This is a genomic window from Antarctobacter sp. (genome assembly GCF_034670325.1).
Taxonomy (GTDB): domain Bacteria; phylum Pseudomonadota; class Alphaproteobacteria; order Rhodobacterales; family Rhodobacteraceae; genus Antarctobacter.
In genome coordinates, this window is the sequence record NZ_JAXMNR010000012.1 from 56,302 (window position 1) to 112,908 (window position 56,607).

General features: G+C 61.3%; 51 protein-coding genes, 1 tRNA gene and 2 pseudogenes (1 of these 54 only partly in view). 39 read left to right on the forward strand and 15 right to left on the reverse strand.

From position 1 onward, the window contains the following. Positions 1-10: 10 nt before the first annotated feature. Together VOI21_RS22425 and VOI21_RS22430 are read left to right on the forward strand one after the other, a co-directional pair. Positions 11-547: a heme NO-binding domain-containing protein gene (locus VOI21_RS22425; RefSeq protein WP_323772196.1), complete on the forward strand. Its 537-nt coding sequence runs from the start codon at positions 11-13 to the stop codon at positions 545-547. A 3-nt stretch (positions 548-550) separates the two neighbouring features. Then, the gene (locus VOI21_RS22430; protein ID WP_323772197.1) at positions 551-1,900 is read left to right on the forward strand and encodes an ATP-binding protein; all 1,350 of its coding nucleotides are present in this window, start codon (positions 551-553) and stop codon (positions 1,898-1,900) included. On the opposite strand, the gene trpA is transcribed toward VOI21_RS22430, so the two are convergent. Continuing rightward, positions 1,888-2,679, reverse strand: a complete 792-nt coding sequence (trpA, locus tag VOI21_RS22435; RefSeq protein WP_323772198.1) for a tryptophan synthase subunit alpha — start codon at positions 2,677-2,679, stop codon at positions 1,888-1,890. The two genes, VOI21_RS22430 and trpA, sit on opposite strands and share 13 nt — an antisense overlap. Before the next feature lie 167 nt (positions 2,680-2,846). Here trpA and ppk2 point away from each other — a divergent pair, with 167 nt between their 5' ends. Next, positions 2,847-3,854 (forward strand): polyphosphate kinase 2, encoded by a 1,008-nt coding sequence (gene ppk2 / locus VOI21_RS22440; protein WP_323772199.1) that lies wholly within the window; start codon positions 2,847-2,849, stop codon positions 3,852-3,854. A gap of 3 nt (positions 3,855-3,857) precedes the next feature. On the opposite strand, the gene VOI21_RS22445 is transcribed toward ppk2, so the two are convergent. After that, positions 3,858-4,502: a TIGR02453 family protein gene (locus VOI21_RS22445; RefSeq protein ID WP_323772200.1), complete on the reverse strand. Its 645-nt coding sequence runs from the start codon at positions 4,500-4,502 to the stop codon at positions 3,858-3,860. 101 nt (positions 4,503-4,603) lie between these two features. On the opposite strand from VOI21_RS22445, the gene VOI21_RS22450 reads away from it, so the two are divergent. From VOI21_RS22450 to ychF, 3 genes are all read left to right on the forward strand, one after another. Beyond that, positions 4,604-5,974 (forward strand): MATE family efflux transporter, encoded by a 1,371-nt coding sequence (locus VOI21_RS22450; RefSeq protein ID WP_323772201.1) that lies wholly within the window; start codon positions 4,604-4,606, stop codon positions 5,972-5,974. A gap of 138 nt (positions 5,975-6,112) precedes the next feature. Further along, the gene (locus VOI21_RS22455; protein WP_323772202.1) at positions 6,113-6,493 is read left to right on the forward strand and encodes a DUF805 domain-containing protein; all 381 of its coding nucleotides are present in this window, start codon (positions 6,113-6,115) and stop codon (positions 6,491-6,493) included. 139 nt (positions 6,494-6,632) lie between these two features. Continuing rightward, positions 6,633-7,730, forward strand: coding sequence for a redox-regulated ATPase YchF (ychF, locus tag VOI21_RS22460; protein ID WP_323772203.1), 1,098 nt, complete (start codon positions 6,633-6,635; stop codon positions 7,728-7,730). Between the two features lie 422 nt (positions 7,731-8,152). Here ychF and VOI21_RS22465 read toward each other — a convergent pair whose 3' ends face one another. Together VOI21_RS22465 and VOI21_RS22470 are read right to left on the reverse strand one after the other, a co-directional pair. Continuing rightward, positions 8,153-9,283 (reverse strand): hypothetical protein, encoded by a 1,131-nt coding sequence (locus VOI21_RS22465; protein WP_323772204.1) that lies wholly within the window; start codon positions 9,281-9,283, stop codon positions 8,153-8,155. Between the two features lie 140 nt (positions 9,284-9,423). After that, positions 9,424-10,575 (reverse strand): tyrosine-type recombinase/integrase, encoded by a 1,152-nt coding sequence (locus VOI21_RS22470; protein ID WP_416358999.1) that lies wholly within the window; start codon positions 10,573-10,575, stop codon positions 9,424-9,426. A 114-nt stretch (positions 10,576-10,689) separates the two neighbouring features. Here VOI21_RS22470 and VOI21_RS22475 point away from each other — a divergent pair, with 114 nt between their 5' ends. Next, positions 10,690-11,445 carry a DUF1403 family protein gene (locus tag VOI21_RS22475; RefSeq protein WP_323772206.1) on the forward strand — a complete coding sequence of 252 codons (756 nt, stop codon included), beginning with the start codon at positions 10,690-10,692 and terminating at the stop codon, positions 11,443-11,445. Between the two features lie 625 nt (positions 11,446-12,070). Continuing rightward, positions 12,071-12,292, forward strand: a complete 222-nt coding sequence (locus VOI21_RS22480) for a hypothetical protein (RefSeq protein ID WP_323772208.1) — start codon at positions 12,071-12,073, stop codon at positions 12,290-12,292. A 496-nt stretch (positions 12,293-12,788) separates the two neighbouring features. Here VOI21_RS22480 and ctrA read toward each other — a convergent pair whose 3' ends face one another. Further along, positions 12,789-13,505 (reverse strand): response regulator transcription factor CtrA, encoded by a 717-nt coding sequence (gene ctrA / locus VOI21_RS22485; RefSeq protein WP_323772209.1) that lies wholly within the window; start codon positions 13,503-13,505, stop codon positions 12,789-12,791. Between the two features lie 701 nt (positions 13,506-14,206). Here ctrA and VOI21_RS22490 point away from each other — a divergent pair. Continuing rightward, positions 14,207-15,396, forward strand: a protein-coding gene (locus tag VOI21_RS22490) for an IS3 family transposase (protein ID WP_323772210.1) whose coding sequence is annotated in 2 segments (ribosomal slippage) — positions 14,207-14,459 and positions 14,459-15,396 — 1,191 coding nt in all. Because the reading frame shifts where the segments join, the coding sequence is not laid out codon by codon here. A gap of 72 nt (positions 15,397-15,468) precedes the next feature. On the opposite strand, the gene VOI21_RS22495 is transcribed toward VOI21_RS22490, so the two are convergent. Both VOI21_RS22495 and VOI21_RS22500 read right to left on the reverse strand, forming a co-directional pair. Continuing rightward, positions 15,469-15,558, reverse strand: a tRNA-Ser gene (locus VOI21_RS22495). Positions 15,559-16,857: 1,299 nt separating this feature from the next. After that, positions 16,858-17,319 (reverse strand): thiol-disulfide oxidoreductase DCC family protein, encoded by a 462-nt coding sequence (locus tag VOI21_RS22500; protein WP_323772211.1) that lies wholly within the window; start codon positions 17,317-17,319, stop codon positions 16,858-16,860. 440 nt (positions 17,320-17,759) lie between these two features. On the opposite strand from VOI21_RS22500, the gene VOI21_RS22505 reads away from it, so the two are divergent. Further along, entirely contained in the window at positions 17,760-19,115 is a 1,356-nt protein-coding gene (locus VOI21_RS22505; protein WP_323772212.1) for a glycosyltransferase family 2 protein, read from the forward strand. Positions 19,116-19,174: 59 nt separating this feature from the next. Continuing rightward, positions 19,175-20,392, forward strand: coding sequence for an FAD-dependent oxidoreductase (locus VOI21_RS22510; RefSeq protein WP_323772213.1), 1,218 nt, complete (start codon positions 19,175-19,177; stop codon positions 20,390-20,392). A gap of 217 nt (positions 20,393-20,609) precedes the next feature. Here the strand turns inward: VOI21_RS22510 and VOI21_RS22515 are convergent, their stop codons facing one another. Next, positions 20,610-21,542: a LysR family transcriptional regulator gene (locus VOI21_RS22515; RefSeq protein ID WP_323772214.1), complete on the reverse strand. Its 933-nt coding sequence runs from the start codon at positions 21,540-21,542 to the stop codon at positions 20,610-20,612. 159 nt (positions 21,543-21,701) lie between these two features. On the opposite strand from VOI21_RS22515, the gene VOI21_RS22520 reads away from it, so the two are divergent. The 4 genes and pseudogenes from VOI21_RS22520 to VOI21_RS22535 form a co-directional block, all read left to right on the forward strand. Next, on the forward strand, positions 21,702-22,619 hold the full coding sequence (locus VOI21_RS22520) for an ABC transporter permease (RefSeq protein ID WP_323772215.1): 918 nt from the start codon (positions 21,702-21,704) through the stop codon (positions 22,617-22,619). Beyond that, a complete protein-coding gene (locus tag VOI21_RS22525; protein WP_323772216.1) occupies positions 22,616-23,458 on the forward strand; it encodes an ABC transporter permease in 843 nt (280 codons plus the stop codon). The genes VOI21_RS22520 and VOI21_RS22525 overlap by 4 nt, the downstream gene beginning before the upstream one ends. Positions 23,459-23,489: 31 nt before the next feature. After that, positions 23,490-24,182 (forward strand): ABC transporter substrate-binding protein, encoded by a 693-nt coding sequence (locus VOI21_RS22530; RefSeq protein WP_323772217.1) that lies wholly within the window; start codon positions 23,490-23,492, stop codon positions 24,180-24,182. A 61-nt stretch (positions 24,183-24,243) separates the two neighbouring features. Further along, a pseudogene (locus VOI21_RS22535) lies at positions 24,244-24,495 on the forward strand (integrase core domain-containing protein); the annotation flags it as partial. A gap of 134 nt (positions 24,496-24,629) precedes the next feature. Here the strand turns inward: VOI21_RS22535 and VOI21_RS22540 are convergent. Continuing rightward, positions 24,630-25,018 (reverse strand): annotated as a pseudogene (locus tag VOI21_RS22540) (transposase); the annotation flags it as partial. Positions 25,019-25,234: 216 nt separating this feature from the next. Between VOI21_RS22540 and VOI21_RS22545 the strand changes: the two are divergent. Then, on the forward strand, positions 25,235-25,957 hold the full coding sequence (locus VOI21_RS22545) for a hydratase (RefSeq protein ID WP_323772218.1): 723 nt from the start codon (positions 25,235-25,237) through the stop codon (positions 25,955-25,957). On the opposite strand, the gene VOI21_RS22550 is transcribed toward VOI21_RS22545, so the two are convergent. Then, positions 25,932-26,861, reverse strand: a complete 930-nt coding sequence (locus VOI21_RS22550) for a LysR family transcriptional regulator (RefSeq protein WP_323772219.1) — start codon at positions 26,859-26,861, stop codon at positions 25,932-25,934. The two genes, VOI21_RS22545 and VOI21_RS22550, sit on opposite strands and share 26 nt — an antisense overlap. Before the next feature lie 61 nt (positions 26,862-26,922). Here VOI21_RS22550 and hydA point away from each other — a divergent pair, with 61 nt between their 5' ends. From hydA to VOI21_RS22620, 14 genes are all read left to right on the forward strand, one after another. Further along, positions 26,923-28,380 carry a dihydropyrimidinase gene (hydA, locus tag VOI21_RS22555; protein ID WP_323772271.1) on the forward strand — a complete coding sequence of 486 codons (1,458 nt, stop codon included), beginning with the start codon at positions 26,923-26,925 and terminating at the stop codon, positions 28,378-28,380. Continuing rightward, positions 28,377-29,177, forward strand: coding sequence for an aspartate/glutamate racemase family protein (locus tag VOI21_RS22560; RefSeq protein ID WP_323772220.1), 801 nt, complete (start codon positions 28,377-28,379; stop codon positions 29,175-29,177). The genes hydA and VOI21_RS22560 overlap by 4 nt, the downstream gene beginning before the upstream one ends. Continuing rightward, entirely contained in the window at positions 29,174-30,202 is a 1,029-nt protein-coding gene (locus VOI21_RS22565) for a TRAP transporter substrate-binding protein (RefSeq protein WP_323772221.1), read from the forward strand. Before VOI21_RS22560 ends, VOI21_RS22565 begins: the two co-directional genes overlap by 4 nt. A 64-nt stretch (positions 30,203-30,266) precedes the next feature. Next, positions 30,267-30,821 carry a TRAP transporter small permease gene (locus VOI21_RS22570; RefSeq protein WP_323772222.1) on the forward strand — a complete coding sequence of 185 codons (555 nt, stop codon included), beginning with the start codon at positions 30,267-30,269 and terminating at the stop codon, positions 30,819-30,821. A 1-nt stretch (position 30,822) separates the two neighbouring features. Next, the gene (locus tag VOI21_RS22575; protein ID WP_323772223.1) at positions 30,823-32,124 is read left to right on the forward strand and encodes a TRAP transporter large permease; all 1,302 of its coding nucleotides are present in this window, start codon (positions 30,823-30,825) and stop codon (positions 32,122-32,124) included. Positions 32,125-32,144: 20 nt separating this feature from the next. Further along, the gene (locus VOI21_RS22580) at positions 32,145-33,452 is read left to right on the forward strand and encodes an amidase (protein ID WP_323772272.1); all 1,308 of its coding nucleotides are present in this window, start codon (positions 32,145-32,147) and stop codon (positions 33,450-33,452) included. Continuing rightward, positions 33,449-34,090: an aspartate/glutamate racemase family protein gene (locus VOI21_RS22585; RefSeq protein WP_323772224.1), complete on the forward strand. Its 642-nt coding sequence runs from the start codon at positions 33,449-33,451 to the stop codon at positions 34,088-34,090. The genes VOI21_RS22580 and VOI21_RS22585 overlap by 4 nt, the downstream gene beginning before the upstream one ends. Before the next feature lie 197 nt (positions 34,091-34,287). Further along, positions 34,288-35,889: an ABC transporter substrate-binding protein gene (locus VOI21_RS22590; RefSeq protein ID WP_323772225.1), complete on the forward strand. Its 1,602-nt coding sequence runs from the start codon at positions 34,288-34,290 to the stop codon at positions 35,887-35,889. A gap of 58 nt (positions 35,890-35,947) precedes the next feature. Further along, positions 35,948-36,901: an ABC transporter permease gene (locus tag VOI21_RS22595; protein WP_323772226.1), complete on the forward strand. Its 954-nt coding sequence runs from the start codon at positions 35,948-35,950 to the stop codon at positions 36,899-36,901. A gap of 3 nt (positions 36,902-36,904) precedes the next feature. After that, entirely contained in the window at positions 36,905-37,795 is an 891-nt protein-coding gene (locus tag VOI21_RS22600; protein WP_323772227.1) for an ABC transporter permease, read from the forward strand. Further along, on the forward strand, positions 37,782-38,831 hold the full coding sequence (locus tag VOI21_RS22605) for an ABC transporter ATP-binding protein (RefSeq protein WP_323772228.1): 1,050 nt from the start codon (positions 37,782-37,784) through the stop codon (positions 38,829-38,831). The genes VOI21_RS22600 and VOI21_RS22605 overlap by 14 nt, the downstream gene beginning before the upstream one ends. Then, positions 38,828-39,805: an ABC transporter ATP-binding protein gene (locus VOI21_RS22610; protein ID WP_323772229.1), complete on the forward strand. Its 978-nt coding sequence runs from the start codon at positions 38,828-38,830 to the stop codon at positions 39,803-39,805. The genes VOI21_RS22605 and VOI21_RS22610 overlap by 4 nt, the downstream gene beginning before the upstream one ends. A gap of 4 nt (positions 39,806-39,809) precedes the next feature. Then, positions 39,810-40,982: an amidase gene (locus tag VOI21_RS22615; RefSeq protein WP_323772230.1), complete on the forward strand. Its 1,173-nt coding sequence runs from the start codon at positions 39,810-39,812 to the stop codon at positions 40,980-40,982. After that, positions 40,979-41,443, forward strand: a complete 465-nt coding sequence (locus tag VOI21_RS22620) for a RidA family protein (protein WP_323772231.1) — start codon at positions 40,979-40,981, stop codon at positions 41,441-41,443. The genes VOI21_RS22615 and VOI21_RS22620 overlap by 4 nt, the downstream gene beginning before the upstream one ends. Here VOI21_RS22620 and VOI21_RS22625 read toward each other — a convergent pair. Both VOI21_RS22625 and VOI21_RS22630 read right to left on the reverse strand, forming a co-directional pair. Then, positions 41,440-42,360: an N-carbamoyl-D-amino-acid hydrolase gene (locus VOI21_RS22625; protein WP_323772232.1), complete on the reverse strand. Its 921-nt coding sequence runs from the start codon at positions 42,358-42,360 to the stop codon at positions 41,440-41,442. The genes VOI21_RS22620 and VOI21_RS22625 overlap by 4 nt on opposite strands. A 223-nt stretch (positions 42,361-42,583) precedes the next feature. After that, complete coding sequence (locus VOI21_RS22630; RefSeq protein ID WP_323772233.1) at positions 42,584-43,282, reverse strand: Crp/Fnr family transcriptional regulator; 699 nt, start codon at positions 43,280-43,282, stop codon at positions 42,584-42,586. A 342-nt stretch (positions 43,283-43,624) separates the two neighbouring features. Between VOI21_RS22630 and VOI21_RS22635 the strand changes: the two genes are divergently transcribed. The 9 genes from VOI21_RS22635 to VOI21_RS22675 all read left to right on the forward strand — a co-directional run bounded on the left by VOI21_RS22635 (position 43,625) and on the right by VOI21_RS22675 (position 54,040). Next, positions 43,625-44,431, forward strand: coding sequence for a Crp/Fnr family transcriptional regulator (locus VOI21_RS22635; RefSeq protein WP_323772234.1), 807 nt, complete (start codon positions 43,625-43,627; stop codon positions 44,429-44,431). A gap of 63 nt (positions 44,432-44,494) precedes the next feature. After that, positions 44,495-46,228, forward strand: coding sequence for an acetate--CoA ligase (gene acsA / locus VOI21_RS22640; protein ID WP_323772235.1), 1,734 nt, complete (start codon positions 44,495-44,497; stop codon positions 46,226-46,228). Further along, complete coding sequence (gene pdhA, locus VOI21_RS22645; RefSeq protein ID WP_323772236.1) at positions 46,225-48,219, forward strand: pyruvate dehydrogenase (acetyl-transferring) E1 component subunit alpha; 1,995 nt, start codon at positions 46,225-46,227, stop codon at positions 48,217-48,219. The genes acsA and pdhA overlap by 4 nt, the downstream gene beginning before the upstream one ends. 16 nt (positions 48,220-48,235) lie before the next feature. Further along, a complete protein-coding gene (locus tag VOI21_RS22650) occupies positions 48,236-49,393 on the forward strand; it encodes a dihydrolipoamide acetyltransferase family protein (RefSeq protein WP_323772237.1) in 1,158 nt (385 codons plus the stop codon). After that, positions 49,390-49,641, forward strand: coding sequence for an acyl carrier protein (locus VOI21_RS22655; protein WP_323772238.1), 252 nt, complete (start codon positions 49,390-49,392; stop codon positions 49,639-49,641). Before VOI21_RS22650 ends, VOI21_RS22655 begins: the two co-directional genes overlap by 4 nt. A 188-nt stretch (positions 49,642-49,829) precedes the next feature. Further along, positions 49,830-51,083, forward strand: a complete 1,254-nt coding sequence (locus VOI21_RS22660) for an ABC transporter substrate-binding protein (protein WP_323772239.1) — start codon at positions 49,830-49,832, stop codon at positions 51,081-51,083. Between the two features lie 49 nt (positions 51,084-51,132). Continuing rightward, positions 51,133-52,035 carry a sugar ABC transporter permease gene (locus tag VOI21_RS22665; protein ID WP_323772240.1) on the forward strand — a complete coding sequence of 301 codons (903 nt, stop codon included), beginning with the start codon at positions 51,133-51,135 and terminating at the stop codon, positions 52,033-52,035. Then, the gene (locus VOI21_RS22670; RefSeq protein ID WP_323772241.1) at positions 52,032-52,925 is read left to right on the forward strand and encodes a carbohydrate ABC transporter permease; all 894 of its coding nucleotides are present in this window, start codon (positions 52,032-52,034) and stop codon (positions 52,923-52,925) included. The genes VOI21_RS22665 and VOI21_RS22670 overlap by 4 nt, the downstream gene beginning before the upstream one ends. Positions 52,926-52,927: 2 nt before the next feature. Further along, complete coding sequence (locus VOI21_RS22675) at positions 52,928-54,040, forward strand: ABC transporter ATP-binding protein (protein ID WP_323772242.1); 1,113 nt, start codon at positions 52,928-52,930, stop codon at positions 54,038-54,040. Positions 54,041-54,057: 17 nt separating this feature from the next. Here the strand turns inward: VOI21_RS22675 and VOI21_RS22680 are convergent, their stop codons facing one another. The 3 genes in view from VOI21_RS22680 to ctlX are tightly spaced (at most 10 nt apart) and all read right to left on the reverse strand, a layout consistent with a single transcriptional unit that may run on beyond the window. Continuing rightward, the gene (locus tag VOI21_RS22680) at positions 54,058-55,107 is read right to left on the reverse strand and encodes an ornithine cyclodeaminase (protein ID WP_323772243.1); all 1,050 of its coding nucleotides are present in this window, start codon (positions 55,105-55,107) and stop codon (positions 54,058-54,060) included. 10 nt (positions 55,108-55,117) lie between these two features. Continuing rightward, the gene (gene rocF, locus VOI21_RS22685; protein WP_323772244.1) at positions 55,118-56,047 is read right to left on the reverse strand and encodes an arginase; all 930 of its coding nucleotides are present in this window, start codon (positions 56,045-56,047) and stop codon (positions 55,118-55,120) included. Further along, positions 56,044-56,607: the 3' portion of a citrulline utilization hydrolase CtlX gene (ctlX, locus tag VOI21_RS22690; RefSeq protein WP_323772245.1), read on the reverse strand. It continues 399 nt past the right edge of the window; the window shows 564 of its 963 coding nt (coding positions 400-963); its start codon lies off the right edge, out of view — the gene reads right to left on this strand; it ends in the stop codon at positions 56,044-56,046. Before ctlX ends, rocF begins: the two co-directional genes overlap by 4 nt.

Here is a 56,607-nt window from a genome sequence, read left to right on the forward strand (position 1 = left end):
AGTTGCTGCTATGAAAGGTGTTGTTTTCACCGAATTCCTGGAGATGACGGAACAGGCCATCGGTGAAGACGCGGTTGATGACCTTTTGGACCAGTTGGATCTGGAATCTGGCGCGGCTTATACATCTGTGGGGCATTACCCCTGCGCCGAATTGATGCGGATCGTCGGTGCGGTCAGCGATCTGACCGGCGTTTCCCGCGATGATCTGCAACGCAAGCTGGGCGGTTGGATGCATACCCGTTTCGTCCAGATCTACCCGCAGTTTTTCAGGGACAAGACCACCGCGCTGGACATGCTGGACGCGATCGAGACGGAGGTTCACGCCGAGGTGCGCAAGCTGTATCCGGATGCAGAGCTTCCGCGGTTTGAAACCGTCAGGACCGGTGCCGATAGCCTGCGGATGACCTATCGGTCCGACCGTCCTCTTGTTGCTTTTTGTCACGGGTTGGTCGAGGCGTGCATCGACCATTTCGGGGGGCGCGCAACGCTCGTTGTAGACCGGGTGTCGGCCCGCGAGGCGGTGTTCGACGTGCGGCTGGAGCGATGAGGCATGGGCCATATCGCGCAGAACAACGCAGATGGTCGGGTTTCGCGCCGGCGCTATGAACGAGAGCGGGCGGCGCGCAAAGAGGCGGAAATGCTGCTTGAGGCCAAGAGCCGCGCCCTGTTCGAGGCGAATGCCGCGCTGAAAACGCAGGCTTCCGCGTTGGAACAGGCCGTGCGGGATCGCACGCGGGAATACGAATCCGCCAAGATCGCTGCCGAATCCGCCAGCACCGCCAAGAGCGGTTTTCTGGCCATGATCAGCCATGAAATACGCACGCCGCTGAACGGTGTGCTGGGTATGGCGACGGCGCTTGTGGAAAGCGATTTGGAAAGGGACCAAAAGGAGATGGCCGAAGTCATCCAGTCGTGCGGATTGTCGCTGCTGGAGCTTTTGAACGACCTTTTGGACCTGTCCAAGATCGAAGCCCACAAAATGGAGCTTGAAGAGCGTGATTTCGACCTCGATGCGCTGTGCCACGAAATCCGTCAGGTCTATAAACCAAGGGCCGAGGCGAAAGGCCTTGAACTGGTACTTAGGCAGGACAGCCGCGCGCAGGGCTGGCTGTGCAGCGATCCGACGCGACTGAGGCAGGTAATCACCAATCTGGTGTCGAATGCCCTGAAGTTCACCGGGACCGGCGGTGTGTATCTGGATTTCACCCGTGTGGGTGACGTGCTGGAATTGCAGGTGCGCGACACGGGGCCCGGCGTGCCCTTGGAAAAACGCGAGCGGTTGTTCGAGGCTTTTACGCAGGCGGATGCCTCGATCACGCGCAAGTTCGGCGGCACCGGGCTGGGGTTGGCGATCGCGCGCAGGATTTGTCGGTTGATGGGTGGCGATCTGTTTTATCAATCCGTACCAGAGGGCGGGTCCCGCTTTGTCGCCCGCATCAGGGTCCGCGATGCCCGCCCAAGGTCTCTGACGGACGGCGACGCCGCCAAACGGACAGAGGCGGTGCTGCGCGCGCGTCCTTGGCGCGTTCTGGTGGCGGAGGACAGTGAGACGAACCAGCGGGTGCTGCGGCTGCTCTTGCGGCGTTACGCATTGAGAATCGACATGGTCAACGACGGGTCCGCAGCGGTCGAGGCGCATTTCATGGCCCCATACGATCTGATCCTGATGGATGTAAACATGCCGGTCATGAACGGGTTGGAGGCCGCGGCCATGATCCGACAGGTCGAGGCGGCGCGCGAGTTAGTGCGCGTTCCTATCATCGCGCTGACCGCCAATGCCATGACGCATCAGGTCAGCAGTTATCTGCGGCAGGGGATCGACGCCCATGTCGCCAAACCCGTCAAACGCGAAGAGCTGACTGCAAGCATGGGCCGATTGTTGCGACCTCAGGCCGAGTGAGCGCCCTCTGCCAGCCCAGCCACAAAGGACAGGATCTCACCCACGGATTTGCCCGCAGCGATTTCTGACACGATGGCAGAGCCAACCACGCAACCATCCGCAACCGAGGCGATCTCACGGCTGGTATCCGGCGTGCGGATGCCGAACCCGACAATCACCGGAAGGTCGGTCTTGGCCTTGATCCGGGCCACTTCGGGGGCGACGTCCGCCGCCTGCGCCGCAGCCGCGCCGGTGATTCCGGTGATCGAGACATAGTAGACAAAACCAGATGTGTTCTGCAGCACCTTTGGCAGGCGCTTGTCGTCGGTGGTCGGCGTGGCGAGGCGGATAAAGTTGAGGCCAGCGGCCTGCGCGGGAATGCACAGTTCCTCATCCTCTTCGGGCGGAAGATCGACGATGATCAGCCCGTCGATGCCAGCCTCGTTCGCCTGTTCCAGAAACTTCTCCACGCCGCGCGAGTAAATCGGGTTGTAATAGCCCATCAGCACGATCGGCGTGGTGTCATCCCCGGCGCGGAAATCGCGCACCATCTGCAGGGTGCGGTCCAGCGTCATGCCACCCTCAAGCGCGCGCTGGCCGGCCAACTGGATCGTCGGCCCGTCTGCCATGGGATCGGTAAAGGGCAGGCCCAGTTCGATCACGTCCACGCCTGCACCGGGAAGGCCCTTCATAACTGCCAGCGAGGTGTCCACGTCGGGATCACCGGCCATGATATAGGAGACAAAGGCTTTCCGTCCCTCGGCTTGCAGCCGGGCGAAGGTGGATTCGATGCGTGTCATGGCTCACTCCCTGCAAGGCTTTCGCGTCTTGCCGGATGCGCGCGGGAAAAGCAATGGCGGGCAGAACCTGAGCAATGCAGAACGATTTGTTCCGCGTTCTTGACGTGCCGCAAAGTGCGCGCGGCGATTTTCTGCGAAAATAGCATGGAGAGACAGAAGGAGACCCCATGCCGCCAGAGAATTCCGCCCCCGTCGCCCTTGATCCTGTAAATGACGCCGAGACTGCCATGCCCGCAGTTGAGGTGTCGGCGTCCGAAAGCGCGCCTGAAAGCGTGGAGGTCGTTGCACCGACGGTGTCCCGGTCGCCAGTTGACCGGCGACACCCGTCAACGGATGAGATTCGCCGCGCCTTTGAGACCGGCGAATACCCCTATGACACCAAGGTGTCGCGCCGCGCCTATGAGCGCGACAAGGCCCGGTTGCAGGCAGAGTTGCTGAAGGTCCAGATATGGGCGCAGGAGACCGGGCAGAAATTTGTGCTTTTGTTCGAGGGGCGTGATGCCGCGGGCAAGGGTGGCACGATCAAACGTTTTACCGAACACCTCAACCCCCGAACCGCCCGTGTGGTCGCGTTGAACAAACCCACCGATGATGAGCGCGGCCAGTGGTATTTCCAGCGCTACATTGATCACCTGCCGACCAGCGGCGAAATCGTCCTGTATGACAGGTCGTGGTACAACCGCGCGGGTGTCGAGCGGGTGATGGGCTTCTGTGAACCCAGCGATTATCTGGAATTCATGCGCCAGACCCCTGATCTGGAACGCATGTTGGTGCGGTCTGGCATCCATCTTTACAAATACTGGTTCTCGGTCACGCAACAGGAACAGCGCGCGCGTTTTTCCAGCCGTGAGACCGACCCCCTGAAACAGTGGAAGCTGTCGCCGATTGATCTGGCCAGCCTGAACAAGTGGGACGATTACACAGAGGCCAAGGAGGCGATGTTCTTTTACACCGATACCGCCGATGCGCCTTGGACGGTGATCAAGTCCGACGACAAGAAACGCGCGCGGCTGAACTGTATGCGGCATTTCCTGTCATCGCTGGACTATCCGGGCAAGGACCCCAAGATTGCCCGCGCGCCCGATCCGCTGATCGTGGGCGGGGCAGGGCATGTGATCCACCGGTCGGATCACATCCTTGGCAAGGCTCTGCACCCCGACACGCGGCGTAGCTGAGGGTCAGGCGACTTCGTCGCCCAGCCAGTCCATGAGCGGCGCAAGATGGGTAATGGCCTGCTTGATCGTATCCTCGGGGTCTAGGGCAAGGCCCTCGTCCAGATTGTCCCGCCATGCGACAAACCCCTTGTGCCGCAACAATTCCTCGCGGGGGTGGTCGGCGGGGTAGGGGGATGGCACACGTTGAAGCGCGGGCGCGTCCACCCGCCATCCCACCTTGGCGATCATATCCGCCAGCGCAGCGCCGTGGTCCGAGGCCACGGCCTCGCGCCAGCGGTCAAGTTGCGCCGGTTCAAAGCCCATCATGCCTGCGCCAAGGGTCGCATATTCGGGGGAAACGCCCAACATCCACGCCCGACCATCAGGAAGAGACCACATCATGTGAAGATGGATGTGATAGGGGGTCTTGTCCTCAGCGAACCGCACATCGCGGTGCGGGCGGAACAGTTTGGTGCGCGGAGTCACGCCCAGCGTGTCACCCATCCAGTTGGCGATTTGCGCCAACAGCTTTTCCGACGGGCGTTTGAGGTCGCTGTCGTAGCGCGACTTGTTGGCTTTGAACCAGTCGCGATCATTGTTTGCAGCCAACTCGGCAAGGAACGCCCGAGCGTCCGGCAAGAGCCGGTTGAGATCGACAGGTTCGGCCATGAAGCGGCTCCATGCAGGAGGGTGCACCCAGCTTACCACAGGATTGCCTGCGGCGCACCTGCGCCCTTGCCACGACATGGTCCGATGCGTAAGGGCAGGCCATGACCCGCCCAGACAGCCATATAATGCACACGCGGTCCATTCTGCGTCTTGGCCTGCCATTGATTGGCGGGCATCTGGCGCAATTTGCCATCGGTCTGACCGATACGATCATGATGGGGTGGTACGGGGTGCCGGAACTTGCCGCGCTGACGCTGGCGGGGTCGTTCTTTTTCACGCTGTTCCTGTTCGGGTCGGGCTTTGCATGGGCGATCATGCCGATGGTCGCGCGCTTTGCCGCGATGGGCGATGAGGTGCAGGTGCGGCGGGCCACGCGCATGGCGCTGTGGCTGTCGATCATCTACGCCCTGCTGATCCTGCCACTGCTCTGGTATTCCGGTACGATCCTGACGGCGATCGGTCAGAAAGAGGCCATCGCGCAGATGGCGCAGGTCTATTTGCGGACCCTATCCATTGGCATGTTGCCTGCGCTGGGCGTGATGGTGTTGAAAAGCTATCTTGCCGGGCTGGAACACACCCGCGTTGTGTTGTGGATCACCATTGCGGCCGCAGGGGCCAATGCGCTGGTCAACTATATGCTGATCTTTGGCAATTGGGGCGCGCCCGAGATGGGGATCGCGGGCGCGGCTGTGGCCTCTGTCACGGTGCAGCTTGTGTCTTTGGGGCTGATCGTCGTCTACGCGCTGCGCATCCTGCCCGAACACGAGCTGTTCGTGCGGTTCTGGAAACCCGACTGGGAGATGTTCGCCCGGGTCTTTCAGTTGGGCTGGCCCATCGGGCTGACCACATTGGCCGAGGTGGCGCTTTTCGCGGCTTCTGCGGTTCTTATGGGCTGGCTGGGCACAATCCCGCTGGCGGCGCATGGTGTTGCAATCCAGATCGCGACGGCGGCCTTTATGGTGCAGGTCGGCCTGTCCAATGCCGCCACGGTGCGCGCGGGCGCGGCCCTTGGGCGTGGGGACATCGCCAACCTGCTGCGCGGGGCCGAGGTGGTCGCCCTGCTGGGCGCGGTCGCGGTTGCGGTGACGGTGGCCGTTTTCCTTGTCTTCCCAGAGGCGCTGATGGGGCTGTTCATCGACCCGACGGACCCGGACCGCGACGCGATCATCGCAACGGGACGCGGACTGTTGATCATGGCGGCGCTGTTTCAGGCCGTGGACGCCGCGCAGGTGATCCACATCGGTCTGCTGCGCGGATTGCAGGACACCCGCGTGCCGATGATCATGGCGGGGGTCGCCTATTGGGGGGTCGGAATGCCCTGCGCCTGGTTGTTCGGAATCTACTTTGACTGGGGCGGCGAGGGGATCTGGATGGGCCTTGTGTTCGGCCTTGCGGTGGCCGCCGTGTTGTTGATGCAGCGGTTCTGGCGGCAGAGTCCCACGATTGTGGCGCGTCATCTGGCACACGGGTAACGGTTTTGACGTCCGATGGCGACTGGAGGTATTCCGCCATTGAGCGAATGCAGCACCAGTGATTAAGTGCGTCTATCGGGCTGGAAACGCGGCCTGCAACACTCATGGACCTCAGGACAGTTTTCAGGAGACATCATTATGGCAAACACCATGGACGCGGCCGCCGGCGGGTATACCCGCGAAGTCGGCATGGTTGAAGCACTCAAGCTTTTCTTCAGCAACTACATCAATTTCGAGGGCCGGTCGAACCGCGGCGAGTTGTGGTGGGCCGCGCTGGCCTTGTTCCTTATCTCGCTGGCGCTCGGCCTGGTCGATGCCATGCTGGGGATGCAGCTTTTCGGCGCGATCTTCTCTCTGGCGACATTGGTGCCGGGCATCGCCATCGGCGTCCGCCGCCTGCATGACATCGACAAATCGGGCTGGTGGTACCTGATCATACTTGTGCCGATCGTCGGCGCACTGGTGCTGATCTACTTCTTTGTCCAGAAACCGACACCGGGTCCGAACCGTTTCGGCTGAAACGGCTTTCGACATTGACCGACATGACCCCTCTTCCTGCTTGGAAGAGGGGTTTTGCGTTCCGCCGGACGTGTCGCGCCTTGCGCCGCTGCCCGCCCCCGACTAGAAGCGGCGCGTCACGCAAGATGGAGGGTGTCGCATGGGCTTTCGGATGGGAATCGTGGGGCTGCCCAACGTGGGCAAGTCGACGCTGTTCAACGCGCTGACCAGAACCGCTGCGGCGCAAGCGGCAAACTTTCCCTTTTGCACGATCGAGCCGAACGTGGGGGATGTGGCAGTGCCCGACCCGCGGTTGGACCGGCTGGCCGGGATCGCACAATCCAAGCAGATCATCCCGACGCGGATCACCTTTGTCGACATCGCCGGTCTGGTCAAAGGGGCCTCCAAGGGTGAAGGGCTGGGCAACCAGTTTCTGGCCAACATCCGCGAGGTCGATGCCATCGCTCACGTGCTGCGCTGCTTCGAGGATGAGGACGTGACCCATGTGGACGGGCGCGTCGATCCGGTCTCTGACGCGGAGACCATCGAGACGGAATTGATCATTGCCGACATGGAATCGCTGGAAAAGCGGTTGCAGAACATCGTGCGCAAGGTGCGCGGTGGCGACAAGGAAGCGATCCAACAGGAGCGTTTGATGAAACTGGCGCTTACCGCGCTGGAAGAGGGCAAGCCCGCCCGCGTGGTCGATGTGGATGAGGACGACCTCAAGGCATGGCGGATGATGCAACTGCTGACCGCCAAGCCGGTGCTGTATGTCTGCAACGTGGATGAGGCCGACGCCTCTGAGGGCAACGACCTGTCACGCAAGGTGGGTGAGATGGCCGCCGCGCAGGGCAATGCGCATGTGGTCATCAGCGCCAAGATCGAAGAAGAGATCAGCCAACTTGACGCCGAAGAGGCGACCGAGTTCCTGTCGGAACTTGGGCTTGCGGAGGCCGGGCTCGACCGTTTGATCAAGGCGGGCTACGAATTGCTGGGCTTGCAGACCTATTTCACTGTCGGGCCGAAAGAGGCGCGCGCCTGGACGATCCGCGAAGGCACGCTGGCACCGCAGGCGGCGGGTGTGATCCACGGCGATTTCGAGCGCGGCTTTATCCGCGCCGAAACGATTGCCTTTGACGACTACATCACCTGCAACGGCGAGATCGGCGCAAAGGACGCGGGCAAGATGCGCGCCGAGGGCAAGGGATATGAGGTCAAGGATGGCGACGTCCTGCACTTCCTCTTCAACACCTGATCCCCGTCGCAACTTGTTGGTGGACGATCGCGCATGAAATCCCCTGGGTAAATTTGCCATTCGGGGATTTTCGGCTGCTTCTTGACGGGTCGTTCTCCGCCACCTCGGCCTAAGTCATTGATTTTGCATTGACCCGGAAAACGCTGCTCCGATCGGGGCGGCGTTTGTCAGTGCGTTTTGCATGCTCAGGTCCGAATTTCTGAACCCAACGATAGATTGTTGATCGGTCGACACCGACGCCACGTTCCTCAAGCAGACCTGCGGCATCTTGGTGGGAAAGCGGGTAGCGCAGATACATACGTACGGCACATAGGATCATGACCGCCGGAAATCTGTGGCGTTTGAAAGGCTGACATGGCGACATCGTGCACTTTGTTTTTGCCACGGTCCCAGTACCAAGCTTTTTATGCAACAGTCCCCATTCAGAAGAATCGAGGGTCCAATGACAGCCCGCTTTTGCGGAAGGCAGCCATTGGATAATCGCGATCCTTCACAAGGCGTTCAAAGCAGAAATTTGGTTCCTGGACTCTGAGCTTGTCATAGAACCGCTCGCCTTCCCTCTGGTCGCCCTCGTGCGCGGCGAGCGCCAGCAGGTAACGCAGGGGCGGGCGGAAGTCCGGGCACAGGATATGCGAAGACCGGGCGTATTCCTTGGCCAGAGGGTAATTGTGTGTGACCACGCTGGTCAGGCAGCAGGCCATATCCAGCCATGGCTTCGTCACGCCGGCACCGCCGATGCGCTGAGCGCGGGTCGCGTAGCTGTGCGCCTTGTCCGGTTGACCATTGTAGATCGCGGCGGTGCTGAGAGCATCCCATGCCAGCGGATTGGCCGGGTTTATCGCAACCGCGTCCTGCGCGATCTGGGCACTGCAGTGCGGCGAATCTTCGAGGATCAGCAAAACCGACGCGGCCAGCGCACAGACGTAGGAATTCTGCGCCTCGTCCTCCATTGCGTGGCGGGCAAAATCGGTGGCTTCGTCGGCGGTCTGTTGAAAGTCGACCGGGTGCATTTCGACGACCTGCATCATGCGCAGGAATCCACGCCAGGCGGCATAGAGCCCGCGCGGCGCGATTTCATAGGCCCGCGCCAAAAGTCTGTCCGCCTCCAACATGCTGCCGGGAGTCATACGAAAGACGCGTTCCGCTGCTTGCAGGCACAGGAAATCCGCTGCGCACTGCGGGTCGGGGCGAGCCCAGATCTTGCGCGCCTGACTGCGCAATGCTTCGACGGAATCAAAGGCCAGCTTCTGAAACCCTGCGCCCTGAAAGACCGGGCCGCAGTCCACCTCAAGCGAACGGGTATTGGACCAGAGCCGGTGCTGCCCCAGCTTGCGTTTCCACATCACCCGAAGGGTCGAACTGTTGCCCGCGATCAGGTTTTCGACTTCGAGTTCGATGTCTTCGGGGAGAGCGCGGTCCGCCTGTGTGTCGGGGTCGCAGATTTCGACCGACATCAACTCTTGTAGCGACTGGAGGATCTGCGCTTCGAGCGTGCGGCGCACGAATTCACCAGAGGGATCAGTGTCAGGCCGGGCCTGCGTGCTGATGCGCATTCGGCATCGCGGGCCCGGTGAATTGTCCGGCGGCACCGGGTGTCGCGTTTAGTTCCTGATTTCAATTGAAGCAGTAAGCTGAAACTGAACCACTCGAATTTTACCTTAGCGTTTCACCAAAGCGTCAAGATTCCCGAACATCACAGCCCTGCGGCTTTGGTCAGGTTCACCCGGAACCTGTCGCGCCTGCGCTGGTAGCGCCGGGTCATCTCGGCCGACGCATGTCCGAGTTGCTTTTGAACATAGCGCTCATCAACCTCTGCCGACGAGGCGAGCCCTGCGCGTAAGGAATGGCCAGAGAACATTGCCAGCCGTTTGGCTTCCGGAAGATCGGATCTGACGCCACTCTTCAGAACGGTTGCCTTGATCAGTCGGGCTACGTGCTTGTCGGAGAGGCGAGTCTCGAGGGCACGTTTGCCGTCCCGCGAGGTGCGCACGAAGACCGGCCCAAAGTCGATCTTTGCAAAGTGTAGCCATTTCTCAAGTGCGTTGACGGGACAGGTCTGGTCGCTTGAGCCGCGCCCGACCTCGACCTCGCGCCACCCGGTTTTGGCATTTAGCGTTAGCAGGGCACCCTGTTCCATGATCTCGACCCAGCCACCGGAGTCCGGTGTGTCATCCTTGTGCACATCGAGACTGACGATTTCCGACCGCCGAAGACCGCCAGCATATCCAATGAGAAGGATCGCCCGGTCCCGGAGACCACGCAGATCGTAGGGCAGGGTGGCCACCATCGCCTGGATATCCTCCGGCAAGATCGCTTCCTTCTGGACCGGCGGGCGGGCGTGCTTGCGCTTGATCCCGGCCAGGAAAGTCGCGATGTGCCGATCCTTGCGATCGAGCGTGAACCCACGCTGTGAGTAGTTCCAGGACAGCCCAGAGAGACGGCGCTCGATGGTTGAGACCGAGAGAGCAGGGGTCTTCCCCGTCGATGCGGCAAGGTCGGCCATGTAAAGCCCCACCATCTCGGGCGAGGGGGGCAGGGGATCCGTTCCTTTCAGCCGGCACCAGCGGGTGAAGTGTTTCCAGTCGGCGGCGTAGGCTTTGTTGGTGTTTTCGGCCGTTGAAGCTTCGGCGTATCCGCGCGCCGTATCGATCAGCCGGTCGAGGGTGCCGGAGCCGGCGACATGAGCAGGCAGGGCGATTGATGCACTTTCCACCTGTTCTCTCTCGTTGTGCTCGTCACCGTTCAGCGTGTCATCGGACGCTGAACGCGAAATCTCGTCCTCTGGGGCGTCGGAGCCCTCGATTCTGGTACTGTTATTTGTGAGACTGCCCATTTTTTCGAGCATATCATTTTTAGGTCCGATAACGCAAGGTTATTGGGCGTATAAATGCTCGGCAAAGAGGGGCGGTTTTTACACTATGTGGTAGTCAAAAGCGCCGCCGCAAGATAGTGTTGTGGCATGACATATGCCCGGCCAACCTTCGACAGCGACCCTCTTAGCTTACCCCAGATGCCGCCCTGGGTCACCTCGGCACGCGCCGAAACCCTTGAAGACGTGGCGTTTTTGTCGGGCGCAGCACTGAACCACCTGCATCTTGTGTTAAGATACGATCCAGTCCCCCAGGCCTTGCTGCGGGACAAGCTCGCGCTGCGTGCGACGGAGGCTTGTGTCGCGTTTTCCGGGCGACCGGAGCGGGCAGGGGAGCTGCGTGACGTGGTCCATCTGCTGCGCCCCGGCGACCTGCCCGGCCCGGCAGGCGAAACCTGTCTGGCGTGGCGTCGCGCCACGGAAAGGCCGGTGACCGTGAAAGCTCTGGTCCGGGCGCTGCCTGAACTTCAGGGTGATCAGATCGCGAGTTGGCTCGATGCCGGGCAGGGGGCACCGGTCAGTCGCGCGGCAATGGTGCTGGAGACGGTACTAGACGATGCCCCCCGTGCCGAGGTACCCGCGCTCGTCCTTGCTGACGCGACCCTCGCTCAGGGGCTTGGTTGGGATCATGTCGTGCCGCTTCTGGCCGCAGGCCTGAAACGCGCCGACATGCGCAAGCGAGGCGAAGACCTACGCTCGGCTTGTCATCGTGCGCTCGTCTCATCGGCGGTCGATGCCGTGCGTCTCTCAACTCACCTCGCGCGGCGGGCAGCGCATCTCAAAGCGGTCGCACCGAACTGGAAGCAAAAGGCAGCGGCCGCCTGCGCCGCGTCTTGGTCGACTTGACATGATCTCAACCGCCATCGGATGGGTGGAGGTCGGGCGCTAGATCGCCGGAAATTCCGCGAGCGACGATCAGATTTGAACCTTGTGACCATTCCGCGCCGGTTTCCGAGACACACATTTACCCACAGAGTTGGCACGAGGTAGTCATCGTCGCCCGGAAAGCCGGACCACAAGAACATATGACCGGACAACGCGCCGCGATCGTTGAATCTGATGTTCCATTGGAGAACGGCAGATCGCCACCCGCATGCAAATTTTCGCCGATCCCCGCCCTTGCGGATCAAAGTTAACCTTACGTTAATCGCTGCAACTCAAATTATTCGGAAATCCTAAAGGAGGCCGAAATGACGATGGACCCACACGAACTCATCGCGCGGGCCGAGCACTCCGCCGACCGTTGCGACGCCTATGGATTTTGCGGCACGGCCCAATCTCTGCGCGCTCTGGCAGAGGCAATCCAAGACAGCACTCGGCTATTGGAAAAACGCTATGATGCCAGGGCGCAACACCTCCAACTCCTGCAACTCATGCAACCACAGACACACCCCCAAGATTAACCCCACGTTTACCCACAGCCTTTAGCGCTGGTTGTACCTGCAACGATGGATCAACCACGGAGGCCGCTATGTCCACGCTGTATGACGATATCATGTCTCTACTTCATGAAGCCGGTGCCTTCGCGGAAAATGGCAAAGAGAAGGGCGTCGCTCGTTCGGTTCGAAACGCACGCCAGATTGCTGAAACCGAGTTTCTTTGGGACCCGGCGAAGCGTCTTCCGGTCAAGCGCAGCGCCAACTTGGCGGCAAGACACGGCAATTCATCACAGTGGCTTGAAGCGTCGCGCTGAACGACTGAACTGTATTTCAATCGAGAAGGCGAGTGGCCGACACTTACACCCGTTCCGCCTACGGCACGCCCGCCAGAGGTGTTCGCGCCATAGCTGAGTGGACGATTCAGAGTTCACTGCACCTGGTAGCTGCGCAAAGAGTTTCCGCGAGCAACAAACGCAAAATCGCTCCCAGGTCGGAACGACGAACGGTCGCCTAACATTTGGCGAGATACCGAACCGATCGGGCTGGAACACACCGCGCCACCAAACCCAACTCCTGTAGGCAGTCCGCACAAAGTACGAAGTTTTTATGCCCTCGCGGGGTCATACACACCAACTACCAAAAGACCGAAGTGAACAACAGCAAAGCACCACCAAGCCCAGCCCAAACATCACAGCAAGAACCGGACGACGCCACCAAGGCGGCGCTCGATTTTCGTTGGCAGGCATAAGATCAAACGATTGGCGCGTCGGGCCAGAACCCTTCACACTTGGTTGACCCAGCACTGACGGTTCAGGCGGCTGACTGTTCGGACTTGCATTCGATCATCAGCGGCTCAGGATCGTTCAGCCTGTAGCCTCGCCCCCAAACCGTTTCGATGGATTTCTCGCCGCCAGTCGCATCTGACAGCTTCTTGCGGAGTTTGCAGATAAACACGTCGATGATCTTGAGTTCAGGTTCATCCATGCCGTTGTAGAGGTGATTCAAGAACATCTCCTTCGTCAGGGTCGTGCCCTTCCGAAGCGAAAGCAGCTCGAATATCTGATACTCTTTGCCGGTCAGGTTGAGCGGTTTCCCAGCGACTTCGACAGTCTTGGCGTCGAGATTGATATCGACTTGCCCAGTTTTGATGATCGACTGGGCATGTCCCTGAGACCGCCGGACAATGGCAGTGATGCGGGCGATCAGCTCGTCGCGATGGAACGGCTTGGTCATGTAGTCGTCAGCGCCTGTGCCGAACCCCTTCAACTTGCTTGTGGTGTCGTCATCCCCGGAGAGGATCAAAATGGGCGTGTTGACCTTCGCGAGCCTCAGTTTCCGCAGCACCTCATGACCGCTCATATCCGGAAGCCCCAAGTCCAAAAGGATGAGGTCATAGTCATACAGCTTCGCCAGATCGATGCCGTCCTCACCAAGATCCGTCGCCTCGACGTTCATGTTTGCTGTCTGTAGCAACAGTTCGATGCTGCGGGCAGTCGTCAGATCGTCTTCGATAAGAAGCAAGCGCATGTTCTGGGTTCCTGTTGTTAGCATCTTGACAAAATTAATACTTTGTCACAAAAAATGGTTAACGATCCGTGAATCTTGGGATCTCCAATCAATCAAGAGGCATCGCGAAGGTTAGATCCCGAACATCACTCCAAGGGCGACGATCCAGGTCCAAGCCGCCCATGACGTTGGCTCCGACGCCAGCGTCACATGGAGCGTGACGCAAAGAGGACGGAGAGCCGACAATCGCTGCGGATGCGATCATTCAAACCAATTGCGCAAAAGCGGACCTTCACCTTGTGCATTGCTATCCGAAGCCATTTGCCAAAGTCCGCGGCGCGAAGCGCACCAAGCTACGGTGACACTCATTGATCACGATGAAGTTGAAGAAGTCGAGCAGGTAACCTTGGAAGATGATAATCTCGTCGCCGGTCGTGACGTGCCAGGACATCTTAAAGGGGATCCAGGCACCCGATAGCGCCTAAAGGCCATCTGTGCCAATCTTTCGTTCTGCTCGCAATTCTTCTCTTAACGATCATCAAGTTGCCGAAGCAGCCTAGCGACCAATGCCAAAAAAGTGCATACTAAATGTGCAATAAACGCAGGTTCGAAACCATGGATTGTGATCTCAATGGAATTTGATGCCGCAACACCGGTGCTGACCTGCCACGGGATTTTTCCTCCACCATCGATTAGAGTCCGATCCAACTTGAGGACGGACAATGAAGCGAACGAGATTTACGGACGAGCAGATCATCGGCATCTTGGCCGAGCATGAGGCCGGCGCGAAGTGCGCGGACCTGTGCCGCAAGCACGGCATGTCGGAAGGGACTTTCTACAACTGGAAGGCCAAGTTTGGCGGCATGACAGTGCCGGAGGCAAAGCGGTTGAAGGCGCTTGAAGACGAGAATGCCAAGCTGAAGAAGCTGCTGGCCGAGCAGATGTTGGACTTGGCGGCGATGAAGGAACTGGTTTCAAAAAAGTGGTAGCGCCTGCCGTGAAGCGCGAGGCAGTCGCGCATCTGAGGTCCTTGCTCGGGCTCTCGGAACGGCGGGCGTGCCGGATTGCCGGGGCGGATCGTAAGATGGTCCGTTACCAGGCGCAGCGTGCTCCGGATACGGAGCTGCGTGGCCGTCTGCGCGAACTGGCCAACGACCGTCGACGGTTCGGCTATCGGCGGCTCTTCGTGCTGCTGCGCCGCGAGGGCGAGCCGTCCGGGATTAACCGGATCTATCGGCTCTACCGCGAGGAAGGCCTGACGGTGCGCAAACGGAAGGCCCGGCGTAAGGCGGTCGGAACACGGGCCCCTATCTTGGTCGAAGCCCGTGCCAATGCGCGCTGGTCGCTGGATTTCGTCCATGACCAATTCGCCAGTGGCCAGCGTTTTCGGGTGCTCAACGTGGTCGACGACGTCACCCGGGAATGCCTCGCGGCGATCCCGGACACCTCAATCTCAGGACAGCGTGTTGCCCGTGAGCTTTCGACCCTGATCGAGCGGCGCGGGAAGCCCGGCATGATTGTTTCGGACAATGGGACGGAGCTGACCTCGAACGCCATCCTGCGGTGGTGCTCCGAGAACAGGGTCGAATGGCATTACATCGCGCCTGGAAAACCAATGCAGAATGGCTTCGTGGAGAGCTTCAACGGGCGGATGCGCGATGAACTGCTCAATGAAACCATGTTTCGCAACTTGGCCCACGCCCGGGTTGTGATCTCGGCCTGGGCCACCGACTACAACACCGAACGCCCGCATTCGGCTTTGGGTTACGAAACCCCGGCCGACTACGCGCGGACTCTGACCACCGCAATCGCCCGCCCCGCTGCGCGAGATGAAAGCTCCGCGCGTCGGGCGATTGCTCAACCTGCGCCAATCGGCGTAAACAACCCTTGGACTCCGGTCGCGGCTGGATGAAAGACCCGTGGCAGGTCAGGATTTGCTCGACATCATTAAAATTATGAAAATCAAGGCGTTAACCAAGGCTTGTGGCGGAGACGAAGGGATTCGAACCCTCGAGACCCTTCCGGGCCTACTCCCTTAGCAGGGGAGCGCCTTCGACCACTCGGCCACGTCTCCACCGACGCGTATAGCCAAGTGAATAATGGGATTACAAGGCGAAACTGCCTTTAACCGCAAAAATCTCCCTACCGGTAAAAAATCGCTCAAAGTGCACCCAGAGGCCCTTAAAGGCACCAAATGTGGGCAAGATCTGGTCAATTTTTCCTACCCAAAAAAGTGGCTTCAGCACCCTCACGCACCTCGGAAACAACCCGTTCGAGGCGGCCTTAAGCAGGAGATACCCGCAGCGGCAGAGACAAGCGCGGAGGCGTGTTTGCCGACCGTTTTCCGATAGTCACAGAACAAGCCGAGGCCCTCGTAATGACAAACACACTTGCCGTCACCCGGCTCTGACAAAGCCACGATGCCTGAAATTGAAACCTATCTGAGGGTGAAGGCTGCCAAACGCTGCGCTCTGCAGATGGACCTGTCGCGCTTTCGTGCCGCCCCAAGTGCTCGTTTAAGTCACCGTGCGTTCGAATACGACAGGGCTGTTCCAGCCCAGTGCTGAGTGGCGATGTCGCGGGAAAAAGAACCCATTGATGAATCCGAAGATCAAAATCTCAGCATGTCTGCACGCTGGCTTGCAGCCGGTTCCGCGGACATGGGGTGAATTCCCGCGTCCTTCCGAGATCACACACCGTCACTGACGACGGTATTGCCGCTGCCGTCGATGAAGAAGGTGGCGGAGCCGGAGAGCGAGTTCCCGACAAACCCGTCTTTGCCGAGATAAACCTTTTTGCGAAAGCCCGGGACTTCGATTGTCCCGGTGCAGCCGTTTCCGTCCGTGTAGATCGTTCCAAGGATGGAGGCGTGCGTACTGTCGCCGGTGACGGCAGCGCTTGGCTGGACGTGACCACAAGGGACGCCCGAGGAAGCAACAGGAATTCGTCACCAGTGTCGAGGGTGACACCTGTAGTGCTGCTGTTAGCAATCGAGGTAAGGGGTCTTTGAGATTCTTTCGAATTGGAATTTTTGCGGCCATCGCTGTCGCCAAGTGAGACCCACGGGATGGACAAGGAAAACGGAAAGAGTGGGCAATCCCCGGCGGCCGTGGGCACACATCGGTATTGCACGCCGTTACGTCGCCGAATTGCGTCAGGCCAGAGAAACAGGACAACTCGCCCGATAGCACGAGGCAAAAGGGCGAGCGTTCACCTGAAGTCGAACGTTCTTGGGGGCCTCTACAGCACGAAATCATCCGTTGTCAGGCCGGTGACATTGGCGATGCGGATTTCGGCGTCCATGGTGCCGTTGCCGTCCACGATCTGTTGACGCCGCAAGCTGGAACTGTCTGCAAATACTGGCAGCCAACGGTCAGGATATCAGCCGGCGACGCAATCGCTCGTCCGGAATGGCGCACATGTCGGTGCGCCCCAGACGATAGCGGTTGCGCGCAACCCGGCGGTACAGCCACTCTCGAAGCGGCCTTGGGAAGATGCGCATGACCGAGGCTATCCGCGCCGGGCCGCCCAATGCCTCACCAATCCGTATGATCGCCTCCATGCCGGACCACGCTTGGCCGTCCTGCAACAAAAGCCAGGTTTCCGGGTCTTCAGGATCAAGTCCGTAGTGCGCCACAAGCGCTGTTCCCGTGGCGGATTGCACCGGACAGATCCGAAACTTCTCATCGCGATCGAGCCGCGCAATGGTCCGCGCGCCCCACGAACATAGGGCGCAGTCGCCGTCCATCACCGCCACGGGGCCGGCGTCGTCGAAGACAGGCACCTCAGGGTCTTGACGGTAGGAATAATCTTGCCGTTCGATAGGTCTGGCCATCGCTTATTTCCTGTCGTTGTTGAGACTAGCCTAACGCGACCCATCCAGAAGGGAAACGATGCGCCTTCCTCCGAAGGGAATGAGGGATCGTGCCCATTGAACCTTGGGCACCGCAACCCGCAGTGCCCGCCCGCATGTCTGGTATGGCGCTCATTTTCGGAAAGGGGCAAGGATAGCAATGGATTGCCGGGTGATTTAAACTGCAAAGGCTCTCCGGGTAGGGCCCAAATGTAGTGATCTGGACGGATGGCACCGGACTGCGTCTGCCGCCAAGGCGCGGCTGGTCGGGGTGGGTGTCCGCGCGCTGAGCCAGACCGGCTGAAATGCGGGTCAGGGGCTTTCGGACCGATCGCCCCCATGGGGGTACGCCCCTTTCCGTCCCGGCAAACCGTCGCTAAATGGCCCTTGGAATACAACAGAACGGTCCGGTCGCTGCAACAATGCCAAAAACTCCCACAGTTTCCGTCATCATCTCGGCGTACAACCGGCCCAAGGTCATCCCCTATGCCATACAGAGCGTTCTGGACTCGGATTTCGACGATTGGGAAATGATCGTCGTCGGCGACGGCTGCAACGCCGAGACAGAGGCCGCGATCCGGGCTTTCCCGGACAACCGCATCCGGTTCCACAATCTCCCGGAAAACACGGGTCATCAATCGGCGCCGCACAACGCCGGTGTCGAAATGGCGCGCGGCAAATACGTCTTCTTTCTGAATCAGGACGACATGTATTTCCCCGACCACATCGGGGCGCGCGTCGCGTTCATGGAGGAAGCAGGGACGGATATTTCGTGGTCGCCGATCCTGTTGCTGCAACAGTCGGGCACCGACAGCGGTCCCGTGGACCCGGCAAAGGACAAACTGATTTTGGATGGGGCTGTTGCTGACGGTAAATTTGACCCCAGAGCCTTTGTCATTTCGTCCTGTTGGGCGGTGCGCCGGGACATGTGCCACAAGGTCGGGCCGTGGCTGCCAGTTGACCAGACACGGCTTTCGCCCTCGCAAGAATGGTTAAGCAGGGCACAAAAGCAAGGACGGACCATGGCCTTTCACCGCCATGTTTCGGTGTTGTGTATTCATTCCGGGGTCCGGCGCTATTCCTATGTAACGCCTGAGAGCCCGGAACATGCACGGGCGTGGTCGTGGATCTGCGACGGTCCGCTGACGCGTCTGCAATTGCTGAACTGCGCCGCTATCCACATGGCGGGCGATTTGTTTGTGACCCAGAACCTGCTGAAGGAATACCGGCGCCCCTTGTTGGCGATTGCACAGAGGGTCGGGCGGACATTCAGCCTGCATCCGGACGCGGTGCAACGTTTCTTCGATGGTATGAAAAAAGGCGGGTGGGTCGACAACCATACCAAGTTCACCAAAAACACGCCCCCGGAGCTCGCTCCGGGGCAGTCAGTGCAGTTTGGAACCAGCGACGCGGACGATCTGGTCGGTCCCGGCTGGCACAACGGCGAGCCAAGCGGTCGTTGGTCTGCGCAGGCAAGAGCGGATGTCATCTTTTATACGACTAACGAGAACCTGTCGCTTGAACTGACCGGTCACAGCTTGCGACGGGACGATCAGGTCGATTTCTTGATCAACGGCAAGCCGGTACTGACCGCCTCTTTCGAGGACGAGCAGCCGCTGCCTATCCCTGTCCCGGACGCTGGCCTTTGCGTTCTCACGATTGTCGTAAAGAACCCGACCAGCCCGCATGCGCTTGGTCTGGCAGAGGACAGCCGCGTTCTGGGTGTCCACCTGTCCTCTGTCAAGTTGGTGGTTCCGCCTCCCGTCGCGTTGGACTAGTTTCCGGCGGCGTGCGCAAGACCGCGGGTTTACCGCACTGAAATGAAAAGGGGAACCGAATGGAAATTGCGGTCTTGGGTGGTGGTTTGCAGGGCTGCTGTCTGGCGTTGGCACTGGCCGAACGCGGGCAGCGCGTGGCCCTGTTTGACAAGAACGCAAGCCTCATCAGCCGCGCAGGCGCGGCCAATGAGGGCAAGATCCATCTCGGCTACATGTACGCCAATGACGCAAGCTTGCGGACGGCTGCGGTGATGGCGCGCGGCGCACTTGCCTTTGATCCTTTCATGCGCAAGTTCCTCGGCAGCGGGTCACCGGCCTTTGAAACCTCGTCCCCGGCCGCCTATGTCGTTCACCGCGATTCTCAGCGACCGGCGGATGAGGTTGCCCATTATCTGCAAGCCGCGCACGGCAAGATCGTCGAAACGGTCAATGGCGGAACCGCGCAATACTTTGGCCAAGATGTCATGCCGGGACCGCGCCGCTGGACCCGCGCGGAACGAGAGAACGAATTCGATGGCGCAGTGGCGGTGGACGCCTTCGAGACGTGCGAAGTGGCCGTGAACCCGACGGCACTGGCCAGCGAGTTGGGTGACTGTGTCCACAATCACCCGAATATCGACGTACACCTGAACTGCGAAATCCAGTCGGCGGAAGCCGAAAGCGCCTCCATCGCGGTCGCGGGGCAATGCATGGGCGAAAAGTTTCGCCGCAACTTTGATCATGCGGTGAATGCCTTGTGGGATGGCCGATTGGCCCTGGACCGGAGCTTTGGCGTAACGACAGAGCGACCTTGGCTGCACAGGCTGAAGTATGGCGTGAGCGTTAAGCTCCCGACGGGTGCCCCGGTGCCCCAAAGTGCAACATTCATATCGGGGCCTTTCGGCGAAGTCGTCACCTACCCGGACGGCCAGATCTACCTGACATGGTATCCAACCTGCCTGCGCGCAATCACTTCGGACGTGACACCACCCGACTGGCCCAATCGATGCGAAGGTCCGTTAAGGGACGAAATCCTGTCCGGAACCATTTCCCAGATGTCAGAGTTCATCCCGGCGTTGCGGGGCCTCGACCCCAAGGCAATGCCTGAGGCGATCGTGAAGGGGGGTGCGATCGTGGCCGTCGGCGAAACCGACATTTATGACCCGCAAAGCGAACTTCACAACCGTTATGAAATCGGCATCACGAGTTCCGGCCGCTACCATTCCATTGACCCCGGCAAGCTGACCATGGCCCCTTATTTTGCTGACGAGTTTACAGGAGCATTGCTGGGCATTTGAATTAACACGCTCTTAAGGACAAGCCGCGAAAGGGACTCATGTACACCGTAGCACGCAGAAAAGTCCTGAAAGCCGATGCCGCCTGCCGCATCGAGGCGGCACTCGACAGGCACTCGACAGGCAGACCCAACTCAACCTGAGCTCGCGCTTGGTGGGGCATTAAAAGACGACCATAAACCGTCGCAGCGAGCGAGACGGAAGATTACCCAGTATTCGATCAAACAGGTGAACGGGGGGTCATCTTCCATAGCGGGCTCTCAGTTGTGACTTTCCTTACGATTGCTGCAAAATCACGCGCTTTTCGGCTAACTTTTCGGTCTGGCTGAACCATAATGACCCTCGCCATGACATCAGGAACAGAGATCGGCAGAAAGACGACATCGGGGCTCGCAGATGTACGCGAGGATTCGGGTAACACAGCGATCCCAAGCCCAGAGGCCACAAGGCAAATACCGCCGGCGGTGTCCGAGAAGACCCCGACAATACGCGGGGACACGTCATGGCGGGCGATGGCCATCCGCAGTGAGGTACTATAATCGGTGCCTACCTTGTCTGTGAAAAGGACGATTGGCTGCTGATCAAGGTCATCAATAGTCAGTTCTGTTCGCTGCGCGAGAGGATGATCTTTGTGAACGCCCGCGCAGAGACCTTCTTCGCAGACCTGTTCCGCGAGGAAAGAACCCGGGATGCTGGCGGGGCGAACCAACGCGATGTCCAAATCTGCCGCTTCCAGAGCTTTGAGCTGTGCGCTTGTCGTCATGCCAAAGACGTCGACAATAACAGCGGGATAGAGTTCGCGAAACTCCTTCAGAACCATCGGAAGGATATACACGCACGCAGGACGAATTGCGCCGATACGCAGGCGTCCGCCCTCTGCGCTGCTGGCGGCGCGCGCATGGCTGACGCCTTCGTCAAGGGTGTCGATGATGGTCTCGCAATACTCCAGAAACTTCATGCCGCCTTCTGTCAGGGACACCCGGCGCGTCGTTCGGTCAAACAACTTCGTGCCCACGCGATCTTCGAGTTGCCTGATCTGTTGACTGTAGGGGGCCTGCGATATGCCGACAGTGTCTGCCGCACGGCCAAAATGAAGCTCCCGCGCGAGAACCATAAAATAGCGAATATGACGCAGTTCGATCTGGTTTTGCATGTCTGTCGCTTTTCGGTCCATCAGGTTGATCAGACGATCATGCATCCCTCAATTAAGACTTCAATCAAAATAATCATATATCCACTACTCCCTTTCTACGTCTAACTGGTCGTGCCTAGGATGGGTCATCCTGCACACACACGCTCTCTTGGGGGATTGATGGAATTCTGGCTCACACGAACGTTCAGGCTCGCTCTGACGCTCTTTGTTGTGGTGACACTAACCTTTATCTTGCTTCGCACATCTTATGATCCGGTCGTGGCGATGCTGGGCCCTGACGCGACCAACCGTGAGATCGAGATGTTTCGCAGCCGGTGGAACCTGGATAAGCCGATGTTCGATCAGTACATCGCTTACCTCACCAACGCGATGCGCGGTGACTTTGGCGACTCTTTCCGCGACGGAAGACCGGTGTTCGAGGTGATCGCCGAGCGGTTCCCAAAAACCCTTTGGCTGGGCGGCGTGTCGTACCTTTTCGCCATCCTTGTGGGCGTTCCTGCCGGAATTCTGGCTGCGCTGTACCGGGGGTCGATTTTTGATCGCTCCATCATGGTCGTGTCGGTTGTCGGCTTTGCTCTGCCCAACTTCTTTCTTGGGATCCTGATGATCCTGCTCTTCTCGCTTGTGTTGCAGGTCCTGCCCAGTTCCGGGGCAAGTTCGTGGGCGCATATCATAATGCCCGCATTTGCATTGGGTCTGACCTTGGCCGGCATTCTGGCGCGCTTTACCCGCTCTGCCATGCTGGAGGTCTTGTCGAAGACCTACATGCTTGCCGCCGAAGCCAAGGGCATCCGCCCGGTCCGTCGCGCTGTCTTTCATGCGCTTCCCAATGCTGCACTATCGGTCATCACGATCATGGGTCTGATCCTGGGTAATCTGGTCGCGGGCACGGTTGTCGTGGAAACGGTTTTCGCATGGCCTGGCATCGGGCGGCTTCTGGTGTCGGCCATTTCATCGAAAGATCTGGCCGTGGTTCAGGCGCTGGTCTTTGTCATCGCCGCCGCAATGGTCCTTATCAATCTGTTGGTTGATCTGTCGTATCGACTGCTTGATCCACGCACGAGGCGTTCAACATGATGGGTCGCATCAACCCTGTCACCGCTGCCGCTGCGGCGTTCCTTGTTGTGGTCGCATTGCTTGCCATCCTGGGTGAGTATGCCGCGCCACATGATCCCTACAAACAAAACCTGTTGTCGCGTTTGACTGGGCCCGCATGGACCGAAGAGGGATCGAGAGAGTTTCTTTTGGGGACGGACAAGCTTGGCCGTGATCTGTTGTCCCGCCTGATCGTCGGGCTGCAAATGTCTGTCGGCGTCGCGCTTTTGGGGACCTTCATCGGTGCCTTGGTCGGAACAATCGTAGGGTTCATTTCCGGTCACTTTGAAGGTTGGGTCGACAACGTCCTGATGATGGTTGTGGATATTCAGCTGTCGCTGCCGTTCATCCTGATCGCGCTGACACTGCTGGCGTTCTTTGGAAACTCCATGCCTCTCTTCATTCTGCTGATGGGAATGTACGGCTGGGAAACCTATGCGCGTCTGGCGCGTGGCCTTGTGTTGTCAGCCAAACGGCAAACCTACTCGGCGGCTATCGTGTCACTTGGGGCGACATCCGGGCGGCTCTATCTCCGCCACATCCTGCCCAATATCGCCAGTGCGCTGATCGTGCAGCTGACGTTGACCATTCCAGCGATCATCCTTCTTGAAACGGCGCTGAGCTTTCTTGGGCTTGGCATTCAGCCGCCCGATACCAGCCTTGGCCAGATCCTTGGGGAGGGCCGCGATTATCTGGCCTCAGCTTGGTGGATTGCCGTGTTCCCGGGACTGATCATTTTCTGCATCACCCTGTCCGTTGGCGTTGTGGGCGACGCCTTGCGCGACAAATTCGATCCGACGCTAAAGGCCCGTCAATCTTAAAGAAAAACGCTGACAAAAGGGAGACTACAACATGATCACACGTCGTAATCTGAACAAATCCTTACTGGGCGCGAGCGCGTTGGCGCTTGGCACGCTTCCCAGTATCGGCATGGCCCAAGATCGCCCCGCCATTCGTATCGCGGTCGATAACCTCTGGCGCACGATGTCCCCCCTGAACGGCCTGTCCACGACCGGCAACCGCATCAACATCAACTTCTACGAAGCCCTGACAGAAGTTGACTGGCTCAATGACCCTACCGGCGCGACCGTTATACCGAAACTCGCAACCAGCTGGGAACGTGATGGCGTGGTCTGGCGCATCACGTTGCGCGAAGGTGTGATGTTCCACCACGGTGTCGAAATGACAGCCGAAGACGTGGCGTTCACCCTGTCGCATGAACGCTTGCGGGCCGACGATGCCTATGAATCACGCGGAGCGATCTTCAGCTCGAATATGGTGCGGGTCGATGCCGTCGAAAGATATGTCGTTGAAATCGAGACAGATTCACCCGACCCGAACATGCCGCAAAAGCTGTCCAACCACCACGCCAAGGTCGTCCCGAAAGATCATTACCTTGAGGTTGGTGTTGATGCTTTTGGTCAAATGCCGATTGGCACCGGGCCCTATAAGGTCACGCTGTTCCGTCCCGGTGAAGTCATGACCATTGATGCCTTTGAGGACTATTGGGGCTCTCAGCCCGGTGCTGCTGACCTGCTCCCCTGAAAAGTCCGCGGTTTGAAGTTAGCCTGTTCTCTCAACGAGGAGACAGACGATGCGGAAAAGCCGTTTCGAGTGGCATTACATCGCGCCAGGAAAGCCCATGCAGAACGGCTTCGTCGAGAGCTTCAATGGCCGCCTGCGCGACGAGTGCCTCAACGAGCACTTGTTCGCCAACCTGCGCCACGCCCGGGAGCTTATCTCGGCCTGGCGCGACGACTACAATCACCATCGCCCCCACACGAGCCTCGACGGGCTCACCCCATGGGAGTATCACCAACGGTCAGTAGAGGACCAAACCCTGAACAGAGCGAACTAAGAAACGCGGACTCCGAGGGGAGCAGGTCAGGTTTGATGATCTGCAAAAGGATTTGGGGTCAGTTATAAAGATGATGGCTGACTTCGTCGACGAGAGCAGCTGACCAGCCCCCCGCGAGTCCCTAGGGTCGGGACTCATAACCAATAAATGACGGTTGCAGCGAGAGCGATTACTGAGAGGAAGGCCTTTGGGCAGCGGTCGTTGCGTGTTGCCACCGGTTGCCAATCCTTGGGCCGTCCAAACATGATCTCAATCTGGTTGCGCCGTTTGGTTCGGCGCTTGTCATATTTGGCGGGGCTCTTGCGTTGCTTTCGACCGGGGATGCAAACGCGTATCCCCGGTCGAAAGCAACGCTTCCCTGCACTGTTGGATATCACTGAGAACGGACCCAGCACCAGTCATTGTCGTAGCCTCGGTCGCCAAGCAGGTATTTGACGTTTGGCAGGTCGCTAAGCAGCGCTCGTGCGCCGATGAAATCACTGACTTGTCCAGCAGAGACGAACAAGTTTAGTGGGCGTCCCTGACGGCTTTGATGACATAACCGCTCTCCTGTATGGATCGTTGCAGGTCCACCTTGGCACGTTGATACCGTCGGGGTGCGGTTACACAATCAGATCCACGGGATGCCAAGAGCCATCGCGGGCCGGGATTTACCCACAGTTACCCGTCCGGCTAGACCTCTCTCCGGGCAATCTGTAGGACTTCGACGGCGGGCATGGCCCGCGTTGCAAAGGACCCTATGATGCGCCCTGAAGTGATCGCTGCCTTTTCACAAGCCCTGCTGACCGCACGCGCCGCTGGCACGCCGGTCACGCCGCCTGCGGACTGTCCCACCTACGCAGAGGCGCTGGCAATCCAGACCACGATCCAGTCGTCGTTGGGTGATGTTGCCGGTTTCAAGGTTGGCACACTGCCCGATGGACCGCCTATGTTGGCGCCGATTCCCACGTTCCGCGTTTTTGATAGCGGCGCAGAGATACCGTCACCCGACATGGCCGGTGTCGAACTGGAAATCGCCTTTGAACTGATAAGGCCTCTGGCGGACCTTCCACTGCACCGGCTTTTCCGGCCGCGTTTGGTAATGGAACTGGTCGATACGCGTTTCGCAGGCGATGATTTGGGGCCGTTGCAAAAGATGGCCGATATGCAGCTGAACGATGGGCTGGTTTTGGGCCCCGTGCTGGACGGTTGGGACGGGTCGGACTTCGGCACGCTTCAGGTGCGGATGACCGGGGCAGGGCGGATCGTTCTGGATGGTGCGGCGGACGTGCCCGGCGGTTCGTCGCTTGGTAATCTGCAACTCTTTCTCGACCATATCGGCGATCACTGCGGCGGGTTGCAGCCCGGTCAACACATCATCACCGGATCGCTGTGTGGTCTGCCGTGGTTCCCGGCGGGCAGCACCGTTCAGGCGCAGGTTGACGGTTTCGGAGAGATCATGGCGCGGCTGGTTGCGCGCTGAGCAAGGCCTCTGTTCGCGCGCTGAGGTATTCGGCAACGACACGCGCCGCGCGGGACAGCGGGCGGCGGGCGTCGATCACCGTGGAAATCGTAGGAGAGGCCAACCCGGCCTCTTTCAACGGCAGGAAACACAGACTGCCGTCCCGGAGTTCCGGCAGCACGTCCAGCTCCGAGGTGATCATCGCCACGTCGCCCTGTGCCAGCGCCTGTTTCAATAGCTGGATCGAGTTCGACGTCAGCACCGGGTGGTTGGCGGTAAAGAACCACGCATGGCGGTTGTCCAGATATTGCCGCGTTGGCATCAGCGCGCTTTGCGACACCAGCGCAATCCCGTCCACGTCGCTCAGTGACAGCCGGTCGGCGTCTGCCAGTGGGTGATCCGGCGCCACGATGCAGCCCAGCCGCAGCTTGCGTTGCCACAGCACATGCTGATGGCGCATGGGCGGCGCGTTAAAGGTCATGGCCACGTCGACGGTGCCGTCCTCCAGCGCGCGCAGCGCCTCTGTCGGAGCCAGCACCTCTAGCGAGAGGCGCAGGTTGGGCTGGTTGGCGCGCAGTTCCCTGTGCAGGTCCAGCAGGACGCCGTTGCACAGGCTGTCCATGCCCGCCAAGCGCACGCTGCCGTGTTCCTTGCCGCGCATCTCCAGCAGATCGGTTTCCAACCGGTCGGCATCGGCGCGCCAACGCCGCGCCATCACGATCACCGATTCCCCGGCTGCCGTTGGCCGCATCCCGCGTGGAAGACGTTCGAACAGGGGCGCGCCATTGGCCTCTTCCAGCGACTTGACCTGTCGGTCGATGGCCGAAGCGGCGATTCCCAGTGCGCGCGAGGCGGCTTGGATCGAACCATGTTCCGCGACCGCCTCGACATACAGCAATTGGCGCGGAACGAGGTGAAATTTCATGCAGGATCGTCCTCGACTGCGTACTAATTTTGCGAATGCATCCTTGCCTATTTTGACATGGATGGCAATCGAAAGCCTCGCTACCGTTTGGTTAAACGCGACAGGAACGGTGGCCATGCAGAGCGAACATTCGGGACATGACACGGTGATAACCGGCGCACAGGTGGTGACACCTGCCGGTACAGCACTTTGCGACATTGGCATCCGGGATGGGCGCATTGCGACACTGGGCACCGGATTGCAGGGCGACAGGGTCATCGACGCGACGGGGCTGATCGCCATGCCCGGCGGGATCGACAGCCATGTGCATATCGCCCAACCCTCGGGGCCCGGGATCGAGATGGCGGATGATTTCGCCAGCGCCACGCGTGCCGCCGCCTGCGGTGGCAATACGCTGGTGATGCCCTTTGTCCTGCCCGATGGGGATCAAAGCCTGCGTGACGCCACCAACGCGTATCTGGCGCAGGCCGAGGGCCAGTGCCTGACCGATATTTCCTGCCACCTGATCGTCAAAAGCGCTGATCCGGTCACGTTGGGGCAAGATCTGCCAGCGTTGATCGCGCTGGGGCTGACCAGCTTCAAGGTGTTCATGACCTATGAGGGGATGCGCCTGAACGATGCGGAAATCCTGCGGGTGATGGACGTGGCGAAAGAGCAAGGCGCGCTGACGCTGGTTCACGCCGAAAACGAAGACGCCATCGAGTTTCTGCGCGACAAGGCGGAAAGGGCAGGGGACACTGCGCCTGTGTTCCATGCCCGCTCTCGCCCCGTGCCGGTCGAACGAGAGGCGACGCACCGGGCCACCACACTGGCCGAGGTGGCGGGCGTGCCGCTGATGATCGTGCATGTGTCGAACGGGGCCGCGCTGGAGGAAATCCGCCGCGCGAAAGAGCGCGGCGTCAAGGTCTACGCCGAAACCTGCCCGCAATACATCACGCTGACGGCGGATGATCTGGACCGGGCAGGCTTTGAGGGGGCCAAGTGGGTCTGCTCGCCTCCGCCGCGCGACACGGATGAACAGGCTGCGATCTGGGCGGGGCTGGAGCAGGGGGCGTTTGATGTCTTTTCGTCCGATCACTGCCCGTTCCGTTTCGCCGATCCTGCGGGCAAGGATGCGCCCGGCGCGCGGGCATCGTTCCGCAACATTCCCAACGGGATACCGGGTGTGGAAACACGCTTGCCGATCCTGTTCTCCGAAGGTGTCAGCAAGGGCCGGATCACGTTGGAGGCTTTTGCCGCACTGACCGCCACGAACCATGCCCGGATCTACGGGCTGACCGACAAGGGGGCGATTATGGTGGGGAAAGACGCGGATATCGTGCTGTGGGACCCCTCGCTGACAAAGGCGATTTGTCAGGACGATCTGCACCACGGCGCGGACTACACCCCTTGGGAGGGGTTCGAGGTCACAGGTTGGCCCGTTCACACGCTTTTGCGCGGGCAGACGGTCATGCAGAACGGCGCGCCGGAGGGCGTGCCCTTGGGGCGGCATGTTGCGCGCGAAAAGGTGTCGGCATGAGCTATCCAGCCGTTGATCCTCGCCGCGTCGGAATGCTGACGCCCAGTTCCAACACCGTGCTGGAGCCCTACACCAGCGCCATGTTCGCCCAATTCGGTGAGGCGGCCAGCGCGCATTTCGGGCGCTTTCGGGTGGTCGAGATTTCCATGTCTGATGCCAGTCAGGCGCAGTTCACGCTGGAGCCCATCCTGGAGGCCGCCGAAAGGCTGGCCGAGGCGCACCCGCACCTGATCGCATGGAACGGTACGTCTGCCTCTTGGCTGGGTCTGGAAAAGGATCGCGCGCTGTGCGCGGCAATCACCGAACGGACCGGCGTGCCCGCGACCTCTACCATCCTTGCTTATGACGCGCTGCTGCGGGGCATGGGTGTCAAACGGCTGGGTGTGGTCACGCCCTATATCGCAGACATCGAAACCCGGATGATTGCAAACTACGCGGCGCAAGGGATCGAGGTCGTCAGCGCAGAGCGTCTGAACGACAAGGGCAACTATAGCTTTGCCACCTATTCGCCCGCCCAAGTGGGCGCGATGATCGACCGTGTGGCAGAGGCCAAGCCCGACGCCATCGCAATTGTCTGCACCAATTTCCGTGGCGCGCCAGAGGCTGCCCGCATCGAAGACGCCACCGGCATCCCGGTGCTCGATTCCGTCGCCGTCACGGCGGCGCATTGCCTGTCGCAGATCGGACTTGATCCTGCGCGGGTCACTGGCTGGGGGGGCGTCTTTCAGACGATCGCCGCCCTTGGCCTACCACCACTCACGACTTCCCTTTCCGAAACCAAAGGAACATCGACATGATCCGTACACTTGCCTGCGCGGCGGTGCTGACAGCGCTTGCCATTCCCGCCGGGGCCGAGACGTTCCGCGTCATGGGCCAGCCGGTCGCCACCGGCCTGATCCAGAAGAATATCGAGCAGCCGTTTTTTGAGAACTTCGCCGCGGAGACGGGGCTGGAGGGCTTCAGCGCCGACTATCAGCCCGTCGACGTGACCGGCATCAAGGACACCGAACAGTTGCGCATCCTCAAGGGCGGGTTGTTCGACATCGTGTCGCTGCGCCTGTCCCAAGTGTCGCGGGATGAGCCGACCATCCTTGGCCTTGATCTGGTGGGTCTGAACCCCGACTACGCCACGGGCCGCGACACGGTAAAGGCCTTTGCCCCGATCGTCGACGCGCGCCTGCAAGAGCGGTTCAACACCAAACTGCTGGGCGTCTGGCCCTTTGGTCCACAGGTCCTGTTCTGTGAGCCGGAGATTGGGTCGCTGGCAGACCTCAAGGGGCTGAAGGTGCGGGTCTATGATCAGAACCTTGCCGAATTCGTGTCGCTGGTCGGCGGCACGCCGGTGCCAATCGGTTTCCCTGAGGTGCAGCAATCGCTGGCGCGCGGCGTGGTGGATTGCGCCATCACCGGCCCGTCGTCGGCCAATTCTGCTGGCTGGCCCGAAGTGACCTCCTACACCCTGCCGATTGCGTTCCAACTGGCGATGAACGGCTATGGCATCAATCTGGACACCTGGAACAAGCTGTCGCCGGAAGAGCAAGAGAAACTGCAGGCCGGGTTCGACATGCTGACAGACAAGATCTGGGCCTATTCCGAAGAGCTGTTTGTTGATGCGGTAAACTGCAACACCGGCACAGAGCCCTGCGAGACCGGCACCAAATATGACCTTGTGCTGGTCGCGCCCACAGACGCCGATAAGGATCTGGTCGGCACCGCCGTTCCAAACGTGTCTTTCCCGGCATGGGCCGAGGTCTGCGACGCCACCAATCCGGGCTGTTCTGATGCGTGGACCAAGGCCGTGACGGCCAAGGACAGCATGTAAGCCAGACCTGCGCCCGAACCGTTCCTCCCTGCGGTTCGGGTGCCTTATTCAAGGAATTCCCCCGATGGATAGCCTCGCCACATGGATCAGCCGACTGTTCGGTTGGTCGCTTTTGTTCCTGTCCGGTTTTGTCGCTCTGGAAACCTTGCTGCGCAAGCTGTTCAACACCTCGCTACAGGGCGCGGATGAACTGGGTGGCTACGTGCTGGCCCTTGGCGCGGCGCTGAGTTTTTCCGTTGCGCTGATCGACCGCGCGCATATCCGCATCGACGTCCTGCACGCCCGAATGCCCGTGCGGTTTCAGGCGCTGGTGGACTGGCTGGCGGTCTTGTCGCTGGCGGTGCTGGGGCTGTTCTTTCTTTACGTGGGCTGGTTCGTGATCTCGGACACGATGGCCTATGGCTCGACTGCGGCAACGCCTTGGCGGACGCCCCTGATCTGGCCGCAGACCGCTTGGTATGTCGGCTTGGCAGGCTTTGCCCTGCTGTCCTTTGTGCTGCTGGCAAAGGCAAGCATTTTGTTCTTCACCGGGCGGCACAAGGCGCTGGCCGATGCGTTCAACCCAACTTCTGCCGAGGAAGAGTTGAGCGAAGAACTGACCCAGTTGAAGGACCGCTGAGATGAGCATTTTCGACGTCGCCATCGGGTTTACGATCATGATGGGCCTGTTGTTGATGGGGCTGCCGGTGGCCTCCGTCATGGTCACGATGGGCGTGGTCGGGGGCATGGTCCTGTATGGCCCGGTGCTGCTGCAAAGCATGGGTCCGGTAATCTGGGGCACCTCGAATGAGCCGGTCCTGACCGCGATCCCGCTGTTCATCCTGCTGGGCGAATTGCTGTTGCGCTCCGGTCTGGCGGACCGGATGTATGGCGCGCTGGCCCTGTGGCTGGGGCGGCTGCCGGGTGGGTTGCTGCACACCAACATTGGCTGCTGCGCCTTGTTTGCGGCCACGTCCGGGTCGTCTGTTGCCACCGCAGCAACCGTCGGCACGGTGGCGCTGCCTGCGCTGGAGGAACGCGCCTACCGGCCATCGCGGTCATTAGGATCACTGGCGGCGGGAGGCACCTTGGGCATTCTCATTCCGCCTTCGGTCAACCTGTTGGTCTATGGGTCCTTGGCCAGCGTCTCTGTTGGGCAATTATTCATTGCGGGCGTGGTGCCGGGGATCTTGCTGACCATGCTGTTCATGGTCTTCATCGCGGTGCAAGACATCCTGACCCACACGGACAAGCATGATGACGTGGTAATCCCGTGGTCGGTGAAAATTGCCGCCCTGAGGCATCTGGTGCCCGCAGCGGTGGTGTTCCTGATCGTCATGGGCTCGATCTATCTAGGCATTGCCACACCGACCGAAAGTGCTGCCTTGGCTGTGATTGTGGCGCTGGGGTTTGTCGCAGCGGAGGGCAAGCTGACTTTGGGTTTCCTCGACATCTGCTTTCGCAAGACCGCCAAGACCACGGGGATGATCCTGCTCATCATCGTCGCGGCATTTACCTTGAACGTGACTCTGGCGCTGGGCGGAATTACCGGCGTGATTTCCGCATGGGTGGCGCAGCAAGGGCTGAGCATGGTCGAACTGCTGTTCGCGCTGATGCTGTTCTACCTGATCTTGGGCATGTTCATGGACGTGCTGTCGATGCAGGTGCTGACCATCCCGATCTTTGTACCCATCGTGGTGCAGGCGGGGGTGGACCCGATCTGGTTCGGCATCTTCGTCGTGTTGATGTGTGAACTGGGCATGATCACGCCGCCGGTGGGCATGAACCTGTATGTCGTGCAAGGCGTACGCGGAGATCGCGGGCCGTTTTCGGACGTGGTGGCGGGGGCGGTGCCCTATGCGGGACTGATGCTGCTCTTTACATCGGCGCTGATCTTCTGGCCGCAGGTGGTCACATGGCTGCCGCAGGCGGTAGGCCGATGAAGGATGCCTCTGTGACAAAGATGGACGCGACGGCGCTGCTGACCGCCTATGCCGAGGGCCGCGCTGATCCGGTCGAAGTGACGCGCGCCCATTTGGACGTGATCGCGGCGCAGGACGGCAGGCTGAACGCCTACAGTACCCTGTCCGGGACCGCCCTGCACGCGGCGCGGACCGCCGCGCAGGCGCTTCGGGAAGGTGGGACGCCGGGCGCGCTGAACGGGGTCCCGGTCATTATCAAGGACAACCTGTGTGCCGCCGGAATGCCCGCCGCATGGGGCAACGCGGAACTGGCTCGACGTGTGGTCGATCAGGACGAGTTGCCGGTTGCGGCGCTGCGCGCGGCGGGGGCGGTGATCCTTGGCAAGGGCAACACGCCGGAATTTGCGGTTGAAGGTTACACCGACAACGCCACATTCGGCCCGACACGGCATCCCGTGGACCCGGCGCTGACGCCCGGAGGTTCGTCCGGAGGCGTCGTGACGGCGGTGGCGTCTGGCATGGCGATGGCAGGTCTGGCGACCGATGGCGGCGGCTCGATCCGCCGCCCGGCGGGCTACACCGGGCTTTGGGGGCTGAAACCGGGGATCGGGACGGTGCGGCGCGGCGGCGGCCTGCCGCAGGTGTTGTTGGATCTTGAGGCGGTCGGGCCAATCACGCGATCCGCCCGCGATCTGGCGCTGTTTCACCGGGTGCTATCGGGGCAGGACGCCAAACCGCCGAGGACATGCCGCATCCTTGCAATCGGGCTGCTGGGCGACGCGCCTTGTGATCCACTGATCCGCGACAGCTTCGCCGCGACGGTCAAACAACTGCGCGCTTTGGGGCATGAGGTGGTCGAGGGCGTCTTGCCCGTCGATCTGGGGCCCCTGAACGCGGTCTGGTCGGGCATCGCCGAGATCGGGCTGGCGCATCTGGGCCGCAATGACCCTGCGGTTCTGGACAGCGCTGCCGAAAAGTACCGTGCAATGGCGCGAGCGGGCAAAGCAGCCAGCGCGGTCGATCTGTATGAGGCCATGATACGCATCTTTGCCCTGCGTGAGGCGGTGCGCGGCCTATGGGGGTATGACGCGGTGCTGATGCCAACGGCGGCGGCGATGCCGTGGCCTGCGGATCAGGCCTATCCGCCGATGATTGACGGTCTGCCTGTCGGTCCACGGGGCCACGCGGTCTATACCGGCTGGGTCAACGCGGCGGGCCTGCCGGCGCTGGCCTTTCCGGCAGCGCGGGAGGGCGCAATGCCCGTCGGGATGCAACTGATCGGCGACATGGGCGCCGAGCCACTGTTGCTGGGCCTTGCCGCGACATTGGACGCGGGGCAGGGCGCATGAGCGTGCTGTTGGTGAACCCCAACGCCAATACTGCAACGACAGAGGCGATGCTGAACATCGCCCGCCAGATCCTGCCGGAGATCATTGGCTGGACCGCCCCCACAGGTCCGCAGATGATCATCGACGCGGCGGCGCTGGAGGCCGCGGGGCGACAGGTGGCCGAAGCGCAATTGCCGCGGGTCGCAGGTGTCATCGTGTCGGCCTTTGGCGATCCGGGGCGCGCGGCGCTGGCTGCGCGGTTGCCCTGCCCGGTGATCGGGATCGGCGCGGCCTCGGCGCGGGTGGCGGCCGGGCGGCGCTTTGCCGTGGCGACAACGACGCCGGGACTGGCAGAGGCCATTGACCACATGATGACGCCTTTGGGGGATTACCTTGGCTGCTATCTGTCTCCGGACGATCCTCTCGCCTTGATGGCGCAACCGGCGCAGTTGGATGCGGCCCTTGGTGCGGCGATCTTGCGGGCGGCAGATGAGGGTGCAGAGGTGGTTATCATCGGTGGCGGCCCGCTGGGGGAGGCTGCGGAGCGGCTGTCCGCGACTTGCCCGGTGCCGCTGATTTCGCCGATTCGCGCAGCCTGTGCCGAAATGCGCGACACCCTTGGGTTGAGCGATGGCGAAAGTGGTGTTTTGGCGCCGTAGAAAGCGGCGTAAAAAACTAACCAACCGGTCGAAAATTAAGCAATTCGCTGCAATGCAGAAAAAACCTTCTAGGCAAAACCGCGTTCACGCTGGCTGCCAGGGAGTGCCACGGTCACAGTTTCATGAATCGGGGCTGGCGTCAGATCGGCCGATAATGAGGCTATAAAACAATGACTTGGCAACCCAAGGGGGTATACATGACGAAATTTCTAAAAGGGGCGGTGGCTATCGCGACTGCGGTGGCGCTGTCCTGTGCCACGATGGCCAATGCCCAAGGCGTGCTGCGCGTCGGCATGACCGCAGCCGACATTCCGCTGACCACCGGCCAGACTGACCAAGGCGGCGAAGGCATGCGTTTCATGGGCTACACGGTCTATGATTCACTCATCGAATGGGACCTGAGCAGCGCCGACAAACCGTCGGTTCTGATCCCGGGCCTTGCGACCGAATGGTCTGTGGGCGAGGACGAACTGACATGGACCTTCACGCTGCGCGAGGGCGTCACGTTCCACGACGGATCGCCTCTGACCGCCGAAGTGATCGTCTGGAACTTTGACAAGCTGCTGGACGACACGTCCGAACAATATGACCCGCGCCAGTCCGCGCAGGGCAAAAGCCGCATCCCCGCCGTGGCCTCGTATGAGGCGGTGGACGACCTGACGCTGACCATCACCACCAAGGTGCCGGACGCGACACTGCCTTATCAGCTCGCGTGGATTCTGATGTCCTCCAAGGCCAACTGGGAAGCCATGGACAAGGACTGGGAAAAGGTCGCCATGTCGCCCTCTGGTACCGGTCCGTGGAAGCTGGACTCCTTTGTCCCGCGTGAGCGCGCCGAGCTGGTGCCGAACGCCGATTACTGGGATGAAACCCGCATCCCGAAGCTGGACAAGATGGTGCTGATCCCGCTGCCGGAACCCAACGCACGTGCCGCGGCACTGCTGTCGGGGCAGGTCGACTGGATCGAGGCGCCCGCGCCCGACACCATCCCGGCGATGACCGGCAACGGCTTTGTCATCTCGTCGAACGCCTATCCGCACAACTGGACATGGCACCTGTCGCGTCTAGAAGGTTCGCCCTGGAATGACATCCGCGTGCGTAAGGCCGCCAACATGGCGATCGACCGTGAAAGCATGATGCCGCTGCTGGGGGACCTGATGGTTCCGGCCAAAGGCTTCTTGCCGCCGTCGTCGCAGTGGTTCGGCACCCCGACGTTTGACCCGTCCTATGATCTGGAGGCGGCCAAAGCGCTGATGTCAGAGGCAGGTTACGGCCCCGACAATCGCCTGACGGTCAAGGCGCTGATCTCTCCGTCGGGGTCCGGTCAGATGCTGCCGCTGCCGATGAATGAATACGTCCAGCAGAGCCTTGCCGAGGTCTGGATCGACGTAGACTTCATGGTCGTGGAATGGAACCAGATGATCAACCTGTGGCGTGCAGGTGCGGCGGACGAGGCCGTGGATGGCGCGCAGTCGATCAACTTTACCTACTTTATCCAGGACCCGTTCACCGGTCTGATCCGTCACCTCGACGAGGGTCTGATCGCCCCGAACGGCACCAACTGGGGCCACTACAAGGACCCGGAAATGCAGGACCTGTTCGAGCAGATCAAGACCACCTTTGACCCCGTGGAACAGACCGCCGTGTTGCAGAAGACGCATGAGAAATACGTCAACGAGGCGCTGTTCCTCTTTGTCACCCATGACGTCGCCCCGCGTGCGCTGAGCCCCAAGGTCGAAGGCTTTGTTCAGGCGCAGAACTGGTACCAGAACTTCTCCTCCATCTCGATGGCCGAGTAAGTCAATCGCCCCCGCCGCAACCTGTGGCGGGGGCATCCGGAACAGAAAGCCAAACCCCGTGCTCAGCTATCTCATCCGCCGCATCTTGCTGGTCCTGCCCGTCGCCTTTGGCGTGTCGGTCATTTGTTTCTTGCTGGTCCAGATCGCCCCCGGTGATCCGTTGACCGCCATCATGCCGATCGACGCCACGGCCGAGGAGCAGGCCGCCATGCGCGCCGCCTATGGCCTCGATAAACCGTTGCCCGTGCAATACGCCATTTGGATCGGAAACCTGTTTCAGGGCGACATGGGCAAATCCATCGCTTCTGGTCGTCCCGTCGCCGCCGAGGTCTTTGGCGCGGTAAACAATTCGCTGCTGCTGGCGGCGTCGGCCGCAGTGATCGCTTTTCCAATCGGCATCTTCCTTGGCTTTCTGGCAGGCTATTTCCGCGACACATGGATCGACCGCGCGGTCACGGCGCTGTCGATCACCGGGGTGTCGGTGCCGAACTACTGGCTGGGCATCGTTCTGGTCATCATCTTTTCGGTCAATCTTGGCTGGCTGCCCTCGATGGGCGCGGGGCCGGGGGGGTCGCAAAGCTGGGCATGGGACTGGGCGCACATGCGCCACCTCGTCCTGCCTGCCGTGACGCTGGCCGTGGTGCCCATCGGTATCGTGTCGCGCACCGTGCGGGCGCTGGCCGGGGACATCCTGTCCCAGGATTTCGTGGACGCGCTTTACGCCAAGGGCATGAGCCGCGCCGACGTGCTGCGCCATGTCGCCCGCAATGCCGCCGCCACCGCGCTGTCGGTCATGGGGCTGCAACTGGGCTATCTGCTGGGTGGCTCGATCCTGATCGAGACAGTCTTCAACTGGCCCGGTTCCGGCTTTTTGCTGTCGAACGCCATCTTCCAGCGCGACCTGCCGCTGTTGCAGGGGACCATCCTGATCCTTGCGCTGTTCTTTGTGGCGATGAACCTGATCGTCGATGTGGTGCAGGCCGCCATCGACCCCCGTATCCAGAGGACGTGACGTATGGCCCTGGCTGACTCCACCACGCTCCCCACCCCCGACAAGGTCGAGAAGTCAAAAGGCTACTGGTCTGGTGTCGGCGCACGACTGGTGCGCGACCCGCTGACGATGTTCTGCCTTGCAGTGATTGCTGCGCTGATCCTGTCGGCGATTTTTGCGCCCTGGCTGGGGCTTGCCGATCCTTACAAGGGCTCGATGATTGCCCGCCTGAAACCGATCGGCGCGCCCGGCTATCCGCTGGGCACCGATGAGCAGGGCCGCGACATGCTGGCCCGGCTGATCTATGGCGGGCGGCTGACGCTGTTCATCGGGCTGATGCCGGTGGTCATCGCCTTTTTTGCGGGTTCGATTCTTGGGATCACCGCTGGCTATGTCGGCGGCCTGACTAACACCATCATCATGCGCACGATTGATGTATTCTTTGCCTTTCCGTCCGTGCTGCTGGCTATCGCCATTTCGGGCGCGCTGGGGGCGGGGATCGTCAACAGCCTCGTGTCGCTGACCATCGTCTTTATCCCGCCGATCACCCGCGTGGCCGAGGCGGTGACGTCCGGCGTCCGCAAGCTGGATTACATCGACGCCGCCCGCGCCACGGGTGCAAGCGCGTGGACTGTGATCCGGGTGCATGTGATCGGCAACGTGCTGTCGCCTATCTTTGTCTATGCCACCTCGCTGACATCGGTCTGCATGATCCTTGCGGCTGGTTTGTCGTTCCTTGGCATCGGGGTGCGCCCGCCGGAACCGGAATGGGGCCTGATGCTGAACACGCTGCGATCCGTCATCTACGTCAACCCGTGGCTGTCGGCGCTGCCCGGTGTGATGATCTTTGTTACCTCGCTCTGCCTGAACCTGCTGAGCGATGGTCTGAGGAGTGCCATGAATGTCCGTGACTGACACCTACCAGCCGACTCCGGACACCGGTGGCCCGGCGCAACCGCTGATCCGCGTGACCGGCTTGCAGAAATACTTTCCCGTTCGGGGCGGCATCCTTGGCCGCACGCAGGCCAAGGTGCAGGCGGTCGACGGCGTGTCCTTTGAGGTCAAAAAGGGCGAGACGCTAGGCATCGTGGGCGAATCCGGCTGCGGCAAGTCCACCACCGCCAAACTGCTGATTGGTCTCGTGGAAAAGGACAAGGGCGAGATTGTCTTTGACGGTCACGCGCTGGGGGAACGCCTGTCGCTGAAGGATCTGCGCCGAGGCGTGCAGATGGTGTTCCAAGACAGCTATGCCACGCTGAACCCGCGCTTGACGATCCTCGACTCCGTGGCCTTTGGCGCCAAGGTGCAGGGGCTGGACAACCCAGAGGATCTGGCCCGTAAGATGATGGACCGGGTGGGGCTGGACCCAGACCGCTTTGCCCATCGCTATCCACATGAACTGTCCGGCGGACAACGGCAGCGGGTGAACATCGCCCGCGCGCTGGCCATGTCGCCGCGTCTGGTGGTGCTGGATGAGGCGGTGTCGGCGCTGGACAAATCGGTCGAGGCGCAGGTGCTCAACCTGCTGAGTGACCTGCGCAAGGAGTTCGGGCTGACCTACGTCTTTATCAGCCACGACCTGAACGTAGTGCGCTATATCTCGGACCGGATTCTGGTCATGTACCTGGGGGAAGTGGTCGAGGTCGCGCCGGTAGACAGCATCTGGCAAGAGCAGGCGCATCCCTACACGCGCTCCTTGTTTTCGGCGATGCCGTCGATGGACCCGGACAACCGGACCAAGGAGCCGCCGCTGGCGGGAGACCCGCCGAACCCGATCAATCCGCCCTCAGGCTGTCGGTTTCATACGCGCTGCCGCTTTGCGTCGGATATCTGCAAGACGGCCGTGCCGAAACTTTCAGGGCTGGCGCGCAACGGCGATCACATGGTGGCCTGTCATCTGCATGATGCGCAGTCCGGGCATCCCAAGGCGGGGCAGGGGGTGCCAGAATGACCAAGCTGCTGGAGATGAAGAACCTCAACGTGCGCTTCACCGGTAAACGCACGGTTCATGCGATCAACGACGTGTCGCTGTCGATGGGACAGGGAGAAACGCTGGCGCTGCTGGGCGAAAGCGGATCGGGCAAATCGGTGACGTTGAAGACCCTTTTGGGGCTGCTGCCGCCGAAGCGGTCGCAGATCGACGGGTCAATCCATGTCAACGGCACCGACATCATGTCGCTGCGGGGTAAGGCATTGCAACGCTATCGCGGTGGCGAGGTGTCGATGGTGTTTCAGGAACCGGCGCTGGCGCTGGACCCGGTCTATACGGTCGGCCACCAGATCGCGGAATCTGTCATGCGCCACAAAGGCGTCGACAAGGCCAACGCCATGTCGGTTGCGCTGGACATGCTGGACCGGGTGCGCATTCCGTCTGCCAATCGCCGCCTGCACAACTACCCGCATGAACTGTCTGGCGGGATGCGACAGCGGGTGATGATCGCGCTGGCGCTGGCCTGTCGTCCGCGCCTGTTGTTGGCGGATGAGCCGACCACCGCGCTGGATGCGACAGTGCAAATCCAGATCCTGCTGCTGCTGCGCGAGTTGCAGAAAGAGTTTGGCATGGGCGTGATCTTTGTCACCCATGACATTGGCGTAGCCGTCGAAATCTCTGAACGGATCGCCGTGATGTACGCGGGCCAGATCATCGAAGAGGGTACCACGCATGAGATCATCCGAGACGCCCGCCACCCCTATACCCAAGGGCTGTTGGCCGCGAACCTGCATGACGTGGCGCGGGGCGAACGGCTGTCCGCCATCCCCGGCGCGCCGCCCGCGCTGGAGGTGCGGCCAGACAGTTGTCCCTTTGCGCCGCGCTGTCCGGTGGCGATGCCCGAGTGCCGCGCCGACCTGCCGCCGACGCTGGCCCCCGGCGACCGCCGCCGCGTGGCCTGCCTGCGCGCCTCCCAACCCATAGCCGCCGAGTGAGCCGATGCTGATCGACAAAGACCCCTATCATTGTTTTATGCCCTATCCACCCGTGGCGGTGGCAAATGGCGCGGGTTCCCTTAGCGGCCTGACGCTAGCGGTCAAAGACATCTATGACGTCGTGGGTTATCGCACTGGCAACGGTAACCCGCTGGCACTGGCCATGTCTGAGGTCAAGGACGTGACGTGCCCCGCCGCGCAGGCGCTGCTGGACGCGGGGGCCGCGTTCGTGGGCAAAACGCACACGGATGAGCTGGCTTGGTCGATGTACGGGATGAACGCGCATTTTGGATATGTGCAGAACCCTGCCGCGCCCGGACGGATCACCGGCGGGTCCTCCTCTGGGTCGGCGGCGGCAGTGGCAGGCGGGCTTGTGGATATTGCCATCGGGTCGGACACCGGTGGCTCGGTGCGCGCCCCGGCCAGTTTCTGCGGTATCTGGGGAATGCGTCCGACGCATGGGCGGATCTCACTGGACGGCGTTATGGCGCTGGCGCCCAGCTATGACACCTGCGGGCTTTTTGCGCGCGACGGGGACACGCTGCTGCGGGCGCATTCGGTGCTGCAAGCAGACGATGTGCCTTTGCAAGATAACCCCCGTCTGCTGTGGCCGGTCGAGATGATGGATTATCTGGGCGCGGACCAGCGCGCTGTCTGTGAAGCCGGGTTTGCCGGGCTGGAGTCTACGCCGCTGGACGGACTATACCCAGATGGGATCGAGGCCGCCTATCAGGCGTTCCTGACCACCATGGGGGCGGACGCCAAAGGGCATATCGTGCCCTATATCCGCCAATCCGGGATGCCGCTGGTGCGCGGGATCGAAGGCCGCGCCGCCGCTGCCGAGGCGCTGACCGAGGCCGAGATTGCCCCCGCCCGCAAGGCACGCGCCGCGTTTGCCGCGCATGTTCAGGGGCTGCTTGGGACCGATGGGGTGATCCTTGCCCCGGTCGTGCATGACGCGCCGTTCCGCTTTGATGCGCCGGTAGAGGTGTTCGACAGCTACCGCTATATCTCGCAAAAGCTGCTTTGTGTGGCTGGTCTGGCGGGCCTGCCGCAGGTCGTCTTTCCAGCGGGAAAGGTCGACGGCGCGCCTTACGGGCTGTCACTGATCGGGCCACGCGGATCGGACCTGTCCCTGATCCGCCTTGCCATCAAACTGCAAAAGGACGTCGCATGACCTGCGCCATCGAAGAGAAACTGGCCGCTATGGGCCTTGCCCTGCCGCCCTCGGCCCCGTCACGGGCGCTGTACCTGCATGGCAAGATCACTGGCAAGACCCTGTTCCTGTCCGGTCATATTTGCGAATGGGAAGGCGTGCCGAAGTACTTTGGCCCGATGACGCCCACCTCTGACCTTGAAGAGGGCTATGCAGCGGCGCAGTTGTGCGCGCTGAACCTGCTTTACAATATCAAGGCGGTGACCGGGTCGCTGTCCTCGGTCGCGCAAGTGGTCAAGCTGAACGGCTATGTCGCCGCGACCCCGGATTTCGGCAAGGGGCCCGCGGTGGTCAACGGCGCCTCGCAACTGTTCATGGATCTCTATGGCGAGGCAGGGCGCCACGCGCGCACCGCCGTCAATGTCTCATCCCTGCCGGAACTCGCGCTGGTCGAGGTCGAGGCGGTGGTGGAACTGCATTAACCCCCGGTCCGGGTCAGCAGACCGTAGTCGCCGGGCTGCCGGTGCAAAGCAAAGTCAAAGACGTTGCGCCGGATCTCTGCGCAGCGGTCCAGATCGACACGTGCGGTGATGACCTCATCCGCGACCGTCGCGGCGCGCGCGAGGATTTCTCCGGTGGGGGCCACGATGCAAGAGCCGCCGATCAGGTCACAACCCTCTTCCCGGCCCGCCTTGGCCGCTGCCACCACCCACATCCCGTTCTGATAGGCCCCGGCCTGCAACGACAAGTCGTTGTGAAAATATTGCAAGTGGTCGTGTTCCGGCGCGGGCGGATAATGCAGCGGCGTGTTGTACCCCAGCATGACCATTTCCGCGCCGCCAAGGCCCAGCATGCGCCACGTCTCGGGCCAGCGGCGGTCGTTGCAGATGCACATGCCAAGCTTGCCGTCCAGACCGTCAAAGACAGGAAAGCCAAGATCTCCCTTTTCGAAATACCGCTTTTCGAGGTGCTGAAAGGGTCGCCAGTCTTGCAGGTCGGCGTGTCCGGGCAGATGGATCTTACGATATTTCCCGGTGATCTGCCCGCCTTCGACAAAGATCGCGGTGTTGAAATGATGCCCGTCGGGTGTCTTTTCCGCATAGCCAAGGTGAAAGGCGATGTTCAGGGAACGTCCAAGGTCGAACAGCGGCTGCACCTCGGGATTCGGCATGGCGGTTTCGAACCAGGTGTCGATTTCGGCGGGGTCCTCCATGAACCATCGCGGAAAAAACGTCGTCAGCGCCAGTTCCGGAAACACCACGACCCGCGCGCCTTGGTGGTGGGCGTCCAGCATCAAGGCACACAGCCTTGCGACCACCTCTGCGCGCGGTTCGTCGCGGGCAATGGGGCCTAGCTGCGCGGCGGCGGTGATGAATGTGCGGTCGGTTGTCTGCGTCATGCCTTGCGCCTCTTGGAAGTCTTCCGCCAACGAACCCGAAGTGCACAGGGTTGTCGCGGGAAATCCGAAGGCCTGGCGGGGAACAGCCTCATCTGGGCCATCCTGTGCCCGCGAATGTGGCGTTCGCCGGGTGCGGGTACGTTGGTTCGGTGCAGGTCGCCGCTTGCCGATCAGCCGACGGAGTCCGTGAAATGTCAGAGCATAGTCGGGTCTCTGGTCAGGGCTAACTCACGCGGGTCTGTAAGCTTGTCAGCAGCGTTTTGAGGGTTGCACGTCCCATCATTTCATCCTCGCCCGCCTCGGTGGCAAGCGCCTCAAGGTCCTGTATCCCGATCAGATCCGGCTTTCGAATTGTAATGCAGCCCGTATCGGCCAGTGCGTGAAAGGCGCGACTGATGGATTCCGGACGGGTGCCCAGCAAATGTGCCAGATCGGTCCGGTTGATCGGAACCTTGACGTCCAACGCGCCATTGCTTGTGCGCAGCAGGTGGTCGACGGTGGCGAACCTGGTGCAAAGAACCAGCAAAAACCCGGCAAGCCGTTCCCGTACGCGGGGCGACCCCAGAATGATCAACCAGTCGCGGGCGCGGTCAAGCTCATGCAGAATACTCAGAAGGACAAGGCGGTCCAGTTCCGGCGATTGCGCCAGCAGTGCCTCGAAGGGCGCGCGTCGAAAGGCGCAGACCTCTGCATCGGTCGCGGCCTCTATCGCGACGTCCAAAGGGCCACCCAGCACCCGTCCGAACATATCGCCTTCGACCAACAGGCCTACGATATGCTGTCGTCCATCCTGCAACGTCTTCTGCATCCGCAGGACACCTGTTTGCACACAGCCGACAAAACCGGGTTCTTCGCCTGCATCGGCAATCGATTGCCCAGCCGAATAGCGGCGTAGCGTACAGATGCTCCGCAAGGTCTCCATCGTGTCCTGAGGCAGGACAGTCCCATGAGTGAGCCGGTCGAGCAAACAGCCTGAGGCTGTGATAGGTTCAAAGTGTATTGGCGAAACGAAATCTCCGCGCGTGCTACCGGGGAGCTTCGCAAGCTGCCCTCCCAGAAATGAACATCCTCTACCTACGTTCAGCAATCATGCTCCTTCGTCAACCCTGGGGAGGGGGTGATGCTGCCTCCTCAATCAGGTGCGACTTTTTGCATGTGTGTGGTCACGCTCTGTCATTGCTATCACATAGGCGCGGGCGGTCCGGTGCCGTCGGCCGAGGGAAACCGTGAAATGTCAGTTTCACCTAACGGATTTGGGGCCAACATGACAAAGACTGCCGTCAAGACGGACCAGACACAGAGGTCGGTCGGGCAACCTTGCCAGCGGTGCAACCTTGTCTACAAGGACCTTTGCCATGCAACGTCCGACGGTACGTTGCACGAAGACGGGCCCTTGCGCGTACGCCCCTTTGGACCGGACGAAACGGTGGTGGGTGAAGGGGTCGCCCCAGAGTTTGTCGGAATTCTACGCCAAGGGATTTTGCGCCGCGTTCGTGTCAACAGCGATGGCAGGCGCAATCTGCTGGAGGTCATGCGCCCCGGCGATTTGTTGGGTCTTCTGGAAACTGGCCCACCCGATTTCGCGGTCGAGACAGTGACCGACGTGGAAATCTGTATGTTCGATGCGGGAAAAATCCGACGAAGAATTGGGGCAGACCCGGATTTCAGGCAGGAAATACTGCAACATATCTCCCGCCAATACGAACGTCAGCTAGAGGCGATCTGGCTGCGCGGGGCCCTGACCAGCCGGGAACGGATTCTGGCTTTTTTGCTGTTCGCGACCGAGTTCATGCCGGTCGAGCCGCAGCCGGACGGCAGCCTCATGATCACGATGGTTCTGACGCGGCGCGACTGGGCCGATCTGACGGGAACCACGCTTGAAACGATCTGCCGTTTGCTCGGTGAGTTGTCGCAAAAGGGGCTGGTGACGCCTGACGGGCCGCAACGCTATCGCATTGTCGACATCGTCGCGCTGGCGCGTCTGGCCGGGTTGGAGGGCGAGCCTCAGGGCCTGAGGATGCTCGACGCCGCAAGGGCGCTGCAGGGCAGCGGACGGTTTGCCGCCGAGTGAATTGATCTGCGTCATTGAGCGTCAAGGGTTGCCAACCGATCCTGTCCCGCAGGGAGGATCATCATGGCACAGCAGAGCGAATCCGCCTTGGAGGTTGCATTTGACCCCTTGGCCGCGACACGGGCGCAAGCGGCCCGCTGGACAGAAGCCCGCAGCCTGATCGACGGGATAGAGGGCGGGCTGAACATTGCACATGAGGCTTTGGATCGGCACGTCGCGCAGGGGCACGGCGACCAGATCGCGCTGCGCTGGTTTGGCAAGGACGACTCTCAGCGCGACATCAGCTACGGCGCCCTCATGGAGATGTCGGCGCGGTTCGCCAATGTGCTTGCAGCGCATGATCTGGGGCGCGGGGACAGCCTGTTCTCATTGGCTGGGCGTGTGCCCGAGCTTTACGCGGGTGCGCTGGGCACTCTGCGGGCCGGGCTGGTGTTCACGCCGCTCTTTTCGGCCTTTGGGCCGGAACCGATCCGCACCCGGATGGAGATTGGTGGGGCCAATGTCCTGCTGACAACCGCCTCGATCTATCGTCGCAAGATCGCGCCTTGGCGGGACGAAATCCCTAGCCTCAAGCTGGTTCTCATCCTTGGGGACGAGGCTCCGGAGGGATGTGTGGCCCTTGGCCCCGAGATGGCGGCAGCTTCGTCTGACTTTGCCCCGGTGCCGATGGATACTGAGGATCCCGCGCTGATCCACTTTACCTCTGGCACCACGGGCAAGCCCAAGGGGGCGGTGCATGTCCAGAGCGCGGTGATCTATCATGCGTTCTCCGGCCGCGAGGCTTTGGGCCTGACGCCTGGCGCAATCTATTGGTGCACCGCCGATCCCGGCTGGGTGACGGGCACCTCTTACGGCATCCTGTCTCCGCTGGTGAACCGGGTGACGATGATCGTCGATGAGGCAGAATTCGATCTTGACCGCTGGTACAGCACGGTTGAACGGGAAAGGGTGCAGATCTGGTATTCCGCCCCCACCGCCATCCGGATGATGATGCGGGCAGGGGCCACAGCTGCGGCCCCCTATGATTTCTCATCGTTGAAATTCCTCGCCAGCGTCGGAGAACCGCTGAACCCCGAGGCGGTGATCTGGTCGCAAAAGGTCTTTGGCCAGCCCTTTCACGACAACTGGTGGCAGACCGAAACCGGCGGGATCATGATCGCCAACCGTCCCGGCATGGAGGTGCGCCCCGGTTCGATGGGCAAGCCCTTGCCCGGGGTCGAGGCCGCGATCCTGGACAAAGCCGATGACGGCACCCTGCGCGTATGCGCCCCGCGTGAGATCGGCGAACTGGCGCTGCGCCCCGGATGGCCCTCGATGATGCGGAGCTATCTGCATGAAGAGGCGCGCTATCAAAAGACGTTTGCCGGGGGGTGGTATCTGTCGGGTGACCTCGCGATGCAGGACGAGGACGGGTATTTCTGGTTTGTCGGACGTGCCGATGACCTGATCAAATCCTCGGGCCACCTGATCGGCCCTTTCGAGGTCGAAAGTGCGATGATCGAACACGACGCCGTGGCCGAAGCCGGGGTAATCGGCGTGCCGGATGAGACGGCGGGCGAGGTGGTCAAGGCCTATGTCACGCTCAATCCAGGCTACCAGCCGTCCGAGGAATTGGAGAGGGAACTGCGCGGCCACGCTCGGAAAAAGCTGGGCGCGGCTGTGGCCCCGCGTGAAATCGTCTTTCGCAACACACTGCCCAAGACGCGGTCTGGCAAGATCATGCGCCGCCTGCTCAAGGCGCGCGAATTGGGCCTGCCCGAAGGCGACATCTCGACATTGGAGACAGATGAGACATGAGCGTTGTAGAAAAACCCCGTCTCGATCGCGCCCATGTCCTGCAACTCTTGCGCCATATGATCCGTGTGCGCCGGTTCGAGGATGTTTGTGCCGAGCTTTACACCAAACAAAAGATCCGCGGCTTTTTGCACCTGTATGACGGCGAAGAGGCGATTGCCGCAGGTGTCATCCCCTGCCTGACCGGCGAGGACCGTATTGTCGCCACCTACCGCGAACATGGTCATGCTCTGGTGCGCGGTGTGCCGATGCAAACGGTCATGGCCGAGATGTTCGGCAAGGCCGAAGGCTGTTCCGGTGGGCGGGGCGGGTCGATGCATCTCTTTGATGCCGGGACGAACTTTTATGGCGGCAACGCTATCGTCGGCGGCGGTCTGCCGTTGGCGGGCGGGCTGGCCCTTGCAGACAGGATGCAAGGCAACGACCGGGTGACGGTCTGTTTCTTCGGCGAAGGCGCGGTGGCCGAAGGCGAGTTCCACGAGGCAATGAACCTTGCCGAACTGTGGGATTTACCTGTGCTTTTCGTCTGTGAAAACAACGGTTACGCCATGGGTTCGGCGCTTGCCCGGACCGAGGCGGAAACCCGGATTGCCCAAAAGGCCGCAGGCTATGGCATGGACGCAGAGACCGTCGATGGCATGAACGTGGTCGAGGTCGAAGGCGCGGCACGGCGTGCCATCGCCAAGATCCGCGAGACCGGGCGGCCGATGTTTCTGGAATGCCGCACCTACAGGTTCCGCGCGCATTCCATGTTCGATGCCCAGCTTTATCGTGACAAGGCAGAGGTCGAGGCGTGGCGCAAGAAAGGGCCTATCGTCCGCTTTCAAACATGGCTGTTGGACAACGGATTGATCCATGAGGCCGATGTGGCCGAGATTGAAAGCGCCGTCGGGGCCGAGATCGCAGAGGCGGTTGCCTTTGCCGAGGCCGGAACATGGGAGCCGGTGGAAAGCCTGAGCAATCACGTTCTAGGGCCGCAACCCGACCCGCCCACCGTGTCCGCCCCAACGGGCAGGACACGCGAAACAACCTACCGCGACGAGCTGCGCGCGGCTCTGCGCGAGGCCATGACGCGCGATGACCGCGTGTTCCTGATGGGCGAGGACGTGGGGGCCTATGGCGGCTGTTACGCGGTGTCGATGGGGTTGATGGAGGAATTCGGCGAGGACCGAATCCGCGATACACCGCTGTCGGAATCGGGGTTCACCGGCGCAGGCATCGGGGCTGCGGCCGCGGGAATGCGGCCCATCGTCGAGGTGATGACGGTGAATTTCTCACTGTTGGCGCTGGACCAGATCATGAATACCGCCGCCACCTTGCGGCACATGTCCGGCGGCCAGTTCGGTGTGCCGGTGGTGATCCGCATGGCAACAGGGGCGGGCAAACAGTTGGCGGCGCAACACTCGCATTCCCTCGAAGGCTGGTACGCGCATATTCCGGGCCTCAAGGTGCTGGCCCCCGCGACGCTGGAAGATGCGCGCGGGATGCTCTGGACCGCGCTGGAAGACCCTGATCCAGTGCTGATCTTTGAGAACGTCATGCTCTACAATCGTGCCGGGCAAATCGACGAAGGTGCCGGTGCAGTGGACATCTCCCGCGCGGCGGTGCGGCGCGAAGGGACGGACATCAGCCTGATCACCTATGGCGGATCGCTGTTCAAGACGCTGGACGCGGCAGAGGTTTTGGCATCCGAGGGGATTTCTGCCGAGGTGATCGATCTGCGGGTTCTGCGCCCGCTCGACGACGCGACGATCATGGCCTCGGTCGGTAAGACGCGGCGCGCGCTGATCGTCGACGAGGGCTGGCGCAGCGGATCGCTGGCTGCCGAAGTGTCGGGGAGGATCATGGAACAGGCGTTCTGGTCGTTGGATGCGCCGGTTGCGCGGCATTGTTCCGCAGAGGTGCCGATCCCCTATCCCAAGCATCTGGAGGCGGCGGCGATTCCCCAGGTTGATAGCATCGTTGCGGCTGCCAAAACCGTGCTGGGGCGCTGAGATGGGTGTGTTCTCCATGCCGTCTCTCGGTTCTGACATGGATTCGGGGAGATTGGTTGAATGGCTCATCGCGCCGGGTGACACGGTCAGCCGGGGGGACGTGGTCGCGGTTGTCGAAACCCAGAAGGGCGCCATCGAGATCGAGACATTCGAAGCGGGCAGCGTGCAGGAACTGATTGCGCCGTTGAACGCAGATCTGGCCGTCGGTGCGCCGCTTGCCATTATCCTTGCCGAGGGGGAGGCAGCGCCGAAAGCGGCCACATCGTCACAACCGGAGGCTCCAGATCAGAGCGCTGTCCCCGTTTCAACCGCGCCGGTTGCGGTTCCGACCGCGCCCGCGCCGACAACCGGACCGCACCCGGCATCACCAGCCGCGCGCAAGCGGGCGGCAGAGTTGGGCATCGACCTTGCCGGGCTGACCGGAACCGGCCCGGGTGGGGCGATCCTGCTGGGCGATCTTGAGAAGACGGCTCCCGAAGCCCCAACCCCGCGCCCCGCAACTGATCTGGCTGACGAAATGCGCAAGGCTATCGCCGCGGCGATGACGCGCTCCAAACAGACGATCCCGCATTTCTACCTGTCCCAGACCATCGACATTGATCCTGCGATGCGCTTTCTGGAGAACCATAACGCAGGACAGCCCCCCGCCGGACGTGTCCTGCTTGGCGCGCTGTTGGTCCGGGCGGCGAGCCTTGCTGCCAGCCAGGTACCCGAGGTGAACGGACACTACACTGATGAGCGCGGTTTCGTCCCCTCAGATGCGGTCAATCCCGGTGTCGCCATTGCCCTGCGCGGTGGCGGGCTTGTCGCGCCTGCGCTGCTGGATGCGGCGAACCTGACGCTGGCAGAGACCATGGCCGGAATGCGCGATCTGGTCGGGCGCGCACGGGCCGGACGGCTGAAGGCATCGGAAATGACGCGCGGCACCATCACGATCTCAAGCCTTGGGGAATCCGGCGCAGAGGCGATGACCGGCGTCATCTTTCCCCCGCAGGTGGCGGTGGTCGGGTTGGGCGCGCCGCAACTGCGCCCTTGGATCGTCGATGGCGACCTTGTCCCGCGCCATGTGGTGACGCTGACACTGTCGGCGGATCACCGGGTCAGCGATGGCCGCAGCGCCGCGCGCTTTGTCACCGCATTTGAAACCCTGTTGAAAGACCCGGAGGCCCTATGAGCGATACAGACCTACGCATGATTTTCCATGAAGAACTGACCCGCATCGCGCCCGATATCGATGCTGCCACGATTGGGGAGGACGATCACATTCAGGACGATCTGGAACTGGATTCGATGGATGTGTTGAACCTTGTGGCGGCTCTGCATGATCGGTTGGGCGTCAACATTCCGGAGGCAGATTACCCCAGCATCGCGACGACCCGGCTTGCGGTGGCCTACCTCACAAAGAAGACCGCAAAGGCCTGACCCAGACGATCCGTCGATGCCACGCGGCAGTATTGATCTTCGTCAAGATGGCCAGTCGGGAGGGATGTTATCGTATTCGAAGGGAGGAATGCGACTCGGACGTGAAAAGGCGGAACGGGGACACCGGTCTTTGCCTTTTGTGCGGTCGCCGTGCCGTGACTCCTCCGGAGTTCTGGGAGGGAATAACGATGCAGACCATTCGCAAGATTGCCGTGGCAGGGACCTTGGCGGCCCTGTCGGCAGGAACCGCGGCCAAGTCCGACGGGACGGTTGAAGTGCTTCATTGGTGGACATCCGGTGGCGAGGCCAAGGCTGTGGGCACGTTGAAAGAGGCTTTCGAGGCGCAAGGCGGGGTCTGGAACGACTCTCCCATCGCGGGCGGCGGCGGCGACGCGGCCATGACGGCCCTGCGGGCGAGGGTTGTGGCGGGCAATCCGCCGACTGCCGTGCAACTCAAAGGGCCGGGCATTCAGGAATGGGCCCAGCAGGGGGCATTGAACGAGGTGCAGGGCGTGGCTGACGCCGAGGATTGGGATGCTGTCTTGCCGCCCGCACTTGCCGAAATCATGAAGTACGATGGCAACTACGTGGCCGCGCCGGTGAACATTCACCGCGTTGACTGGTTCTGGGCCAACCCAGAGGTGCTGGCCAAGGTCGGCGTTACCGAGATGCCGACCACCTGGGATGATTTCAACGCCGTCGCGGACAAGCTGATGGCGGCGGGGATCACGCCGCTTGCGCATGGTGGCCAGCCTTGGCAGGACGCCACGATCTTTGAGGACGTGGTGTTGGGCGTGGGTGGAGCCGACTTCTTCCGCAAGGCTCTTGTCGATCTGGATATGGACGCGCTGACCTCAGCGACGATGGTCGCATCGTTTGACCAGTTGCGCAAACTGCGCGGCTATGTCGATCCCAACTTCCCCGGTCGGGACTGGAACCTTGCCACCGCCATGGTGATGCGCGGAGAGGCCGGTTTTCAGATCATGGGTGACTGGGCCAAAGGCGAGTTTCTGGCGGCGGGCAAGGTGCCGGGCAAGGATTTCCTCTGCGCACCGACGCCGGGCAGCGGTTTTGTCCTGAACTCTGACAGCTTTACCTTCTTCAAGGTCTCAGGCGACGACAACCTGAAGGGCCAACAGGTACTGGCGAGCCTGATCATGTCGCCGGACTTCCAGAAGACCTTTAACCTTGCCAAGGGGTCTATCCCTGCGCGAACGGACGTCCCGCTGGACGACTTCGACATCTGCGCACAGAAATCGCATGCGGATCTTGTGGCCGCCGTCGCAAGTGGGTCTCTGGTGCCGTCCATGGCGCATGAAATGGCTATCTCGCGGTCGGTGCGAGGCGAATTCCTCGACCTTGTGACGGAGTTCTTCAACTCGGACATGAGTTCCGAGGACGCGGTGCAAAAGCTTGCCGACGCTGTCGCGCGCGCAATGTAAGAACGGCGCGGGGCCGGGGCGGACCTGCCTCGGCCTCCTTCGTGTCCGAATGGAAAGCTCACCGACCTTCACACTGCGTCTTGGCCGCTGGTTCGAACGGCGACTGCCGCAGATCGTTGTCTCGCCGCTTTTCGCGTTGAGCCTGTTCTTCGTCTACGGCTTCATCGCATGGACGGCCTATATCTCATTCACACCCTCCGGCATGATGCCGGTCTACGATTTTGAAGGGCTGGCGCAGTACGAACGCCTTTGGGCGACGCCGCGCTGGTACGTTGCGATCAAGAACCTCTTTGTGTTTTCGGGGCTCTTTATCGCGATTTCGATGGCGATCGGCATCTTTCTGGCAATCCTGCTGGACCAGAGGGTCCGGGCAGAGGGACTGATCCGCACAATCTACCTTTATCCGATGGCGCTGAGTTTCATCGTGACGGGGACGGTATGGAAGTGGATCCTCAACCCCGGCCTTGGCATCCAACGGTTCATGCGCGAGGCGGGGTTCGAGAATTTCACCTTCGACTGGTTGGTCAACTCGGACTACGCGATCTACACGCTGGTTATCGCCGCCGTCTGGCAAAGCTCGGGTTACGCGATGGCGCTGTTTCTGGCGGGCTTGCGGTCCGTTGATGACGAGATCCTGAAGGCCGCCGCCGTTGATGGCGCGAGTCCGTGGAAAACCTACACCAGCATCGTTCTGCCCATCCTGCGGCCGGTGTTCCTGTCGACCGTGATCATCCTGTCGCACCTTGCCATCAAGAGCTTTGACCTTGTCATCGCCCTGACCGGCGGCGGGCCGGGTTATGCCACCGACATGCCAGCGACTTTCATGTATGCCTTTGCTTTCCAACGCAGCGAGTTGGGCGTCGCGGCGGCCAGCGCCACGATGATGCTGATGACCATTGTGGCGATCATCGTGCCCTACCTCTATTCCGAACTGCGAAAGACCGGCTCATGAGACAGCGCACCATTCACGGGATCGTGCGCCCCAAGGGCTGGCATAACACCCTGATGCGCGGGCTGTTGTTCCTCGTGCTGGGGCTGTTCTGCCTCTACTACCTGATCCCGCTTCTCGTGATGGTGTCGACCTCGCTAAAGTCGCTGGCGGAAATACGCGAAGGCACGCTGATGAGCCTGCCGCGAGAGATCACCTTTGACGCTTGGGCAAAGGCGTGGAGTTCCGCCTGCGTCGGCGTGCGCTGCGACGGGTTGAAACCCTACATGTGGAACTCTGCCGTGATGGCCGTCCCGGCTGTCCTGTTGTCCACCTTGCTGGGGGCGATCAATGGCTACGCGCTGACAAAATGGCGCTTTCCCGGGGCGGACTGGATCTTTGCGATGATCCTGTTCGGGGCCTTCATTCCCTTTCAGGTGATCCTGCTGCCGATGGCACGAACGCTGGGCCAGTTGGGGCTGGCGGGGTCGGTTTCGGGGCTGATCCTTGTGCACACGGTCTATGGACTGGCCTTCACGACGCTATTCTTCCGCAACTTCTTTGTCGGGGTGTCCGACGGGATCGTGCAGGCGGCCAAGGTCGATGGGGCGGGGTTCTTTCGCATTTTCTTTCAGATCGTTCTGCCCATGTCGATCCCGGCCATTGTGGTCACGGTGATCTGGCAGTTCACGCAGATCTGGAACGATTTCCTGTTTGGCGTGGCCTTTACCATCGGCGACAGCAACCCGGTGACCGTGGCGCTCAATAACGTGGTCAACACCTCGACAGGGGTCAAGGAATACAACGTAGATATGGCAGCGGCCATCATTGCGGCGCTGCCAACCATGCTCGTCTACGTGGTGGCCGGTGCCTATTTCGTCCGCGGCCTGTCGGCCGGCGCAGTGAAAGGATAACCATGGCCTCGGGCATTCTGTTAACCGACGTCCGCAAGAGTTTCGGCAGCACCGACGTCATCAAGGGCATCAACCTTGAGATCGAACCGGGAGAGTTTGTCGTGCTGGTTGGCCCATCGGGTTGCGGGAAATCCACGCTGCTGAACCTTGTGTCCGGGTTGGAGACCTTGACCGGCGGAGAGATTCAGATCGGCGGCCATGCGGTCAAGGACGTCCCGCCGCGTGACCGCGACATCGCGATGGTATTCCAATCCTATGCGCTTTATCCGACCAAGACGGTGCGTGATAATATCACCTTCGGAATGCAGACCCGCCGCGTGCCAAAGCCCGATCAGGACGCGGCAGTGGATGAATTTTCGCGTCTCCTTCAGATTGATCACCTCTTGGGCCGGAAACCGGGGCAACTCAGCGGCGGTCAACGGCAGCGTGTCGCCATGGGTCGTGCGCTGGTACGCAAACCCGAAGTCTTTCTGTTCGATGAACCGTTGTCGAACCTCGATGCCAAGCTGCGGATCGAGATGCGGACAGAGATCAAGCGGCTGCATCAGCGTCTGGGCAAGACGATTGTTTACGTCACCCACGACCAGATCGAGGCGATGACGCTCGCCTCGCGAATTGCGGTCATGGACAATGGCCATATCCGCCAGTTCGGCCCGCCCAACGAGATTTACGAGAATCCGGTCGATCTGTTTGTTGCCGGGTTCATGGGCTCACCGCCGATGAACATGTTGCCGGGCACCCTGCGCCGGAACGGCGGCAAATGGGCGGTGACCGTTGGCGCCGGCGACGAGACGGTGGTGTTTCCGTTGCCAAGCGCCGTCTCCGGACGGTCTGATCTGACCGAAGGACGCTCTGTGGTGCTGGGCCTGCGCCCAGAGACGATCTTTGCCGCCGGGACAGAGTTGCCGGGGCCGGATCGGTTCCTGTTCGAACGCCCGGTTGAGGTGGTCGAGCCCACGGGGCCCGACACGATGATCGTCTTTGAGATCGCGGGCAAAGAGGCGATCGCGCGCGTCCGGCCCGAGGACGCGCGCGATGTCGGCACATTGTTCAGCTTTGAGGTGGATATGTCCAAGGCCAAACTGTTCGACGCGAAAAGCGGGAACGCGATCTGAGCGCGTCCCCGATCCTGTCAGGTTTTGGCGCGCTGGAGCATCCCGAACAGGTCACGTGGGTCGTCGGGGTCGGCGATCATGTCCAGATTGGCGAAAAACTCCGTACCCTCGATGGCGGCGAGGACATAGGACAGCGCGCTGAAATCCTCGATGGCAAAGCCGACGCTGTCGAACAGGGTGATCTGCCGCGCCGCCGTCCGGCCCGCAACCTGACCAGAGATGACCTGCCACAGTTCGGTTACGGCATGGTCGGGGTCAAGCTGCTGAATCTCGCCCTCGACCCGGGTCTGCGGCGGGTATTCCACAAAAATCTCTGAGCGCAGCAGGATGTCGCGGTGCAGTTCCGTCTTGCCGGGGCAGTCGCCGCCGATGGCATTGATATGCACGCCCGCGCCGACCATGTTGTCGGTCAGGATGGTGGCATATTGCTTGTCAGCGGTGCAGGTGGTGATGATCTGCGCCCCCTCCAGCGCCTCTTCGGCGCTGCGGCAGGCCACAACGGTCAGACCGCGCTGGGCAAGGTTGGCCGCGCAGCGATCCGTCGCCGATGGGTCAATGTCATACAGGCGTACGGTGTCGATGCCGCAGATTGCCTTGAAGGCAATGCACTGGAATTCGGACTGCGCACCATTGCCGATCATCGCCATCGTGGTAGCGCCCTTTGGCGCCAGATGTTTCGCCGCCATGGCAGAGGTCGCCGCCGTGCGCAGCGCAGTCAGCAGGGTCATCTCGCTCAGCAGTTTGGGATAGCCGGTGTCGACGTCGGCCAAGAGGCCGAAGGCGGTCACGGTCTGCAAGCCGTCCTTCATGTTCTTGGGGTGGCCGTTGACGTATTTGAAACCGTACATCTCACCGTCCGAGGTCGGCATCAGTTCGATCACGCCGACATCGGAATGCGACGCGACGCGCGGGGTCTTGTCGAACAACTCCCAGCGGCGAAAGTCATCTTCGATCCGCGCGGCGAGGTCGGTCAGAACCTTTTCGATCCCGAGGTGATGCACAAGGCGCATCATGTTCTCGACCGAGACAAACGGCACGTAGGCCAGTTCAGAGGGTAGGGGGGACATGGTCACTCTTTCAATAGCTGCGGGTGGGGCGGTCAAGCACTTGCCGACCGAACAGGCTGGCGGTCAGGTCCAGCATCAGCCGGGCGGTGAGGCCGCGAATATCCAGAAAAGGGTTCAGTTCGACCAGGTCGAGCGACGTGACAAGCCCGCTGTCATGCAGGATCTCCATCGCCAGATGCGCCTCGCGGAAGGTCGCTCCGCCGGGAACGGTGGTGCCGACGGCGGGCGCAATCTCGGGGTCGATGAAATCCACGTCAAGGCTGACGTGCAACAGGCCATTGGCGGCGGCGACGCGGTCAAGGAACTCCTTCAGCAGGGCCGCGATGCCGTGTTCGTCGATGGCGCGCATGTCATGCGCGGAAACATCCGAGGCGCGCAGCAAATCGCGTTCGACCCCGTCCACAGAGCGCAATCCGATGATGCAGACGTTCTTGGAGTCCAGACTGGCGGGCAGGGGGCCACCCAGCATGCAGTCGAACCCCTCCAGCCCGCAGGCGAAGGCCAGCGGCGTGCCGTGCAGATTGCCGCTGGGCGAAGAGTCCAGCGTGTTGAAATCCGCGTGGGCATCAAGCCACAGCACGAATTGCGGACGGCCCTGCTCGGCGGCAGCCGCGGCGTGGCCCGTCACCGTCCCCATGGACAGGGCATGGTCGCCGCCCATGTAGATCGGCAGCGCCGGGCCGCGCGCCAGATCATGCGCGTGACGGTGCAGGCTGCGGGTCCACCCGGCCACGGTCGGCAACGCCTTGAGATGAGGATGAGGGGCGTCGATAGGGCCGGTGTCATCCGGCACAGCGTCGCCAAGGTCGGTCACGGTGTGGCCAAGGGCGCGCAAATCCTCGGCCAGCCCGGCGGTGCGGTAGGCCGCTGGCCCCATGGCACAGCCACGGCGTCCGGCACCGGCCTCGATCGGCGCTCCCAAAAGCACGATATCGGTCATTGGATCACTCCTGTTTTGGTGTCTTGAGCCGCCGGTCGGGCGCTCAGGTGCAGTCCTGCGATCATGCAGCGAACCGACCCGCCCGCCATTTCAATGGTCGGAATGTCGAGTGGCAATAGCGTGACGTGCTTTTCGAGGCGCGCCCGCTGGTCCGCGTCCAATGCAAGCAACGCGCGCGAGGACAGCGCGAGGATCGGGCCATCCTTCCCGTGCAACTCTATCGCGTTCCCGGCGAATGCCGCGATCTGGTCATGGGTGAGGTTGATCACATCACGCTCCCCCCGGCGCAGTCGGTCTGCCACGTCTTGGCGGCGGGTCTCATCGGGGATGGTGTCCAATCCGATCAGCGCAAAATCGGTGCCGATGCACATCAGAACGTTGGTGTGATAGATCGGCTGCCCGCCTGCATCGACCGCGTCAAAGACGATGGGCTCATAGTTGAAATGGGTGCAGAACCGCTCCATCAGGATCTCACTGGTGCGGCGCGACCGGGCGGCATAGGCGACGCGTTCAAGATGGTCGATCACCATCGCGCCGGTGCCTTCGAGGAACAGACCGTC

Excerpts from the sequence above, each read along its gene's own strand:
- VOI21_RS22610 (WP_323772229.1), top strand. The coding sequence starts at position 38,828 with ATGACCAAGCTGCTGGAGATGAAGAACCTCAACGTGCGCTTCACCGGT.
- VOI21_RS22530 (WP_323772217.1), top strand. The coding sequence starts at position 23,490 with ATGATCACACGTCGTAATCTGAACAAATCCTTACTGGGCGCGAGCGCG.
- VOI21_RS22465 (WP_323772204.1), bottom strand. The coding sequence starts at position 9,283 with ATGCGCATCAGCACGCAGGCCCGGCCTGACACTGATCCCTCTGGTGAA.
- acsA (WP_323772235.1), top strand. The coding sequence starts at position 44,495 with ATGGCACAGCAGAGCGAATCCGCCTTGGAGGTTGCATTTGACCCCTTG.
- VOI21_RS22590 (WP_323772225.1), top strand. The coding sequence starts at position 34,288 with ATGACGAAATTTCTAAAAGGGGCGGTGGCTATCGCGACTGCGGTGGCG.
- VOI21_RS22570 (WP_323772222.1), top strand. The coding sequence starts at position 30,267 with ATGGATAGCCTCGCCACATGGATCAGCCGACTGTTCGGTTGGTCGCTT.
- rocF (WP_323772244.1), bottom strand. The coding sequence starts at position 56,047 with ATGACCGATATCGTGCTTTTGGGAGCGCCGATCGAGGCCGGTGCCGGA.
- VOI21_RS22560 (WP_323772220.1), top strand. The coding sequence starts at position 28,377 with ATGAGCTATCCAGCCGTTGATCCTCGCCGCGTCGGAATGCTGACGCCC.
- VOI21_RS22480 (WP_323772208.1), top strand. The coding sequence starts at position 12,071 with ATGTCCACGCTGTATGACGATATCATGTCTCTACTTCATGAAGCCGGT.
- VOI21_RS22615 (WP_323772230.1), top strand. The coding sequence starts at position 39,810 with ATGCTGATCGACAAAGACCCCTATCATTGTTTTATGCCCTATCCACCC.
- pdhA (WP_323772236.1), top strand. The coding sequence starts at position 46,225 with ATGAGCGTTGTAGAAAAACCCCGTCTCGATCGCGCCCATGTCCTGCAA.
- VOI21_RS22455 (WP_323772202.1), top strand. The coding sequence starts at position 6,113 with ATGGCAAACACCATGGACGCGGCCGCCGGCGGGTATACCCGCGAAGTC.
- VOI21_RS22620 (WP_323772231.1), top strand. The coding sequence starts at position 40,979 with ATGACCTGCGCCATCGAAGAGAAACTGGCCGCTATGGGCCTTGCCCTG.
- VOI21_RS22500 (WP_323772211.1), bottom strand. The coding sequence starts at position 17,319 with ATGGCCAGACCTATCGAACGGCAAGATTATTCCTACCGTCAAGACCCT.
- VOI21_RS22580 (WP_323772272.1), top strand. The coding sequence starts at position 32,145 with ATGGACGCGACGGCGCTGCTGACCGCCTATGCCGAGGGCCGCGCTGAT.
- VOI21_RS22445 (WP_323772200.1), bottom strand. The coding sequence starts at position 4,502 with ATGGCCGAACCTGTCGATCTCAACCGGCTCTTGCCGGACGCTCGGGCG.
- VOI21_RS22470 (WP_416358999.1), bottom strand. The coding sequence starts at position 10,575 with ATGCTCGAAAAAATGGGCAGTCTCACAAATAACAGTACCAGAATCGAG.
- VOI21_RS22670 (WP_323772241.1), top strand. The coding sequence starts at position 52,032 with ATGAGACAGCGCACCATTCACGGGATCGTGCGCCCCAAGGGCTGGCAT.
- VOI21_RS22585 (WP_323772224.1), top strand. The coding sequence starts at position 33,449 with ATGAGCGTGCTGTTGGTGAACCCCAACGCCAATACTGCAACGACAGAG.
- VOI21_RS22475 (WP_323772206.1), top strand. The coding sequence starts at position 10,690 with ATGACATATGCCCGGCCAACCTTCGACAGCGACCCTCTTAGCTTACCC.
- VOI21_RS22525 (WP_323772216.1), top strand. The coding sequence starts at position 22,616 with ATGATGGGTCGCATCAACCCTGTCACCGCTGCCGCTGCGGCGTTCCTT.
- VOI21_RS22660 (WP_323772239.1), top strand. The coding sequence starts at position 49,830 with ATGCAGACCATTCGCAAGATTGCCGTGGCAGGGACCTTGGCGGCCCTG.
- VOI21_RS22655 (WP_323772238.1), top strand. The coding sequence starts at position 49,390 with ATGAGCGATACAGACCTACGCATGATTTTCCATGAAGAACTGACCCGC.
- VOI21_RS22625 (WP_323772232.1), bottom strand. The coding sequence starts at position 42,360 with ATGACGCAGACAACCGACCGCACATTCATCACCGCCGCCGCGCAGCTA.
- ychF (WP_323772203.1), top strand. The coding sequence starts at position 6,633 with ATGGGCTTTCGGATGGGAATCGTGGGGCTGCCCAACGTGGGCAAGTCG.
- VOI21_RS22650 (WP_323772237.1), top strand. The coding sequence starts at position 48,236 with ATGCCGTCTCTCGGTTCTGACATGGATTCGGGGAGATTGGTTGAATGG.
- VOI21_RS22675 (WP_323772242.1), top strand. The coding sequence starts at position 52,928 with ATGGCCTCGGGCATTCTGTTAACCGACGTCCGCAAGAGTTTCGGCAGC.
- VOI21_RS22430 (WP_323772197.1), top strand. The coding sequence starts at position 551 with ATGGGCCATATCGCGCAGAACAACGCAGATGGTCGGGTTTCGCGCCGG.
- ctrA (WP_323772209.1), bottom strand. The coding sequence starts at position 13,505 with ATGCGCTTGCTTCTTATCGAAGACGATCTGACGACTGCCCGCAGCATC.
- VOI21_RS22550 (WP_323772219.1), bottom strand. The coding sequence starts at position 26,861 with ATGAAATTTCACCTCGTTCCGCGCCAATTGCTGTATGTCGAGGCGGTC.
- VOI21_RS22520 (WP_323772215.1), top strand. The coding sequence starts at position 21,702 with ATGGAATTCTGGCTCACACGAACGTTCAGGCTCGCTCTGACGCTCTTT.
- VOI21_RS22545 (WP_323772218.1), top strand. The coding sequence starts at position 25,235 with ATGATGCGCCCTGAAGTGATCGCTGCCTTTTCACAAGCCCTGCTGACC.
- VOI21_RS22605 (WP_323772228.1), top strand. The coding sequence starts at position 37,782 with ATGTCCGTGACTGACACCTACCAGCCGACTCCGGACACCGGTGGCCCG.
- VOI21_RS22600 (WP_323772227.1), top strand. The coding sequence starts at position 36,905 with ATGGCCCTGGCTGACTCCACCACGCTCCCCACCCCCGACAAGGTCGAG.
- ppk2 (WP_323772199.1), top strand. The coding sequence starts at position 2,847 with ATGCCGCCAGAGAATTCCGCCCCCGTCGCCCTTGATCCTGTAAATGAC.
- trpA (WP_323772198.1), bottom strand. The coding sequence starts at position 2,679 with ATGACACGCATCGAATCCACCTTCGCCCGGCTGCAAGCCGAGGGACGG.
- VOI21_RS22665 (WP_323772240.1), top strand. The coding sequence starts at position 51,133 with ATGGAAAGCTCACCGACCTTCACACTGCGTCTTGGCCGCTGGTTCGAA.
- VOI21_RS22505 (WP_323772212.1), top strand. The coding sequence starts at position 17,760 with ATGCCAAAAACTCCCACAGTTTCCGTCATCATCTCGGCGTACAACCGG.
- VOI21_RS22450 (WP_323772201.1), top strand. The coding sequence starts at position 4,604 with ATGACCCGCCCAGACAGCCATATAATGCACACGCGGTCCATTCTGCGT.
- VOI21_RS22630 (WP_323772233.1), bottom strand. The coding sequence starts at position 43,282 with ATGGAGACCTTGCGGAGCATCTGTACGCTACGCCGCTATTCGGCTGGG.
- VOI21_RS22425 (WP_323772196.1), top strand. The coding sequence starts at position 11 with ATGAAAGGTGTTGTTTTCACCGAATTCCTGGAGATGACGGAACAGGCC.
- VOI21_RS22515 (WP_323772214.1), bottom strand. The coding sequence starts at position 21,542 with ATGCAAAACCAGATCGAACTGCGTCATATTCGCTATTTTATGGTTCTC.
- VOI21_RS22565 (WP_323772221.1), top strand. The coding sequence starts at position 29,174 with ATGATCCGTACACTTGCCTGCGCGGCGGTGCTGACAGCGCTTGCCATT.
- VOI21_RS22575 (WP_323772223.1), top strand. The coding sequence starts at position 30,823 with ATGAGCATTTTCGACGTCGCCATCGGGTTTACGATCATGATGGGCCTG.
- hydA (WP_323772271.1), top strand. The coding sequence starts at position 26,923 with ATGGCAATCGAAAGCCTCGCTACCGTTTGGTTAAACGCGACAGGAACG.
- VOI21_RS22680 (WP_323772243.1), bottom strand. The coding sequence starts at position 55,107 with ATGTCCCCCCTACCCTCTGAACTGGCCTACGTGCCGTTTGTCTCGGTC.
- VOI21_RS22635 (WP_323772234.1), top strand. The coding sequence starts at position 43,625 with ATGACAAAGACTGCCGTCAAGACGGACCAGACACAGAGGTCGGTCGGG.
- VOI21_RS22510 (WP_323772213.1), top strand. The coding sequence starts at position 19,175 with ATGGAAATTGCGGTCTTGGGTGGTGGTTTGCAGGGCTGCTGTCTGGCG.